Below are 57,671 nucleotides of genomic sequence, written 5' to 3'. Positions count from 1 at the left end.
ATTGAACTCCTTTGTTTTTAAAAGAAGAACCAGCAATCATAGGAATGATGGCCATATCCATTACAGCTGCTCTTAATGCAATGTTGATTTCTTCCTCTGTGATAGAGTTTTCGTCTTCCATGAATTTTTCAAGCAAAGTCTCATCATAATCAGCAACTGCCTCAATAAGAATCGATCTGTATTCTTTAACCTCGTCAAGCATATCTTCTGGAATAGGTACAATCTCGTAAGTTGCCCCCATACCTTCTTCATCCCAAACAATAGCCTGGTTTCTTACTAAATCCACAACACCTTTGAAATCATTTTCTTCACCAATAGGCAAAGTGATCGCAACTGCATTTGATTTCAACATATCTCTTACTTGTTGACAAACCATCAAAAAGTTAGAACCTTGTCTATCCATTTTATTAACGAAACCAATACGCGGTACTCTGTATTGATCTGCTAATCTCCAGTTAGTTTCTGATTGCGGCTCAACACCATCAACAGCACTAAATAAGAAAACCAAACCATCAAGCACACGCAAAGAACGGTTTACTTCAACAGTAAAGTCAACGTGTCCCGGTGTATCGATAATATTAAAGTGGTAAGGCAATGTTTCAGGTAAAACTTTACCTTGAGTAGTTGGAAAATTCCATTCACAAGTTGTAGCAGCAGAAGTAATTGTAATACCTCTTTCTTGCTCTTGTGCCATCCAGTCCATTGTTGCAGCACCATCGTGTACTTCACCAATTTTGTGTGATTTTCCAGTATAGAATAATATACGCTCCGTTGTTGTTGTTTTACCAGCATCAATGTGAGCAGCAATTCCTATGTTTCTTGTATATTTAAGTTCTCTAGCCATTTCTTAAGAATTAAAATCTAAAGTGAGAGAATGCTTTATTAGCTTCTGCCATTTTGTGAGTATCCATTCTCTTTTTAACAGCAGCTCCTTCCTCTTTAGCCGCAGCTAAACATTCTGAAGCTAACCTTTGAGCCATTGATTTTTCGTTTCTTCTTCTAGAATAAAGTATCAACCACTTCATCGCCATAGAAATTTTTCTATCTGGACGAATTTGCATTGGAATTTGAAACGTAGCACCACCTACTCTACGACTACGTACTTCTACGTGAGGCATAACATTGGTTAACGCATCTTTCCAAATTTCTAATGATGGTTTCTCTGCATCTTGTTTTTTAGACTCAATGATGTCAATCGCATCATAAAATACTTTAAACGCTGTCGATTTTTTTCCATCCCACATTAAGTTGTTCACAAAACGTGTTACCAGTTGATCATTAAACCTTGGATCTGGTAAAAGTGGTCTTTTCTTTGCCGCTCTTTTTCTCATGTCTTTTTTTTAATAAAATGTCATACTCATACAGCTGTGATTAATCACATCCCTATAAGAAATAACTTTTTAAATTACTTTTTTGCTTCTTTTGGGCGTTTTGCTCCGTACTTAGATCTTCTTTGCGTTCTTCCTGCTACTCCTGACGTATCAAGTGCACCACGAACGATGTGATATCTAACTCCTGGTAAATCTTTTACCCTTCCACCCCTAACTAATACTATCGAGTGCTCTTGTAAATTGTGTCCTTCACCAGGGATGTAAGCATTCACTTCATTACCATTTGTCAAACGTACACGCGCTACTTTACGCATTGCAGAGTTTGGTTTTTTTGGTGTTGTAGTGTAAACACGCGTACAAACCCCTCTTCTTTGAGGACAAGAATCTAAAGCAACCGATTTACTCTTCTTAGTTATCTGAGTTCTTCCTGTTCTTACTAATTGTTGAATTGTTGGCATAATTAATACTAAAAATTTCTTATTATATTAAATTCCCGCTTTTTACGGGGTTGCAAATGTAGAAAATATTTTTCACTCTACAAACGTTAAACCATTAATTTTCAATAAGATTATTTTGTCATTTGATTTTTATTACAAACCATAGATATTTGCATTACATTTATTAAAACTTACATTCATTTGAAACCTCATATAATTTCTTTTCTGCTTTTATTTTTCGGACTAAATTGTTTTGCCCAAAATTTTCAGCTACACATAATTGGAAGCTCGGACTCCGAAACAAAAACTGTTGATTCCTTAAATTACAATTCAAATCATAAAAACACAAAATCAATTACTGATGAAATAGCTCGAATATCAGACAGACTATCCAAAATAGGCTTTATAGAAAACAAAATCATCACTACCATTAAAACAAAAGACTCCACTTATCTATCCAAATTAAGCTTGGGAAACAAAATTAAATTCATATATATATATATAGGTAGAAATAACCAATTAAACAATATACTAAACCCAACCAAAACTACCGACACAATAACCCTCAAATACGAAGAAATAGAAACCTTCCTGAATAGCACCCTAAAAAAGCTAGAAGAAAACGGATTTGCTTTAGCAAAATTAAAACTAACTAATATCCAAAATAAAAGCAAAGCTCTTTATGCCGATTTAGAATTCATATCTGATAAAAAAAGGAAAATAAATTCAATCGAAATAAAATATGCAGGAAAAGGCAAAAAAATCAACTTCCCAAAAAGTTACGCTAAGCAAATTAACAACAAATACAACAACAAAATTTTCAATAAAAACATCATTGAAGAAATCCATAATGAATTTGAGAAATTCAGATTTGCAAACCAAGTTAAATATCCAGAAATTTTACTAACCAAAGACACCACTAAAATTTACATTTATCTTGAAAAAAGAAAATCAAATACTTTTGATGGATTTATAGGTTTTTCTAATAACGATAACAAAAAAATAAAATTTAACGGCTATCTAGACATAGCTCTTGAAAACACGTTAGGCGTTGGAGAGCAGTTTTCAATTTACTGGAAAAGCGACGGAAACAAACAAAAAACATTTAAAACAAATATAGAAATACCCTATTTATTCAAAAGTCCAATAGGAATTAAAGCAAATCTTGCAATTTTCAAACAAGACAGTACTTTCCAAAACACAAAAACCGGTATTGATTTAGGATATTTAATCAATTACAACTCCAGAATTTATCTAGGATATCAATCAACAGAATCCAGCGACATACAAAACACAAACAGCGAACAACTAAGCGACTATAAAAACTCTTATTTGACTTCAAATTTTGAATACACAAAAAATGACTATAACACCATCTCTTCGAAAAAATCAGCATTATCAATAACAATTGGTACCGGAAAAAGACAAATAAACAATCAATCCGAAACTACTGAACCAAATAAACAATTTTTTATAAATTTAGAAGCCACCCATACTTTCTATTTGAATAAAAAAAACAACATCAACGTAAAAAGTCAAAATTATTTTTTACAAAGCGATAAATACATAATAAACGAATTATTCCGTTTCGGAGGCATTAATTCGATTAGAGGTTTTGAAGAAAACAGTTTACAAGGACATTTTTTAACATCAATTTTAACAGAATATCGCTATACACTTTCTCCAAGTTTATACTTACATTCCATCATGGATTACGCCATCTATAAAGACAAAACTTTAACCGACAAAAACAACCAAAAAACTGAACTTATAGCACTGGGACTAGGACTGGGACTGCAAACAAAAAGCGGATTACTAAAATTAGCTTTAGCAAATGGAAACACAAAAAATCAAAAAATAAATTTTTATAACACTATTATTCACATATGTTATAATGTTAAATTTTGAATGCGTGCATAAAAAATCATTTCAAATGTTAGGAAAGTTAACAAATTATTAAGATTTTTGTCTCACTAATTCAAAATATTTAAAAATGAAACTAAAGTTCAATGGATTCTTAGTACTATTAGTAGTACTTGTGGCGCAACTAACTTTTGCGCAAGAAAGAGCTGTTTCAGGAACTGTTTCTGATAATGCAGGATTGCCTTTACCAGGCGTGAGTGTATTAGTGAAAGGAACTAAATCTGGAACACAAACTGATTTTGATGGAAAATATTCTATCAAAGCAACACCAAGTCAAGTCTTGGTTTTTAGCTATATTGGTATGAAAGGCCAAGAAGCAGCAGCTAGTTCATCAACAGTTAATGTAAAATTAGCAAGTGATGCATTAGAACTTGAAGGTGTTGTAGTAACAGCTTTAGGTGTTAAAAGAGAGAAAAAATCTCTTGGTTATGCTACTCAAGAATTAAAAGGAGGTGACTTAAAAAGCGGAACTTCAAGTGGAAACTTCCTAAATGAACTTTCTGGAAAAGTAGCGGGTGTTAACATTACAAGAAACTCAAACTTTGGAGGTTCTACTAGTGCGGTATCACGTGGTATCAAAGCTATAGGTCAAAGTAATGAAATGCTTATTGTAATTGACGGTATGCCAATCAACAACTCAAACACTTCTACAGATGGCCTAACATCTCAAACGACAGGTAGACAAGGTTTTGATTATGGTAATAATGGTATGGATATCAATCCTGATGACATTGAAAGTGTCAACGTATTAAAAGGTGCTGCTGCATCTGCACTATACGGATACCTAGCCGGTAATGGAGTTTTGATGATTACTACTAAAAAAGGAAAATCTAAAAAAGGATTAGGAATTACTGTCTCATCTGAAGTAGTAAGCGGTTCAATAGATAAAAGTACTTTTGTAAAATATCAAAAACAGTACGGAGCTGGTTATGGTGGATCTTTCGGCAGTCAAGATGTAAACGGAGATGGAATTCCCGATACAGTTGTTGCTATGGGAGACGATGCTTCCGCAGGAGATGCTTTTAACCCTTCTCTTAAAGTATACCAATGGGATGCTTTTTCAGCATATCCAGGAAACGCAAACTACGGAAAAGCAACACCATGGGTAGCTGCTAAAAACGACCCTACTACTTTCTTTAAAAACTCTCTTTCATTAGTAAATAGCGTTTCATTTGAAGATGCTAATGACAAGTCTAATGTAGTTTTTAATTACAGTAACACAAAACAAAGTGGCATTTTACCAAATAGTGAATTAAACAAAAACAACTTTAGTTTAAAATTGAATCATCAGTTTACCGACAAATTATCGCTTAGCTCTTTCGCTAACTTTTCTAACCAGGCTGCTACAGGTAGAAACATGACAGGATATAGCGACAATATGATCACTGGTTTTCGTCAATGGTGGCAAACAAACGTTGATATCAAACAACTAGAGCAAGCATACAACAACTCAGGAGGACAAAACATTACTTGGAATAGAACTTCCGTAGATAACGGATATCCTGCTTATTGGAACAACCCTTATTTTGAGCGTTACAAAAACTATCAAAATGACAGCAGAAATCGTTTTGTAGGGTATGCAAACTTAACTTACAAAATTGCGGACTGGCTATCAGCAACAGGCAAAATATCTACAGATACTTATTCTGAGATTCGTGAAGAAAGAGTTGCAGTTGGATCTGTAACAAAAACATTCGGAATCAATTCATTAGACGAAGCATCAGGATACCAACGCTACAATGGTAACTTCTCTGAACAGAATTATGATATACTTCTTAACTTTAAAAAGAACTTCGGTGAAGACTTCTCTTTAAGTGGAGTAGCCGGAGGTACAATAAAAAGAAATGTTTTCAATACAATTACCGCTTCAACCCAAGGAGGTTTGATTGTTCCTGGACTTTACTCTTTATCTAATTCAGTTTCTACCAGCCCTTATCCTTACGAAAGAGCCACTAAAAGTGGTGTAAACAGTTATTATGTTTCTGCTTCTTTCGGATATAAAGATTTCTTGTACGTAGATGCTACCTCTAGAAGAGATGCATTCTCAAACTTACCTGTAGGCGATAATTCACTATGGAGCAACTCTGTATCTGGAAGTTGGGTTTTTTCTAACAACATCGATGCAAGCTGGTTATCATTTGGTAAATTAAGAGGCGGTTATTCTGAAAGTCCACTTGGAACTCCAGGATTAGCTTTAGTAGATACTTATGCTAAAATTGATGCTTTTAACGGAAACCAACAATATTCTGTAAATAGCATAAAAAACAATCCAAACCTTCAACCGATTAAAACTAAAACACAAGAGATTGGTCTTGAAATGCAGTTCTTAAAGAAAAGAGTTGGATTTGACGTGAGTTTGTATAAAAACGTAAATAACGGTGAAGCGGTGAATGTTCCTTATTCACCTGCAACAGGTAATTCAAGCCGCTATGTAAATGCTGCTACAATTGAAAATAAAGGTATTGAGGTTCAGTTTAATGTAACTCCAATTAAAACAAATGATTTTGCTTGGGACATCAATGTAAACTGGTCTAAAAACAACAACATGGTAACTAAATTAGCTGATGGTATTGAAAACTTGCAAATTAGTTCATTCCCCGGAAGTGTTACTTTAAATGCTGTAGTAGGACAACCTTTTGGAGTACTAAAAGGAGTAGATTACACATATGCTGCTGACGGTCAAAGGATTGTAAATAAAACAACTGGTAGATATATATTAGGTACTGATCCAAATGCTATTATCGGAAACGTTAACCCAGATTGGATTGGTGGTATTCGTAATAAATTTACATACAAAAGCTTTTCTTTTAGCTTCTTAATTGACATGAAAAAAGGCGGAGATGTATTCTCTACAGATCAATGGTATGGCGTAGGAACTGGTTTAGGTGAGCAAACAGTTGGAAATAACGAATTAGGAAACCCAGTAAGAAATTCTGCTGCCAGTGGTGGTGGTGTTATCTTTCCTGGAGTATACGCTGATGGTACTCCTAACACAACTAGATCAGACTATTTTAGACCTGCAGCAGGAGCAATCACTAACTCTTACTCTGGAGGGGCAAGAAAAGGTTACGTATATGATGCTGGTTTTATCAAACTAAGAGAGGTAAATATCACTTATAGCTTACCAACTGCATTAGTTTCAAAATTGAAATTAGCTGACTTTAAAATCGCACTTGTTGGATCTAATTTATGGATAATTGATAAAAATCTTCCAGATGCAGACCCTGAAAGCGGATTAGGATCTAATGCTGGTTCGTTAGGACTGTCTATCGGATCTCTACCAAGTACTAGAAATATTGGTTGTAACTTAACAATAAAATTTTAAACGATGAAAAATAAACTATTCATACTGCTCCCACTTTTAACCATGTTTGCATCATGTTCTGATGACATTACAGGATTAAATCAGGACACTAAACGTCCTACGACAACCAAAGCGGAATACTTGTTCACCAATGCAGAACACGCAATGATGGATCAAGTAACAAGCACATCAGTAAACTATAATGTTTTTAGATTATTCGCTCAACAATGGACAGAAGTTCAATACCCACAAGAAAGTCAATATGATCTTAGTGGACGTAAAATTCCTGATGCACATTGGATAACTTACTATCGTGATGTATTGAGAGATTACAAAGAATCTAAAGATCTTTTGCTTGCAGAAAAAGCAACGTTTGTAGGATCTGCTACAGATGCAAAAGTTTTAGATAATAAGATTGCAGTAATTGATATACTAGCAGCTTACACTTATGGCATATTAGTAGATACTTTTGGAGACATTCCATATACAGAAGCATTGGACATTATCAATCATCCACTTCCAAAATATGATGATGCACAAGTAATCTACAAAGATCTTATTGTAAAATTAACAACTGCCTCTAATGCTTTAGACAAAACCAACGGAAGTTTTGATGCAGCTGACCTTGTTTATCAAGGAAACACAGCAAAATGGGCTAAGTTTGCCAACACACTTCGTTTAAGAATGGCTATCAACATGGATGATGTTGACCATGCATACGCAGGAACTCAAGCTTTAGCTGCAATAGCTGATGGAATATTTACACAAAATTCAGATAGTGCTTACCTAAAATATGCGACTATCCAACCTAATGCTAATCCATTATATGTTGATTTAGTAGCTTCAGGTCGTAACGACTTTTTACCAGCAAATACGTTTGTTAATAAGTTGAATGCGCTTAGTGATCCAAGAAGCGATAAATACTTCACTGGCAAAATAAGTGGAGCTTATAAAGGTGGTACATATGGAGAACTTAACGTTTATGCTAATTTCACTCATCTTACTGAAACTATCAAAAACCCGGTTTATCCTGGAGTATTGTTAACGTATTCTGAAACAGAATTCTTATTAGCAGAAGCTGCAGCAAGAAACATCGCCGTTGGCGGTACAGCTGCAACACATTACACTGCTGCAATCACTGCTTCTATGCAGGATTGGGGTGTAGCTGCAGCCGATATTGCAACTTACCTTTTAAGACCAGACGTAGTTTATGCAACAGCGACTGGAACTTGGCAACAAAAAATAGGCGAACAATCATGGATTGCTTTATTTAACAGAGGATTTGAAGCTTGGACTTCTTACAGAAGATTAGATTTCCCTGTTCTACATGTTCCTACTGTTACTTATGGCGACATCACTGAAGTTCCAAAACGATATTCATATCCTGTAGTGGAAAGAACTCTTAATAAAACAAATGTAGACGCTGCAATTGCAAAACTTACAAATGATAATGTTACTAGTCACGTTTTCTGGGATAAACACTAATTATCACCAAAATAATATTAAAAACCATCCCATTTTTTGGGGTGGTTTTTTTTTTATATATTTGCACCATGGAAAAAGAACACCAAATATTCGGGATTAGAGCAATAATTGAAGCCATACAAGCGGGCGCAACGGTAGACAAAGTATACATTCAGAAGGAAGCAAGCAGCGAACTGATGAAAGACTTAATGAAAGTGATGAAGCGTGGCAACATTAACTTTTCTTACGTTCCTGTTGAAAAGCTTAATAGACTTACGCCTAATAACCATCAAGGTGCAGTGGCAACAATTTCTCCTATCTCCTTTTTTGATTTAGAATCATTGATAGAATCAGTAATAGAAAATGGCAAAAAACCATTGTTTTTAATTTTGGACCAAATATCGGATGCACGTAATTTTGGTGCTATAATAAGAACTGCAGAATGTACTGGTGTAAATGGAATTATAGTTCAAAAGGCTGGTTCCGCACCTGTAAATGGCGATACCGTAAAAACTTCTGCTGGAGCCGTTTTTAACATTCCAATATGTAAAGTAGAACACATCAAAGATGCTATTTTTCTTTTACAGGCCAGTGGTATAAAAACAGTAGCCGCTACAGAAAAAACAGATCAAAATATTTATGACATTTCTTTAAACGAACCTGTAGCCATCATAATGGGATCCGAAGATCGTGGAGTAAATCCATCTGTACTTAAAATTGTAGATGAAAAAGCAAAACTACCTATGTTTGGAACTATTGGATCTTTAAATGTTTCAGTAGCTTGTGGTGCTTTTTTATATGAGGCGGTAAGACAGCGATCTTAGATTGTTGGACCTCTTAGATTTTTAGAATATTTTACGCTATAAACTCTTTACTAAAAATGAATTAAGACTCCGGTTTTGGTTCATTTTTTTCATTTAAGACGATTGTATATTCTACCGGGAAATCAGAAGAGTAATACGACAGTAGTTCTTCCGTTTCATCTAGTGGCAGATTTACAAAATTTCCATTTGCATCGAAACGTTGCATGAATTTATCTTCTTCAGGATTGTAATCTGGTTTTTCCCAATCGTATTTGATTACCTTTTTATACTCTGGTGTTTTGTAGAATAAAGATAAGACAAAACCAGTTATCAATCCAGCCAAGTGACCTTCCCAAGAAATTGCTTTTTCTCCCGAGGTCTCGGGACTTGGAAAAACATACCAAACTAAACCACCATAAATAACAATTACAGCAAGTGACAAAGCCACTAAGCGATAATATTGTGTTTGTATTCCCTTAAAGAAAATAAAACTCACTAGGACATAAATCAAACCACTAGCACCAATATGGTAATTATCCCTCCCAATAATCCAAGTAATTATTCCCGAAAGCAAAATTCCAAATCCAATAACTTTGACAGATTGATTCGCATAAAAAAATTGTAAAGCGGCTAATAAAATGAGTAATGGAATGGAATTATTATAAAGATGCTCAATATCAGCATGAATAAAAGGGCTAAATAAGATTCCTTGTAAACCCATAAGCTCTCTTGGGTAAATTCCATTATGAACAAAATCAAAATCAAATCGGACTTCAAGCCAAAAAATAAACCACAGGAATACTACAAAAAAAAGTGGAAGTCCAATAACCGCATTAGTAAATTTGAAATGATTATCCATTAGTTTTAATTTCGTGTTCTTTTAAATTAAACTCAAAAACTTATCCAAAAGCAATTTAATGCTATTTTGTCATATTAAAACTAAAAGAACATTTTAAATACAGTCCCCTAGCCCAGATGGAAACGACATCCTTTTTATCTCGTTTTTTAACGAGATAAAAAGATATAGTGGACAGCTGGAAATAGCTCCAAATAAAAACAGTAATTTTACCAAAGTTATTTTTTGATAGATGATTAAAGATTAACGAATTTAGATTTCAGATTTAAAAAATAAATGGAAGCACCACTTGCAGAACGCATTCGACCACAAAAATTAGAAGACTATATCAGTCAATCCCATTTGGTAGGGCCAAGCGGCTCATTGACTCAACAAATCACAAAAGGAATAATTCCTTCGTTGATTTTCTGGGGACCACCAGGAACTGGAAAAACAACTTTGGCACAAATTATTGCACAAGAATCTAAACGACCATTTTACATTTTGAGCGCTATCAATTCAGGTGTGAAGGATATTCGAGATGTTATTGAAAAAGCAAAACAAAGTGGCGGATTATTTACTGCAAAAAATCCTATCCTGTTTATCGATGAGATTCATCGTTTTAGCAAATCTCAACAAGACTCTTTGCTGGCTGCTGTGGAAAAAGGTTGGATAACACTGATAGGTGCAACCACAGAAAATCCAAGTTTTGAAGTTATCCCTGCATTACTTTCACGTTGTCAAGTTTATGTTTTAAATGCTTTTACAAAAGCCGATTTAGAAGCCTTATTGGAACGCGCCATGAAAACGGATTCTTTTTTAGCAAACAAAAACATTGTTTTAAAAGAAACAGAAGCTTTATTGCGACTTTCTGGAGGTGATGGACGTAAGCTATTAAATATTTTTGAACTTGTCGTAAACGCCTCTAATGAAGCCGAAATTATAATCACTAACGATCGAGTCTTTGAATTGGTGCAACAAAATACCGTTTTGTATGACAAAAGTGGCGAACAGCATTATGATATTATTTCGGCTTTTATAAAATCAATTCGAGGAAGTGATCCTAACGGGGCTGTATATTGGCTGGCTCGAATGATTGAAGGTGGTGAAGATGTAAAATTCATAGCCAGACGTATGCTTATTCTATCCAGTGAAGACATAGGAAATGCGAACCCTACTGCTTTCATTATGGCGAATAATGCATTCCAGGCAGTTTCAACTATTGGCTATCCTGAAAGCCGGATTATATTAAGCCAATGTGCCATTTACTTAGCAACTTCTGCTAAAAGTAATGCTTCGTATCTTGCAATTGGAACAGCACAACAACTAGTGAAACAAACTGGTGATTTGCCGGTTCCAATTCATTTGCGCAACGCACCCACTAAATTAATGAAAGAACTGGGTTATGGGGAAGAGTATAAATATTCTCATGATTTTGCCAACAATTTTGCAGAACAGGAATTTCTACCTAATCATTTAAGTAATACACCAATTTATAATCCGGGAAACAACTCACGAGAAAATACCATTCGGGAATTCCTAAAAAACCGTTGGAAAAACAAATATGGATATTAAAATCTAAAATTTAACATCTACTTTTTCAGAAATCAATTTGTCATTTAGGTAATATTCAAAAAGCCATTGGTTGTCTTTTGCGATTAGAACACCTTGTACATTCCCTTTTGCAGCAATGAAACAATCCTTTCTTGAAGAATTAAATATTTTCAAAATCACTTTCGGTGAACTATCAATTAACTGAAAACCTGTAGCTGTAGGTTGTGCATAAAGTGTTCCCGAACTATCGCCACCCATATTTGCCTTTACAGTTTCATTTGTAGATATAGATGCAGAAACTTCTTGAGAAACTAGCGATGGACTAGTTGGGTTCAAATTTGTATCTGAATTACGTACAACTGCATTATTATATTTATATTCTAAGGCATAAACAGAAATAAAAGCTTTATTCAAAGCCTCAGTATAGGCTAATTGAAAATCTTTTTCTTTACTTATACCGCTGGCAGATTGAAAAATAATTTTCCCATTACAATCCTTGAAAGTGACATGTAATTTTGTTGTTAAAAAAGACTTTTCTTTTACCACATCAAAATACATCAAACTACATCTATCATTGTATTCTTTTGGTAAAGACTCATTTGTATAAAAGGCCTGAAAACCTGCTTTATTCAAATTAAACTTAGATAAAGTAGCGAGCCTATATTGATTATCACTTTTTATAAAGTCAAATTTCAATGGAATAAGTACCGCTTTACAATCATTTACAGATTGCGAGAAACAGTAACTTGAAATTAATACTGCGAAAAATAGGAATCGTGTTTTCATATGTAGGTAATTTTTTTATTAAAGGAATATTGCATCGCCATTCTTCATTTATGATTGTTTTTTGAATCATGGCGATACCATAATTTATAAATATTTTTTTAATTCTAATAAGTGATTGACTTGTTTAATATTTTGTTCTACTTGTGCTTTACTTTCATTAAAATAAATAGCATCAAAACCTGCATTAAGAGCTCCTTCAACATCTGCTTCTAAACTATCCCCTATCATAATACTGCTTTCTTTTTTGGCTTTGGCCAAATCAAGGGCATATTCAAAAATAATAGGATTTGGCTTTTTTACACCTGCCATTTCAGAATTAGTAATTGTTTGAAAATAATTTCCAATATTTGAATTGTTTAACTTTTTAAATTGCACTTCAGCAAAACCATTAGTAATGATGTGCAGTTTATATTTTTGATTTAAATAATCCAAAACCTCAAAACTTCCGTCAAAAAGATGGTTATTTTCAGGTAATCGTTGAATGTATTCTTGAGCTATAGTTTCAATCTCTTCATCAGAAATAGTGTAGTTCAATGCATCAAAAGAATGTTTCAATCGATTGTAGCGCAATTCACTATGCGTAATTTTATCATATTGATACAATTTCCAGCATGCTTGATTTATTGGAACATATTTTTTAATGAATGCTGCGATTTCAATTGTTGGATGACTTTTATTAAAAATAGTCGCAAACGTTAATTCAGAATTTTTATCAAAATCCCAAAGCGTATGATCTAAATCAAAGAATACGTCTTTTATAATGGTATGTTTCATTTTTAACTTCTAAAATATTCCTTCATCGACAAAGCTAAAATAACTAGCTTCCGTCACAATAAGGTGGTCTAAAACTTTTATTTCTAAACTATCTCCTGCTAGTTTTAGTTTCCGTGTAATTTGTTTGTCAGCATCGCTTGGAATCAATGTTCCCGAAGGATGATTGTGGCATAATATTAATCCCGTTGCCCCTATTTCTAGTGCCATTTTAAAGACTAATCGCACGTCAACCAAGGTTCCGGTTATTCCGCCTTTACTCAATTGTGATTTTGAAATGACTTTGTTTGAATTATTCAAATATACAATCCAAAATTCTTCGTGTGGCAATTCACCAATAATAGGCTGCATGATTTCGAAAATTGTTTTACTGGAAGTAATTTTTGTTAATTCAACTGCATCCTCTTCCCTTCTTCGTCTTCCTAGTTCTAAAGCAGCAATAATCGAAATTGCTTTGGCTTCGCCTATTCCTTTAAAATTTGTCAATTGAGAAATTGATAATTTCCCTAACGCATTCAAATTATTATTGACGCTCCCTAAAATCCGTTTACTCAAATCAACTGCTGATTCGTTACGACTTCCTGAACCAATCAAAATAGCAATCAGTTCTGAATCGCTCAAAGCACTTTTGCCTTTCAGCATTAGCTTTTCTCTTGGTTTGTCGTCTTCGGACCAATTAGTAATTGGGAAAAAAGAATTTTCAGGCATAGGCTTATTTTCTATTAAATTTGTTTTTTCATACAAATACTATTTTCTAAACCCACATAAGGTTCGTAATTATCAACAATAGCATAGCCTACTTTTTGATACAAACCGATGGCCTCTTTTTGTTTATACAAAGTTTCCAATACGGATAAAGAAAACCCTAACTCATGTGCCCAAAGTTCCAATTCATGCAATATTTTTTGGGCTAACCCCATCCCTCGTGCTTCGGGAGAAACAAACATACGCTTTAATTCAATTGTATCTTTATCGTATTTCTTGAAACAACCACAGGCTACAGCTTTATCATCGAGATAAATAATAACAACATTAGGATTTAATTCTATGACATTATTCCTCCAATAATTTGTTTTTAATTCTGGATAACACTCCCACAAACTGGTATCTAATGCCGCGATAAGATCAATAAAATCCTGGCTCTCACTGGTCGTTTTAGTAATTTCTATTTTATTATTCATGCTGTTTTATTTCATCAATTCCTTAACTTCATCGAAATTTAATCCACCATAATTCCCTGAACTCATCAATAACAAAGCTGAATTTTCAAGATTTAAGTTGAATAAATAAGCCGCAAAATCTTTTGGATTGGTATAAATAATTAAATCTTTTCTATTGAATGCATTAGCAATTTGCTCGTAAGTCACTTCTTCCAGCTGCTTAATTTTTACTGCATCTGGAGAATAGAAAACAACTGCTTTATCAGCATTTTCTAACGCACCTTCATATTCTTTTAAAAATTCAGCATTCAGGCTGCTATAGGTATGTAACTCTAAACAAGCCACCAAAGTTCTATTTGGATATTGCTCTTTGACAGCTTTTGTTGTTGCCGCCACTTTACTTGGCGAATGGGCAAAATCTTTATAGGCCACTTTTGTTTTACTCTCCGCAATTTTTTCCAATCGTTTTGAAGCGCCTTTAAAACTGGCAATTGCTTCATAAAAATCAGCTTCATCTACGCCCATATTTTGACAAATCCATTTGGCTCCGGCCAAATTATTAAGATTATGTGCTCCAAAAACCTCTATTGGCATGTTGCCTTCGGGAGTTTCGAGAAGTGTAACACCATCGCTTACGGCATATTTTGGTGTATGATAGGCTAATTTTCGGATTGGATTCGTAGCGGCTTCGGCGACACGTTTCACTTCGGAATCATCTTCATTGTAAACCAAAATTCCACCATTGGTAATTTTGCCAATAAAAATTTCAAACTGTTCTACATAATTTTCATACGTTGGAAAAACATTGATATGATCCCAGGCTATTCCAGAAATCAAAGCAATATTGGGTTGGTACAAATGAAACTTTGGCCTTCTGTCTATTGGCGAAGACAAATACTCATCTCCTTCTAAAACAATAAAATCATTTTCTTCTGTAAGATGTACCATCGTGTCAAATCCTTCCAGTTGTGCGCCAACCATATAATCAACCGCTATATCATGATAATGCATCACATGAAGAATCATTGAGGTTATGGTTGTTTTTCCATGAGAACCACCAATTACAACGCGCGTTTTATTTTTGGATTGTTCATACAAGAACTCTGGATAAGAATATATTTTCAGGCCTAATTCCTGTGCTTTCAACAATTCAGGATTATCTGCTTTGGCATGCATTCCTAGAATTACTGCTTCAATATCTGAGGTAATTTTTTCAGTAAACCAACCTAATTCTGGAGGCAAAATTCCTTTTTTATCTAATCTTGATTTTGACGGTTCAAAAATGGCATCATCACTTCCTGTAACTTGATACCCTTTGTTGTGTAATGCTAAAGCGAGATTGTGCATGGCACTTCCACCGATAGCTATAAAATGTGTACGCATTAAGTTTATGATTTATAGTTGTTGAATTCAAGAGGAATTAAAATCTGTCCTGAACTTTTTTATCCTTTTTTATCTTTATATTCTTCTAAAACCGATTTAGCTTTTTCAGGATCATTCATTTTGTTTTTATACAAATTAGCCAGCATTTGATAGCCGACTTTTGAACCACCTACAGCTATTGCTTTTTTATATTGTTGTTCTGCAACCTTATATCTTTTAAAATACTCCTCAATATGTCCTTTAGATAAATACCCATCAACGGGTGATAATCGTAACAATTCATTTGAATATTTTATAGCTTTAGACTCACTACCACCGACGATTCCTGGCAACTGAATATACAATTCTACTAATGCCCAACGTGCCTCAATGTGCTTTGGGTTAAAAAGGATCGCTTTTTCAAAAGACTCTTTAACCTCATCTATCATTCCGAGTGCCTTGAATTTATTGACCTGTGTGGCTTTCATTCCTAGCGCTCCTCCATATTTAAAATAATAATTAGCTTCCGAAGGTTTTAATTGTTTGAGTTTTTTATAATAACCAATCGCTTTATCCCAAGATTTATTTCGTCCGGCTATATCTCCTAAATATTCAATGGCCTTCAAATCAGAAGGATTAGTCTTTAAAATAGATTCAAAAATGGACTGTGCCTGATCAAATTTTTCTTCTTTGAAAAATTTCTCTGCTTTATCAAAATTGGATTGGGACCAAATCATTAAAGGAAGTAATAAAAAGAAGTATACCATTTTTTTCATCTTTCAAAAATAAGGAAATTTTGAAGTATTAAACAGCTTTTTTAGGCTAAAAGAACCCAAAATTAAAAAAGAAAACATAATAAATAAGAAACATTACCATAACATAGAGTAATTACTTTCGTAAAAACTAAAAATGAAAAGAAAAAGAAAGATTCCGCTAGTGGTTATAAGTGATGTTCATTTAGGCACTTACGGATGCCACGCAAAAGAGTTGTTGCAGTATTTAAAATCGATAAATCCTCAAACATTAGTTTTAAATGGAGACATCATCGATATGTGGAGTTTCACCAAAAGCTATTTTCCAGCATCACACATGAATGTCTTGAGACAAATCATAAAAATGTCAAATCAAGGAACCCGCGTTATTTACATTACCGGGAACCATGATGAAGCTTTGAGAAAATACTCCGATTTTATTTTAGGGAATTTTGAACTGGCTGATAAATTAATTCTGGATTTAGACGGGAAGAAAACGTGGATTTTCCATGGAGATGTATTTGATTCCTCTACAAAAGGTTATGCTAAAATATTAGCCAAACTTGGTGGAAAAGGATATGATTTATTGATTTTAATCAACAGTTTCATTAATTGGGTTTTAGTGCTTCTAGGAAAAGAGAAAAGAAGTTATTCAAAAATGATTAAAGACAGTGTCAAGAAAGCAGTTTCGTTTGTATCTAATTTTGAAACTACCGCAGCAGAAATCGCCATCCAAAAAAAATGCAGTTATGTCGTTTGCGGACATATTCATAAACCCCAAATGAAGGAAGTTGAAAACGAACATGGGAAAGTTATGTATCTAAACAGTGGTGATTGGGTCGAAAACCTAACTGCATTGGAATACAAAAGAGAAAAGTGGCGTATTTATCAATACAAAAAATCCGACTATTTAGACCCTGAAAACAAAGAAGACAAAATTGTCAATGATATTGTAACCAAAATTTTATCCTAACTATTTCACACAATTACTTTCAAAATCAAATCATTAACAAACAATTTATTCTATCATTTTTTTAATTATAAATTTATATTCGATACAATCTAAATAAATTCACATGAAAATATTTTATGCTATTCAAGCAACTGGCAATGGACATATCAGCAGAGCTATTCAATTACATCCTTATTTACAAAAGTTTGGAACTGTAGATTTCTTTATGAGCGGAAACAATGCGAGTCTGGATATTGATTTACCTGTAAAGTACAAAAGCGACGGTTGCAGCTTACACTACAGTAAATGTGGTGGTTTAAATTATTGGGATATTGCAAAAAACATTAAACCGATTCAGATGTTCAACGATGCGAAGTCGCTACCATTAAAAAATTATGATGTTGTAATTAATGATTTTGATTCAATAACTTCCCTTGCCTGTAAATTACAAAAAGTACACTCTGTACAATTTGGACATCAAGCCAGTTTTATTTCGGAATCGACGCCAAGACCAGAAAAGAAAAGCATTATGGGAGAAATGATTCTAAAACACTATGCACCTTCTCCTCAATACATTGGCTTGCATTTTGACAAATACGACTCCTTTATACGTCCTCCAATTATCAAAGATGACATCATAAATGCCGTACCCAAAAATAAGGGCCATATCACTGTTTATTTACCTTCTTTTCAAAAAGATTGCTTAGAGAAAGCATTCAACAAGTTACCCAACTTCTCTTTTCATTGGTTTTTGAATGATGTACAAACCAAACACACGATAAAAAACGTTACTTATTTCCCCGTTAATCAAGAATACTTCAACAAAAGTCTCATAAATTGTGAAGGAATTATTACTGGCGGAGGATTTGAAACACCTGCTGAGGCATTATATTTAGAAAAAAAAATACTTTCTATTCCTATTCGCAAGCATTATGAACAAGAATGCAATGCAGCTGCTCTCAAAAAAATGGGAGTTCCTGTCCTTTATGATGTTGGGGATGATTTTTATTTAACAATAGTAAACTGGCTTGATTCCTATATAAAATACCCTAAGATACAAGCCAATAATATCCCCGAAACCTTGGAATTTTTATTTGACACTTATAATCATAACGGAATCAAATAAATTATAAAAAGCAAAAAAAGGTGCTCTTTTCAGAACACCTTTAGTATAAAAATTTTAAAATGTTAGTCATTCAACATTTTCCATAACTTGTCTTTCAATTCGGTCAAACCTTGTTGCGCCACAGAAGAGATAAACATATACGGAATGTCTTTGAAAGCAACGTCTAATTCTGTTTTCAATTCAGCTTTCAACTCATCATCGAGCATATCGCATTTTGAAATCACCAACAAACGCTCTTTGTCAAGCATTTCTGGATTGTATTTTGTCAATTCGTTTACCAAAATATCATATTCCGCTTTAATGTCTGGCGTATCCACTGGAACTAAGAACAATAAAGTTGAATTACGTTCAATATGTCGCAAGAAATAATGTCCAAGACCTTTCCCTTCGGCGGCACCTTCAATAATTCCGGGAATATCAGCAATTACAAAAGATTGAAAATCTCTATACGCTACAATTCCAAGATTAGGTTTTAGAGTAGTAAACGGATAATCAGCAATTTTTGGTTTAGCTGAAGTCAATACTGACAACAATGTTGATTTTCCTGCATTAGGAAAACCCACTAAACCTACATCTGCTAATACTTTTAGTTCAAGAATAACATCCATTTCTGCACCTGGCAAACCTGGTTGAGAATATCTAGGCGTTTGATTGGTTGAACTTCTAAAATGCCAGTTCCCTAAACCACCTTTTCCACCACGAGAAAGTATTTGTTTTTCACCGTCTTCAGTAATTTCAAATAATATTTCTCCGGTTTCTTTATCTTTTACAACTGTTCCCAGCGGAACTTCAATGAATTTATCATCACCATCAGCACCTGTGCTTCTGTCACCACTACCATCTCCACCGTTACCAGCTTTAATATGTCGGGCAAATTTAAGGTGAAACAATGTCCATAGCCCTTTGTTACCAACCAAAAAAACATGGCCTCCACGACCACCATCACCACCATCAGGACCACCTTTTTCAATAAATTTTTCTCTATGCAAATGCGTAGAGCCTTTTCCTCCTTTTCCGGAAGAAACATATATTTTAACGTAATCTACAAAATTCCCTTCAGTCATTTTTTTTTATTTCAGATTTCAAATTTCAGATTTCGGATTGAAAAAAATTCAAACTGCTATCTGCCTCCTGTCCTCTATTTCTATTATTTATTATTATTTAAGTGCCTTCACCATTACTTTATCAATCTTAACGCCATCCATATCAATGACTTCCAACTCAAATTTTTGCCAAATTAATTTTTCTCCTTGTTTAGGAATATGAGAGAGTTCCGTCATTATTAATCCACTCACCGTGGTTACATCGTAATCATTGATTAATTCATCTAATTCAAAATACGTCAAGAAATCATGCAGTGAATAATGCCCGTCAACCAGCCAACTTCCATCTTCTCTTTCAATCAGCTGAAAATCATCTTTATAAAAATCAGAAGCATCTCCTACCAAGGCTTCCAGAATATCATTCAAAGTAATTACACCTTGAAAAACACCATATTCATCAGAGACAAATGCATAATGTATACCTGTTTTTTTGAAGTTTTCTAAGGCTATATAAGCAGTAGTTTGCTCCATCATAAAAGGAGCTTCAGTCATTATATCTGCTAAATTGAAATTTTCATTTTCAAAATGAGCGAAAATATTTTTCAGATTAACGACTCCAACTATATCATCATAATTATCACCATAAACAGGGTAAATGGAATGTAGCTCTTTTAGCATGAATTCCTTAACCTGTTCTTTATCAGAATGCAAAGGTAAAAAAACTACTGACTTCCTGTGAGTCATCAAGGAGTTTATTTTTCGGTCTCCAATATGAAAAACACGCTCCACAATATCTTGTTCAATTTCCTGTACTTCTCCACCTTCAGTACCTTCTTTGATAATCGCTTTTATCTCTTCTTCGGTTACTTTACCGTCGGCAGTTGGTTTTATTTTTAAAATATCCAATAAAAAATCAGTTGAAGTGGTCAACATCCAAATAAATGGAGCCGTAACAATTGACACCACTTTCATGGGTAATGCCACCGCTTTAGCAATCGATTCCGGATGATTCAATCCTATTCTTTTAGGTAATAATTCCCCTAGAACCAAAGAGAAAAAAGTCAATACTACTACTACTATACCTACTGCAACAGAATGTGCATAAGGTCTTATCATTTCAAATCCAAATACAAACGCTTCAACATCTTTGGTTATCTTATCACCACTATAAATACCGGTAAGAATCCCTATCAGGGTTATTCCTATTTGTACTGTTGACAAAAACTTATTGGGAGAATTGGCTAAATCTAATGCGATTTTAGCGCTTTTATTTCCTTTTTTTGCTGCGGTCTCTAATCTGTTTTTTCGTGCTGAAATCAATGCGATTTCTGACATAGAGAAAACCCCATTTAATAGTATTAGAAAAAATATTATTAGTATTTCCAATTTTTTAGTTGATTCGTTTTTTATTTAAATTCTGATTTCTGAATTTTTACTTTCTGAAATCTGTAATCTAGATTTTTAGCCCAGATGGTAATGAAAAGCCCGGAGTTAAAAAAGCTACTTTTTCTTGTCATAAAAGAGCGACCAAAGGAAGCTCCTTTTATGACTTAGAAAAATAGTTTTTTTAACGAGGACTTGTAATGGACAGCTGGAATTGCTCCTATAAATTATTAATGACACTACTTACTCTTTCTGTAATTTCAGCAATGGAACCTATTCCATTTACGGCATGAAATTTCCCTTGCTCCTGATAATAATCCATTAAAGGAGCTGTTTTTTCATTGTATTCCTGGTAGCGATTTCTGATTTTTTCTTCGTCTTGATCATCAATTCTACCACTTGTTTTTCCTCTTTCCAGTAATCTGGCCACTAAGATTTCATCATCGGCTTCAAGCGCAATTGTCGCAGCAACTTGAGAACCTATTGAAGTAAGAAATACATCTAAATCCTTTGCTTGTGAAATTGTTCTTGGGTAACCGTCAAACAATATTCCATTAGTATCTGGGTGTTTATTTACCTCATCAATTAGCATTTTAGTGGTCAATTCATCTGGTACTAAATCCCCAGCATCCATATATACTCTTGCTTGTTTCCCAAGTTCAGTGTCGTTTTTTAAATTAAAACGAAATACATCACCTGTGGAGATATGCGTTAATTTGTATTTTTCTTTTAAAAATTCAGCTTGAGTTCCTTTACCTGCTCCTGGTTTTCCAAATAAAACAATGTTAGTCATGTTGTTGTGTAGTTATTCTTTTAATTTATATACTTCGGGTAAATTTCTTCCTAAACCATCATAATCTAGTCCAAAACCTACAATAAACTTATTTGGAATTCGAATTCCAACGTAATCTATTTTTACTTCCTTTGTGTATGCTTCCGGTTTGAAAAAAAGTGTTGCTATTTTAAAATGTTTTACATTTTGTTTTTTGAACAATTCTTTCAGCTCTACCAAAGTATTCCCGGTATCTACAATATCTTCTATTATAATAACGGTGCGTCCAGTCAAATCCTGATTCAGTCCTATTAATTGTTTTACTTCGTTTGTGGAAGAAGTTCCTTCGTAAGAGGCCATTTTTATGAAAGATACCTCACATGGTTTTTTATACAGTTTCATAAAATCAGAAACTACCATAAAAGAACCATTCAAGATACCCACAAATACTGGTATTTCATCAGCAAAATCATCTTCTATTTGCGCAACCATTTTTGCGATTGCAAAGTCAATTTCTTTCGCAGAAATAAACGGAACAAATTGTTTATCGTGAAGTTGTATCATTATTTTCGTGTTTAAAATAATGCGCAAAGATACAGAATTCGAATTTGACAATTGATAAATGGGCATTAATTTGTAATCGAGTGATTGAATGCACTAATTATCCTAATAACACAACTATAAAATTTAAATTAAAAACCTTAAGAAATTCATATAATTTAATCAAAAACAAGTAGTTAGACGATTATTAGAATCTGTTAATCGAAAAAATATTGTATTAAATTTATTTATTCCTAAATTTAAGTGTAGGATATTGAAAATCGTAAAATTATGGCTTCATTAAATCCAAATACAGCAGTTTTAGGTATCAAAAACGCTAAACATTTATTGCGAAGAGCAACTTTTGTTTACACAAAGGTCTTGATAGACCAATATTCTAAATTAACTCCAAGCGAAGCTTTGGATTTATTATTAGCAGACAATCCACTTACCATTAATCTACCTTATGACCCTCTTCCATTAACAGCACCCGATGGTTACTGGACTGAATCTACAAATTTAGCAACTACATTTCTTGATCAAAATAGAAAAGCAACAATTGTAACTGGATGGTGGTGGTATAATGCTATAAGTAGTCCGACTCTAAAATTCAAACTTTCCCATTTTTTATCAACCCGTTTTACCGTGATAAGAAATACTGATGTATCTGGATCAGCAACAGAATTTTATGACTACATTCGATTACTTTTATTTTATTCTTATGGGAACTATAAAAAGTTAGCAAAAAAAATGACGCTCAATAATGCTATGCTTTATTTTTTAAATAACAATTCTAATATAAAGAGCTCCCCAAATGAAAATTATGCGCGTGAATTTCTAGAATTATTCACCATAGGCAAAGGAGTACAAATAGCCGCTGGAAATTATACGAATTATACGGAGTCTGATATTGTCCAAGCCGCAAGAATATTAACTGGATTTAAAAGAAAAGCGGATCGTTCCATAATTGATTCTGAAACTGGAATCCCAAAAGGATACAATCAATTCTCTGATCACAACACCAGTTCTAAAACATTTAGCGGTGCTTTTAACAACAAAATAATTACTTCTGCAAGTGATACCGCTTCGATGGATACCGAATTAGATAATTACATTGAAATGGTTTTTAACCAACCAGCTACAGCCAAAAATATTTGCAGAAAAATATATTCCTATTTTGTAAAAAGTACTATTTCAACCGAAACTGAAAATGACATTATAACTCCCTTAGCACAAGAACTCTATGACAATGGTTATGAAATCATTCCAATTATTAGAAAATTATTAGAAAGCCAACAATTTTATGATTTAGATGACAGTAATGCAACTGACGAAACTATTGGAGGAATTATAAAATCCCCAATTCAACAACTCTCCGAAATATGTACTTATTTACAAGCTACCATACCAGATCCTACTTCGAAGCCATTAGAATTTTACAGTACTTTTTGGTTCAATTTTGCTTATAATACATTTTTAACAAGTTCAAATATGGGGTTATTTAATCCTGAAAATGTTGCGGGTCATGCAGCCTATTATCAAGCTCCTGATTTTGATAAAAACTGGATCTCTTCTTCCACTTTAATCGCAAAATACAGGTTAGGGGAGTCCTTACTTGACGGAGTAAACAGGATTACTGGCAATAGTAATATCGCCGCCAAAATATATATTCCGGACGTACTAAAAAACACTGGAATTGTATCAAATCCTTCAGATCCTTTTGTATTAACTTCTGAGTTATGCAATACCCTTTTCGCCCAAGAAGCAGACACCGATCGTATTAACTATTTTATGAATTCTTTCCTCCTACAGGGTCTTTCTGATTATTATTGGACAGATGCATGGAATACTTTTATCAGCACCAATAATAGCACAGTGGTTGAATCTCGATTAAAGCTATTAGTAACTAAAATATTAAGAGCTCCCGAATCTCAAATGTTTTAATATTATTTCAAAAATTTATTTAGGAACCAAGATATTTAAGGAAACTTAAATCTCAAATGTTTTGGCATCATTCAAAAATTTATTTAGCGACCAAGGTATTAAGAGACCCCAAATCTCGTACGTTTTAATATTATTTCCATAATTAAAACAATAAATATCATGAGAAGAAGAAATTTTATTAAATTGACTTCAACAGCTAGTGCACTTTCATTGTTGCCTACAGAAGTTTTTGCTCTTTTCAAATCAGCAGGCATGACAACTTGCCCTGATTCCAGTTCAAAAAAGATAGTATTAATTCAATTAGCAGGAGCTAATGATGGATTAAACACTATTGTACCCATCAATCAATATGATACATATGCCACATTACGACCGAACATAAAGCTTAATAATGTTGGAATGACAAATGGCGTTATTAATCTGGATTCAACTTTAGCATTAACAGATCAAGTAGGACTACATCCTTCATTAATAGGGTTTAAAAACCTGTATGACAAAGGATTTATGAGAATTATCCAAGGTGTTGGCTATCCATCCCAAGACAAATCTCATTTTAAATCAACTGATTTATGGTTAACTGGAGGAGATGGCGCCATGGCCAATAATAATTTTGACAGTGGATGGACGGGACGTTTTCTTGAGAATTATTATACTGATTTTTTAAATTCAAGCTTCCCTTTAGGGATTCAGCTCGGAAGTAGTGATAATTCATTAGGTTTTCATGGAGAAATTGAACATGGCATGTCTTTAAACATTAGTGGCCAAGATTTATCTGGATATTATTCTGTGGTGAATAGTTTAGGAGGACAAGCACCATCAAGCATTCCAGATTCAGAATACGGCAGTTTAATTCAATACATTATTAACAATGATACTTCCGCAAATTCTTATGCACAAAGTATTTCAAATTCCTTTAATTCAGGAACTAATACGTTAACTTACCCTAATACGAGTTTATCCAATCAGTTGAAAACAGTAGCACGGTTTATTTCTGGTGGTCTTCAAACCAAAGTTTATTTAGTAAAAATAGTTGGTTTTGATACTCATGATATGCAAGTAGCCGCAAATAACACAACACATTTAGGCAATCATGCAACTCTTTTGACTCAAATATCAGAGGCAATTAATACTTTCATCACGGATTTGAACAATCAAAACATAGGAAATGATGTTATGGCAGTAACTTTTTCAGAATTTGGAAGAAAAGCAGGGGAAAATGCAAGCCTAGGTACTGATCATGGTGAAATTGCACCGATGTTTGTTTTTGGAAATGCAATAAATCCAGGGATATCAGGGACAAATATTAATTTATCAGAAGCCGTTTTGGCAAATAATTATCAGGTTCGAACTGTTCAGCATGATTATAGGAGAGTTTTTAGTACTATCCTTCAAGATTGGTTTGGAACAAGCAATCAAACATTAGATTTGACTTTTTATAATAACACGACTAATACTGGATTTTCAAATAATAAAATAGCCGATTTAATAAAAACTCAAAACGTCGTTAATTCTACCTGTTATACAGACAAGTTACTTTCCGTAAATGAATTCAAAAATACTTATGAAGTTCTCGTTTATCCAAATCCAACTTCAGAACTCATCACTATTAATGCACCAAATAACAATGAGATTTATTCGGTTTCCATTTATTCAATAGACGGAAAATTTATTGGAAAATATAAAAATCCTTTAAACAGCAATCAGTTTTCAATTAATGTCGAAAATCTATCCACAGGGTTTTATAATTTAAAAATCGAGACCACCAATGGGAATTTTTCTAAAAAAGTAATTGTGAGAAGATAACATCCTTTAATATTGAAATACCTATAGAACTATTTTACAAGTCGTATCTTTTTATTATTAATCATTTAAAAGTATCTTTGTAAAATCAATTTTACAGATAAATTTCTATACAACGATGAATTATTTTTCTTCCGATTTTAAACTGGGAATTCTCGGTGGTGGGCAACTCGGCAAAATGCTGTTGTTTGACACCCGAAAATTCGACATACAAACTTATGTACTTGATCCAAGTGATGAAGCACCATGCAAAATAGCCTGCGACCAATTTTTCAAAGGGGACTTAATGAATTTTGAAACCGTTTACAATTTTGGAAAATTAGTTGATGTTTTGACTTTTGAAATCGAATTGGTTAATCTTGAAGCTTTAGTAAAACTCGAGGAAGAAGGATTAAAAGTATATCCTTCTCCTAAAACACTGAAACTTATTCAAAACAAAGGAATTCAAAAAGATTTTTACTTACAACATACTATTCCAACTGCAAATTACAAGCGATTTCCCAATCTAAAAAGTGTAATTGTTGACATTCTTGATTCCAAACTAAAATTACCATTTATATGGAAATGTACGGAATTTGGATACGACGGAAATGGCGTTAAAGTAATTCGACAAATTTCAGATTTAGATAATTTAGCCAATGTAGAATGCATTGCTGAAGAAATGATTCCATTCAAAAATGAATTGGCAGTTATCGTTTGTCGCAATCCATCGGGCGAAATAAAAACCTATCCTGTGGTTGAAATGGAGTTCCATCCAGAAGCCAACCAAGTGGAATATGTGATTTGTCCTGCTCGAATTGATGATAAAGTAGCCGAAAAAGCAAGAGCAATTGCATTAAATGTTTCCGAAAAGTTTAATCACGTTGGTTTATTAGCCGTTGAAATGTTTCAAACTGAAAATGATGAAATACTAGTTAACGAAGTTGCTCCTCGCCCGCACAATTCAGGTCATTATTCCATTGAAGCCAGTTATACTTCACAATTTGAAAATCATTTACGTGCCATTCTCAATTTACCTTTAGGGAATACGGGCAGTAAAGTAGCAGGGATTATGGTAAATTTAGTAGGTGCAGAAGGTTTTTCTGGAGATGTAATTTATGAAAATATCGAAAAAATATTAGGTTGGAATGGTGTTACGCCACACATTTACGGAAAAAAACAAACGCGTCCATTTAGAAAAATGGGGCATGTTACCATCGTAAATGAAGATATTAACGAAGCCCGAAGAATAGCTGAAAACGTAAAAAATACGATTCGGGTAATTAGTACTAAATTGAATAATTAAAAAATTTAATGATTCAAAAATTACGACTGGTTTCATTCAGTTCTGGGTAATTTTTCAATCCTTACATTTTTCAATCCTTAAATAATAATAAAATGAAAGTAGCCGTTATAATGGGAAGCATTTCTGACTTGCCCGTAATGCAAGAAGCGATAGACATCCTAAAAGCATTTGATATAGAAACAGAAGTTGACATTGTTTCCGCACACCGCACACCAGAAAAATTATTTGATTTTAGTAAAAACGCTCACCATCGTGGGATTACGGTAATTATTGCCGGTGCTGGCGGTGCTGCACATTTACCTGGAATGGTCGCTTCGATGTCGCCACTTCCAGTAATTGGCGTTCCTGTGAAATCCAGTAATTCTATCGATGGTTGGGATAGTATATTGTCTATTCTTCAAATGCCGGGTGGCGTTCCTGTAGCAACTGTTGCATTAAATGGAGCAAAAAATGCTGGAATTCTTGCCGCTCAAATCATAGGAAGTCACAACAAAAGTGTCCTTGACCGAATAATACTATATAAAACAGGATTGAAAGAAGCAGTAAATATTGCCTCCGAAACCCTTAATAAATAACAAAGAAAGCTCCATTACGGAGCTTTTTTTATTTCAAATTAGGGAATCATTTATTCTACACTTACTGACTCTTCCAGAACACCTTCAAATTCCGAAGCAATTATATCTTCTTTATTTAACCAGTATTCGGAGGTAGTCAAAGTATAATTTACATTATCCGAGGTTGTCAAATCCCATAAAATATCTTCGGCTTCCGGAAACGGCGCGTTTTCATTCATCGCATGATCAAACAATCTTTTGATAAGAGTACTCCCAGACAAACCGTTGTTTAACAATTTCAAAACATTTTCTTTTGTTAACTCACTTGCTCCTCCTGATGCTGTCATACTACACTCAAGAATTGTGGCTTTTGCATTAGGGAATTTACCGTTGTAGGCCTTAAAAAGCAATTGATTGACATGAAACAAAGTCGAATGTAACCCTATTTCAGGATATTCTTCACAGACTTTATCTAAAAACATATCGTTTGAAATTTGCTGAATTTGACCTTCATTTAAATCTTCTGATAATTTGTATTCCAATACAATTACGGCCGCATCTTTAGGTTCAAAATCGGAAATTGCCATAAACAACAATTCTCTTAAACTGGCTGCATCAGCATCTGAAGCATCCGGATAATCGAATTTTTCAAGCAGTTTGATATAATCTTCATTGGTCCAATATTCCTCGATTTGATCTACAGTATTGGCGCTTTTTATTATAATTTGATAGTTCATATTTTATTTATTTATTTGATTCGTTTGTTCCAAAACCAATCTTTTTTTTTACAATTTAAGGCTTTATTACTGCTAAACGAAATAAATAACATTTAAATAACACAAACCATTCTAGCATTTTAGGATAAATCAATTCCTTTAGCAACCTCATTTTTTTCAATAAATCCATACCTTTGTTATCTTAAAACATCGAATTATTTTTATTAAAAAAATACAAATGAGTATCCTAACACACCATTTCAATACAAAATATAACACTGCCCCTTTTTCGAAAATAAAGAACGAAGATTTTCTTCCTGCTTTTCAAAAAGGAATCGAATTGGCAAAAGCCGAAATCGATGCTATTGTAAGAAATCCTATAAAACCAACTTTCGAAAATACCATTGAAGCATTGGCTTTCAGTGGCGATGTTTTGGACAGAATTTCAAGCATCTTTTTCAACTTAAATTCAGCAGAAACGAATGATGAAATTCAAAAAATCGCTCAGGAAGTTTCTCCATTATTGTCTGAATTTGGAAATGACGTTCACCTTAACCCTGATTTATTCGCCCGAGTAAAAACGGTTTATGAGCAACGAGAAAAACTGAATCTAAATCCAGAGCAAACAACGCTTTTAGACAAAAAATACAAAAGTTTCTCCAGAAACGGAGCCAATTTGCCAGAAGACAGAAAGAATCAATTGCGAGAAATAGACAAAGAATTATCGAAATTGAGTTTGCAATTTGGCGAAAATGTTTTGGCCGAAACACAAGCCTATCAATTGCACATTACGAATGAAGCAGATTTAGCCGGTTTACCGGAAGGAACTATTGAAGCCGCTCGTTCTTTGGCTAAAAGCCAAGAAAAAGAAGGTTGGATTTTCACATTGGATTACCCAAGTTATGTTCCTTTTGTGACGTATGCTGACAATCGCGAATTGCGCAAGAAAATGGCCATCGCTTTTGGCGCCAAAGGTTTTCAAAACAACGAATTTGACAATCAGGAAATTGTGCTTAAAATTGCCAAATTGCGTTTTGACAGAGCACAAGTTTTAGGATACGCCTCGCACGCTCATTTTGTACTTGAAGAACGAATGGCAGAAAGTCCTGAGAAAGTAAAAACATTTTCGAACGACTTATTGGAAAAAGCCAAACCGGCAGCTTTGAAAGAATTTGCCCAATTAACCGCTTTCGCAAAAGAGCTAGACGGAATCGAACAACTGGAAAAATGGGATGGCGCTTATTATTCGGAGAAATTGAAACAGCAATTATTCAATTTGGATGATGAAATTTTAAAACCGTATTTTCAATTAGAAAAAGTCTTGGACGGTGCTTTTGCAGTTGCGCAAAAATTATATGGAATCACTTTCGAAGAAATTTTCGAAGTGGATAAATACCATGAAGAAGTAAAAACATACGAAGTAAAAGATGAGGAAGACCAATTAGTTGCCGTATTTTATGCTGATTTCTTTCCAAGAAAAGGCAAACGCAACGGAGCCTGGATGACGTCTTTTAAATCACAATACATCAAAAAAGAAGTCAACGAAAGACCACACATTTCGATTGTATGTAATTTCACAAAACCTACTGAAACAAAACCTTCATTATTAACTTTTAACGAAGTAACGACTTTGTTCCATGAATTTGGTCATGCGTTACACGGCATGTTAGCCAACACGACATATCCAAGTTTATCAGGAACCAGTGTGTATTGGGATTTTGTTGAATTGCCAAGTCAGATTCTCGAAAACTGGTGTTATGAGCCGGAAGCATTAGCTTTGTTCGCATACCATTATCAAACTGGCGAAATGATTCCGATGGAATTAGTCCATAAAATTAAAGAAAGCGCGAGTTTTCAAGAAGGAATGGCAACGATGCGCCAATTGAGTTTTGGATTATTGGACATGGGATGGCATGCACAAGACCCTTCGAACATCAAAGACATTAAAGCTTTTGAAACCGGACAATTTGCAGCTACACAATTGTATCCTGAAGTAAAAGAAAATGCGATGAGTACTTCTTTTTCCCATATTTTCCAAGGTGGTTATTCTTCTGGATATTACAGCTACAAATGGGCCGAAGTGCTGGATGCTGATGCTTTCGAATATTTCCAGGAAAAAGGTATTTTCAATAAAGAAGTCGCAACCAAATTCAAGGAAAATGTGCTTTCTAAAGGCGGAACGGAACACCCGATGATTTTGTACAAACGCTTTAGAGGACAGGAACCAAAACCAGAAGCGTTGTTAAGAAGAGCGGGATTGGTTTAGAAATATTTAATGAAAGACCAATTTTTAATATTTTGGTCTTTTATCATTTGAATTTAAAAGAATAGATTGAAATAATTTTTTACCATAATTCTCTTTATGCTCAATTGCTTGTAATTCACCATTAGGCTTTGGAATATAATTTAATAAACTTTCGGTTAATTTTAAATCTTTACTTCCTATCATAAACATTAAATCTAAACCATTAATTATAAATCTATAATGGGTATATTTTTCCATTTTAAATTTTGTAATTGGTAATACTATTTGATATTCATCATTTCTTTGATTTAAAAAAGATGTAAAAAAGGGATAGTCATCTATATCTAATGCCATTCCTTCCAACAGCATCTTTCTTATCACTTCTGAGTGAGGACCTAAATTAACCAATCTAAAAAAAGACAATTTTGATATTGAAGCTCTCCATAAAATGGATAGAAAACCTAATTTATATAATTTGTAATCTAAATTTTCTATAAATAAAATATTAAACCCTCTATTGTCAGGGATTCTTTTAATAAATTTAGGTCTCGAAATTGAGTTTGAAGTAGAATGAAAAACCAATTTTAGATAATCTTCATATCTCTTAATAATAATTCCATCACATTTTTCACATAAAATATCTGGTTCGTGAAAAGCATCTCGTGGTTTTTTTATATGTTGTGTTCTACCCTTAACATATTTATTTGGTTCAATTTGAACAAATGAATTATTCTCATCTTTCATATCTTCAAATAGAAACTTCGGTATAATGTGAGACCTTGAAAGTAATTTAACATCCTCTTTTAAACACAATTTACATTTTCCTTTTTCCATAATAACTTAAAAAATAAAACCATCAACCGCGCAAGATTTGGCACGCTTTCGAACCAAAAAATAGTATACTATTTCGAACTACCTTAAAAACTCTCTGAAATTTTCCTTACTTATAACCAAAAAACTCGGCTGATACGCTTCTTGAAAAGATTTAGGCAACTTCGCTTTTTTAGTGGAAGACCATTTGAATTCAAAAGCACTCATTTCATCAGCTTTAGTTTCAATATAATCTATTTCCTGTTGTTGTATGGTTCTCCAAAAGTAAGGTTTCGACAAACTTTGAGAATAGGACAACTGTTTGAATCGCTCTGAAACTAAAAAATTTTCCCACAATGCCCCTTTATCCTGTCTAAAGTCTAATGAATTAAAATTTCCAATCAACATATTCCGAACACCATTGTCGTAGAAATAGATTTTTCGGTTTGCCTTTATCTCATTTCTCAAGTTTTTGCTAAAACTATTTAATCTGAAAATCACAAAAGCTTTCTCCAACAAATCGATATAAGTATTAACCGTATTTTTATCTACACCAACTAATTGTGCTATTTCATTATAACTTACCTCACTACCAACCTGAAAAGCTAAAGCTTGTAATATTTTTTCTAAAACTTCCGATTTCCTGATGCCCGCTAAACTCAAAACATCTTTATATAAGTAGCTCGAAACAAGGTTTTTTAAAATTTCATATTCATTTCCAAAATTATTGATGACATCAGGATACATTCCGTATAACAATCGCAATTCCAATTGTTGTTGCGCTTTTATGTAACCCACATTCCCTTCAAATTCATTCCAGGAAATGGGATACAAACGGTATTCAAATTTGCGTCCCGTCAATGGTTCTTGTGTAACATTATTAATATCAAAAGCCGATGAACCACTCACAATCACTTGCACATCTTTGATTTGGTCAACAATAATCTTTAGTTTTAAACCAATAGCAGGAATACGCTGTACCTCATCAATAAAAACGTATTTATAATTTCCAATAATACTTTTTAAGGTTTCGGTATTTGCATTTGCTAAAGTATCAGCTACAACGGTATCATCACCATCAAGAAATAGAAACGGAATATCCTTTAATAAAGCGTTAATCAATGTAGTTTTACCAACTTGTCTCGGACCTATTAATACAATAATTTTTCCTTTCGCTAAATTCTTCTCTATTATTGGCGTTAAATCTCTACTAATCATAACTGTAAATTTAAACAAATATAATATAATTATATCCTATTCACCAAATTTATAGTGTTTTTGGTGAATACGTTCACCAAATTTATAGTATTTTTGGTGAATATATTCACCAATAGTAGTCTTTTTAAAGAAATAAAACCATCAACCACCAGATAATTGGCACGCTTTCCACCCAAAAAGAAGTATAGTATTTCGAGCGTTTTTCATTGGCAAAAAGCAGCAATAACGCAATCAGAATCACTATTATCAAGTTGACGATTAATTGATTTGCATCAAAATTACTTTTCAGCAATTCCAGAAAATAAAACGGAATCAAAAGTAACAATCCCAATATTTTCGTTTGCTTCACTCCTATTTGTTGTGGCACGGTTTGTAGATGTGGGTCATCATTTGCCAAATCAATAATTTCAAAAATAAGTACCAATACAAAAATCAAGATAAATCGCTGTATGCATTTTAGATAGAAATCAAGTGTTATCGAAACATCCGCATTCAAAATTGGCAAAGCCAAAGTCACTCCTACCCAACACAATGCCACAATGTAGATTTTTACTCCCGCCCAGTTTCTGGCATTTTTTTTATTTGGGAAAAATGGCAGCGTATACAACAAAGTGATACTCAAAAAAGCGATTGCAACAATTTGGGTAATCCGTTGAAGCTGAAAAAAATAAAAACCAACCAAAAAAAGTGCAAAAAAACTAAATACAGCAATGATTTTTAACTCCTTGCGCATCCTTAATTTTTTGGCTCTGGCCAAAGCATCATATTTTACGAAATTATATCCTACAATTGTTCCAAAAAAAACAAAATTAGCTATTGGTTCATCCGCAGCAATGTGGAACATGTGTTGTGTCATTCGCACTAGGGCATAACACGACAATCCGACGTGAATACTGCTATTGATATAAAAATTGAATAGGTGTTTAAAAATCTTCATGACACAAAATTAATCAATTGTGAGCAAATACACCATTTAGTTTAAAAATTGATAAAAAAGGACACCTAAAACACCTTTTAGATTATTAATAATACTTAATTTTGCACCACTAAAAAAACAACACCTATATTTTTATATGAAAACAGATGCTTTTGCTTTAAGACACATTGGTCCAAGAGAAAACGACCTACAACATATGTTGAAAACCATTGGAGCGGAGACGCTGGATCAATTGATTTTCGAGACAATTCCTAGTGATATTCGTCTAAAAGCTGATTTAGATTTGGATCCGGCAATGACCGAATATGAATTTGCAAATCACATTCAAAAATTAGGGAATAAAAATAAAGTTTTTCAATCTTATATAGGTTTGGGTTACAATGCAGCCATTATTCCTGCGGTTATCCAAAGAAACGTTTTTGAAAACCCAGGATGGTACACTGCTTATACACCTTATCAAGCAGAAATTGCTCAAGGTCGTTTAGAAGCAATTTTGAATTTCCAAACTATGGTTATCGAATTAACCGGAATGGAAATCGCAAACGCTTCTTTATTGGACGAAGGAACTGCTGCTGCTGAAGCAATGGCATTACTTTTCGATGTTCGTTCTCGTGACCAAAAGAAAAATAATATTTGTAAATTCTTCGTTTCCGAAGAAATATTACCACAAACTTTATCGGTTTTACAAACGCGTTCTACGCCAGTTGGTGTGGAATTAGTGATTGGAAACCACGAAGATTTCGACTTTTCAACGGACTATTTTGGAGCTATACTTCAATATCCTGGGAAATTTGGACAAGTTCACGATTATGCCGATTTTATCGCTAAAGCTTCCGCAAACGAAATAAAAGTGGCTGTTGCTGCTGATATTTTGAGTTTGGCAAAACTGACTTCTCCGGGAGAAATGGGCGCTGCAGTAGTCCTTGGAACGACACAACGTTTCGGAATTCCATTAGGTTATGGCGGTCCACATGCTGCTTATTTTGCAACAAAAGACGAATACAAAAGAAGCATGCCGGGAAGAATCATCGGTGTAACTGTTGATACGAATGGTAATCGTGCCCTGCGTATGGCATTACAAACACGTGAGCAACACATTAAACGAGACAAAGCCACTTCAAATATTTGTACTGCGCAAGTTTTATTATCCGTTATGGCAGGAATGTATGCCGTTTATCACGGACCAAAAGGCTTGCAATATATCGCTAATAAAGTACATGCTTCGGCAGCTACATTGGCAAACGAATTAGAAAAACTAGGTTTACAACAAACAAATACTGCTTTCTTTGACACTATTGTTGTTAAGGCTGATGCCAAAAAAGTGAAAGCTATTGCTGAACAAAACGAAATCAACTTTTATTACATCGACGAAAATACAGTTTCAATTTCCTTGAACGAAACGACAAGTATTGCTGATTTAAATACGATTATTGCTGTTTTCGCTTCCGCAAAAGAGACTCAGGCAACTACAATTGAAAGTTTATCGGAAACCAATCATTTTCCAGAAAGCGTAAACAGAACATCAACGTTCTTACAACATGATGTTTTCAACAAATACCATTCGGAAACCGCTTTGATGCGTTACATCAAAATGTTGGAACGAAAAGATTTAGCGTTGAATCATTCCATGATTTCATTAGGTTCTTGTACTATGAAACTGAATGCAGCTTCTGAAATGTTGCCTTTAAGCATGCCGCAATGGAATAATATTCACCCATTTGCTCCATTGGATCAAGCGCAAGGATACCAGGAAATGCTGGCTAAACTAGAACAACAGTTAAATGTTATTACCGGTTTTGCAGGGACAACTTTACAACCTAACTCTGGTGCCCAAGGCGAATATGCCGGATTAATGGTAATTCGTGCCTACCACCAGTCTCGAGGAGATCACCATAGAAACATTGCTTTAATTCCATCATCAGCTCACGGAACAAATCCAGCTTCAGCAGCTATGGCGGGAATGAAAGTTGTAGTTACTAAAACATTGGAAAACGGAAATATTGACGTGGAAGATTTACGTGAAAAAGCTATTTTACACTCAGCCAATCTTTCTTGTTTGATGGTAACGTATCCATCAACTCACGGTGTTTTTGAAAGCGCAATCAAAGAAATCACACAATTGATCCACGACAACGGTGGACAAGTTTATATGGACGGTGCCAACATGAATGCACAAGTAGGATTAACAAATCCTGCAACAATTGGTGCTGATGTTTGTCACTTGAACTTACACAAAACATTCGCTATTCCTCACGGTGGTGGTGGACCAGGTGTTGGACCGATATGCGTCGCGCCACAATTAGTGCCATTTTTACCAACAAACCCTGTAATTCCAACAGGTGGAGAAAACGCTATTACGGCTATTTCTGCAGCTCCTTGGGGTTCTGCTTTGGTGTGTTTGATATCGTATGGTTACATTTCAATGTTGGGTGCTGAAGGTTTGAAACAATCTACTCAATATGCGATTTTAAACGCGAACTACATTAAAGAGAAATTAAACGGTCATTACGATACGTTGTATTCTGGAGAAATGGGTCGTGCAGCTCACGAAATGATTTTAGAATGTCGTCCTTTCAAACAAAAAGGAATTGAAGTTACGGATATCGCAAAACGTTTGATGGATTATGGTTTCCATGCTCCTACTGTTTCTTTCCCAGTTGCAGGAACCTTAATGATTGAACCTACAGAAAGTGAAAACTTAGAAGAGTTAGACCGTTTTTGTGACGCAATGATTTCAATCCGTAAAGAAATTGAAGCTTCAACTATTGAAGACAAAAACAATGTTTTGAAAAATTCTCCGCATACATTAGCCATGCTAACGACAGATGTTTGGGACTTCCCGTACACTCGGGAACAAGCAGCTTTCCCATTGGATTATATTGCTGAAAATAAATTCTGGCCAACTGTTCGTCGTGCTGACGATGCGTATGGTGATAGAAATTTAGTTTGTTCTTGTGCGCCAATTGAGGCCTATATGGAAAACTAATTTTTAAATTAATTCAAAAAATGTCTCGAGAAAATCGGGACATTTTTTTTATAACTTTACATCAAAGCAACCTTCCTACTTTACTATAATGCAAATTCTTAAAAGGATCTTTTTTATCAATTGCAATAACTCAGTAAATAAATATCATATCAATATTTGCAATTCGTAATAAAATAATCAATATTTTTGCCAATAAATAAGTATTTCATAATTATATGCATGCATAATAAATATTGTGGCTGTACTAATTTTTTAATGATTAAATTAGCCTGAATTTTTGGAAAACAACCCGATGAAAATAAAAATAGCTGGAATAGGAAGTTATATTCCTGAGAAAAAAGTAAGCAATACAGACTTTGGCGAACATGTTTTTTTAAACGAAGATGGAACCGCCTTTGGTTATCCTAACGAAGTTGTCATTAATAAATTTAAAGGAATAACCGGAATTGAACACAGGCGTTATGCTGAAGATCAGCACACCTCATCTGATCTAGCTTTTTTTGCATCTCAAAAAGCAATCGAAAATGCTGGTATTGACCCGGAGACTATAGATTATATCATCTTCGCACACAATTTTGGCGAAGTAAAATACGGCACGACACAATCGGATATGATTCCCAGTTTGGCCACCCGAGTAAAACACAAGCTACAAATAAAGAACCCAAAATGTGTCGCTTATGATATCCTTTTTGGATGTCCAGGCTGGATAGAGGGCGTTATGCAGGCTAATGCATTCATCAAATCAGGAATGGCAAAATGCTGTCTGGTAATTGGCGCCGAAACCCTTTCGAGAGTAGTCGATGCTCATGACAGGGATTCTATGATTTATTCTGATGGTGCAGGCGCTTCTATCATCGAAGCTTCTGATGATGAAACAGGAATGTTAGCCTACGAAAGCGCTACGTATGCGAATGATGAAGCCAATTATTTGTTTTTTGGAAAATCATACAATCCTGATTTAGACCCAGACATTCGTTACATAAAAATGTATGGCCGAAAAATATACGAATTTGCACTAAGCCAAGTTCCGGCTGCAATGAAAAGTTGTTTAGACAAAAGCGGAATAGGCATTGACGACGTAAAAAAAATCCTTATCCATCAAGCCAATGAAAAAATGGACGAAGCGATAATCCAACGTTTTTACAAATTACACGACAGACCCGTACCAAAAGACATCATGCCCATGAGCATTCATGAACTTGGAAACAGCAGTGTCGCAACCGTTCCTACGCTTTATGACCTTTTAATTCGAGGAGAAATAGAAAACCAATCCATACAAAAAGGCGATATTCTTATCTTTGCATCCGTTGGAGCAGGAATGAATATCAATGCGTTTGTTTACCGATATTAATCAATAAGGAATTTGGCAATCAGGAGCTAATCCGGCTGTACATTACAATTCCTCACTACAAAACTTGTTTTTCTAAGGTGCAAGAAAGCTTCTTTTAGTCGCTTTTTGCACCTTGAAAAACTACATTTTGAAGCTCCGGGATTTTCATTTCCATCCGGGCTAAAAAACAATGTCCAAAAACACATTTATTACTATATTTGTGGCTTCGTGCCCTTGCGGCAAAATCAAAAAAACATGTACGAAAAAACGTTTCCCAATAAAAGATTCAAACACACTTTAGAATTTCTAAAAAAACACATCTCCAAGGATGAAACCATATTAGATTTAGGCGTAGAAAACCCTTTTTCTAAAATCATGAAATCGGAAGGATTTGCTCTTAAAAACACAACAGGAGAAGACTTAGACACTGACCAAACTGTACTTTCAAATGAAATACAGGATGTGGTCACCGCTTTCGAAATCTTTGAACATTTACTCAATCCGTTTACCATTTTAAAAGAAATAAAATCAGATAAGCTTTTTATATCTATCCCAATGCGTTTGTGGTTTTCACCGGCATATCGCAGTAAAACCGATATGTGGGACAGGCATTACCATGAATTCGAAGATTGGCAATTGGACTGGCTGTTGGAAAAAACAGGTTGGAAAATAATCGACAGAAAAAAATGGACCAATCCAGTAAAGAAATTTGGTCTTCGTCCCTTATTGAGAAAATTCACCAACAGGTATTATATTGTTTACGCTGAAAAAATAAAATAATGAATTATTACATTGTTATTCCGGCTCATAACGAAGAAGCATTTATTGCTTTAACTTTGGAATCTTTGATTTCGCAAACCGTTTCACCAAAAAAAGTAGTCGTAGTCAATGATAATTCCACTGATAAAACTGCCGAAATTGTAACAGCTTTCGCCAAAGAAAATCCGTTTATCACTTTGGTAAACAAAACTTCAAGTGCCATACATCTTCCAGGAAGTAAAGTCATTCAGGCTTTTCACAAAGGTTTTGAAACATTAGATGAAGATTACGACGTTATCGTAAAACTGGATGCCGACTTAATTCTACCGGACAACTATTTTGAAACTGTTTTAAATATTTTCGAAAAAGATACAACAATAGGAATGGCTGGCGGTTTTGCCTACATCGAAAAAAACGGCGAATGGATTCTGGAAAATTTAACCGATAAAGACCATATTCGTGGCGCTTTTAAAGCCTACAGAAAAGCATGTTTTCAACAAATAGGCAATTTAAAACCTGCTATGGGTTGGGATACCGTCGATGAATTATTGTCAAAATTTTACGGATGGAAAGTAGTTACTGATCCCTCATTAATTGTAAAACACCTAAAACCAACTGGAGCTAATTATAACAAAACAGCCCGATACAAACAAGGCGAAGCATTTTACACTTTAGGCTACGGATTTTTAATCACCTCGATTGCTTCAGCAAAACTGGCAATGATGAAGAAAAAGCCTTTCCTTTTTTTAGATTACATCAAAGGTTTTTGGAAAGCCAAAGCGGCTAAAACTCCTTTATTAGTAACAGCAGAACAAGCAAAATTCATTAGAAAGTACCGTTTAAAGAAAATGAAAGAAAAGCTTTTTTAGCTTCAGCAATCAAAAAAGTATAACGGCAAAGTATAAACTGCTAACTAATCCTTAATTTAGCCCATAATCGCAAAACTATGATGCTCATTCGCTATATATCTCAAATAGGAAGATACTTCCTAATGCTGAAAGAAATTTTCAATAAACAGACGAAATGGTCTGTGATGAAAAATCTAATTTTTAAAGAAATTGATGATTTAATTATTGGCTCTCTTGGAATTGTAGCTTTCATTTCTTTTTTCGTAGGAGGTGTTGTTGCTATACAGACTGCACTGAATTTGACAAACCCTTTGATTCCTAAATATCTTATTGGTTTTGCGACTCGACAATCTATTATTTTAGAGTTTGCGCCTACTTTTATTTCCGTCGTTATGGCAGGAAAAATGGGTTCGTTTATTACCTCAAGTATTGGTACCATGAGAGTAACGGAACAAATCGATGCCCTTGAAGTTATGGGAGTAAATTCATTAAATTATCTAGTTTTTCCTAAACTAATGGCATTATTACTATATCCGTTTCTTATTGGGATTGCTATGTTTCTTGGTATTTTAGGTGGTTATATAGCTAGTGTATATGGTGGTTTTGGAAGCAGCGTTGACTTTGTTGATGGAATTCAAAGAGAATTTATTCCTTTTCATATTGCCTATGCTTTTATAAAAACCTTCATCTTTGCTTTGCTTTTAGCAACAATCCCATCATTTCACGGATACTATATGAAAGGTGGAGCACTAGAGGTAGGAAAAGCCAGTACGGTATCCTTTGTATGGACATCAGTGACCATTATTTTGATGAATTATATTTTAACACAATTACTCTTAACGTAATGATAGAAGTAAAAAACGTAGAAAAATCATTTGGCGATATTAAAATTCTTAAAGGCGTATCGACTGTTTTTGAAACTGGAAAAACAAATTTAATTATAGGACAAAGTGGATCCGGTAAAACTGTTTTGCTAAAAAGTCTTCTAGGAATTCATCAACCAGAATCTGGAACCATATCATTTGACGGAAGAGTATATTGCGATTTTAATGCTGATGAAAAACGTGAACTACGAACTGAAATAGGAATGGTCTTTCAAGGTAGCGCCTTATTTGATTCTATGACTGTAGCTGAAAATGTAGGCTTCCCATTAAAAATGTTCACCAAAGACAATAGAGCAAAAATCCAACAGCGTGTTGACTTTGTCCTAAAAAGAGTCAACCTTACTGATGCCCATAAAAAATTACCATCGGAAATTTCAGGAGGAATGCAAAAACGTGTCGCTATTGCCCGTGCAATTGTGAACAATCCCAAATATTTATTTTGTGATGAACCTAACTCTGGATTAGACCCAAATACAGCTATATTAATAGATAATCTTATTAAAGAAATCACGGAAGAATACAACATCACTACTGTTATAAACACGCATGATATGAACTCAGTGATGGAAATTGGAGAGAAAATTTTATTCCTAAAAGATGGTGTCAAAGCTTGGGAAGGAACTAAAGAAGACATTTTTAGGACTGATAATCAAGCCGTAGTTGACTTTGTTTATTCTTCAAATTTATTCAAAAAAGTACGAGAAGCGTATTTGAAAGAGTAATTTCTTTAAAAAAAATCAACTGGTTTTCAATAACTCTACTTCTGCATTAGGATTGAATAAATACGTTTTGCCAGAACTTATTTCAAGGCATTCAAAACGTTTGGTTCTAATAGCTATTTTCTTAAAAATCTTTCCGTTTTGGATTCGAAAAACACTGCCATAAGGAATTTCGAATACATAGTTTTTATCATTTTGTTGGTCAAATTGTTTCAAAGCTAATGCTAAAGTGGCATCGGTATCGCTACTGGCAGTTGGGTTTTTGAAATGTCTCGCCAACAACGGTAATAAATGATTTGGAAAAATCTCCGGGCGAATGTATGGAATCATCAACCGCTGAAATGAATACTTCCACTCGTTTCCATGCGGTTTAATATGTCTTCCGAATTTTTCAAAGGCAACTAAATGCGAAATTTCATGAATCAGCGTAATCAAAAATTTGTATTTATTCAGGTTTGAATTTACCGTGATTTCATGCTTCCCATTCAAACCTTTTCGATAATCGCCATGACGTGTTTGACGCTCGTTTACAATCTTAAGGTGCACCTGATTGTCCACAATGAGTTCAAAGACTGGCTTTACGGCGTGTTCCGGTATGTATCTTGAAAGTGTTTCGCTCAAAATAGTTATGAGTTAAGAATTATAAGTTATGAGTTTTTCTTTGAGGTTATTATAATACTTCGTATAATTTTCAAAACTTCATTATTCTATTTGTAAATTGATTCAAATTCTATCTCGGAAATATAATTGGTTTCTTTTAAAAGCTCTAACCAATAAAGAGATTCATCACATTCTTTCTGAGCAATTGACAACTTATGAATAAAATCAGGCTTGCTTTGCGCATTTACCGCTTCACGAACATTTGCTCCAACAGAAGTAACTGAACGCAAAAATTGTTTACTCATAATATATTCTTTCTTTTCAGCGACCAAGTATTTGTAAAAATTCATACCTCTAATTGCTAACTCAAAACTCTTTGTTTTTACAATACTTTCACTCATAATTCATAACTAATAATTTATAACTCTTACGGATTTGTAGAAGATACTTGCAACACTTTTCCATTGAAATATTTATTTCCACTCAACGTAAAATTAAAAATATAATCTGCCATTTCATTTGCCGTAATTGGCGCTTGATAGCCTGGAAAAGCCTCTGCCAACATTTCTGTTTGAACCGAACCTAATGCCAAAACATTGAAAGCAATGCCCCGCTCTTTATATTCCTCTGCTAATAACTCTGACAGTGTAATAACAGCACCTTTACTCGAACTGTAAGCTGCAAGTCCGGCAAATTTTAAACTTCCCTGAATTCCTCCCATAGAACTTATCGTTACGACGTGGCTTCCTTTTTGTAAATAAGGCAAACAAATTCGTGTCAAGTTAGCAACTCCAAAAACATTGACTTTATAGATATTTTCAAAGTCTTCTTGGGACGTTTCTGAAAAGGGTTTCAACAATAAACTTCCTGCATTATGAACGACAGCATCAATTTGTTTCCAAGATTTAGAAAGAAAATCTTTAACTTTTTCCAATTCAGATTCATTAGACAAATCAACCGAAAGACACGTGATATTTTCATTCCCTAATAAAGCCTGAGGAATTTTTCTGGAAATAGCCAGAACCTGATGTCCAGCTTTAGCAAATTGCAATGCCAACTCATATCCTATACCTCTGCTCGTTCCTGTAATAATAATATTTTTCATGTAGCAAAAATAAACAAAAACACTAAAAAAACATCATTTTAGCTGTAGGTATTGTTTTGAATATAAAATTAAGGTTTTCTATAATTTTGCTTAATTTTGCCGAAACAAAATACGATTTGAATTCGCATAAAATGATAGAAAACATACAATTTGAAGTAGCAAAATTGAGTGATATTGATGGAGTATTAGCCTTACAAGAATTATATCTTGTCTCTAATTTATCCGAAGAGGAAAAAGAGTTTGGTTTTGTTACCACACCGTTTACAATTCCCCAATTAACAGAAGTAATAACACAAGAAGGATTATTTTTAGCCAAAGACAATAACAAAACGATTTCTTACATCTTTTCTGGAAGCTGGGATTTTTTCAATCAATGGCCTATATTCAACTACATGATCACGCTATTACCTGATCTTAAATTTTTAGATTTTGATGCTACCACAACCAATAGTTTTCAATATGGACCTATTTGTATCGATAAAAAATACAGAGGAAAAGGATTGATAACGCCTCTTTTCGAATTCATGCGAAAACACGTTGTTAAAAAATATCCATTGGCGTTGACCTTTATCAACAAAACTAATATTCCATCGACAAAAGCACATACCGAAAAACTGAACTGGACTATTATTGGCGATTTTCAATTCAACAATAACAACTATTTTATTTTAGCTTACGATATGAATCAGCCGGTTTCTATTCGTTAATTCATGTGAATTTCATGTGTTGGTGTATTGGCCATTTGCGTGACGGCAGGTAATAATTCCTGAATAAACGAAGTCATGTGAGGTAAATTCATGACTTTGAATTCATCCGAAACATGATGGTAGAATTCGAAATTTTCAAAATCAAAAGTACTTACCGATTGGCAAGGAACCTTGAAAACGTTGTAAAAAGAATAATTATCTGATCTGTAAAACAATTGATATTCGGCTTCTTTTGGTAAAAAACCAATCGTATTTTTTCCTGTATATTCATTGATTTTACCCGCCATATTTGATTTATCAAAACCGGTAATATACGCTAAATAATTTCTTTTCATTGGCACTCCAATCATCTCAATATTGAATTGCGCGTATAAATTAAAATTTTGCGCTTTCAGTTTTTTGGCTAAATGTTTAGAGCCTAACAATCCCTTTTCTTCACCGGCAAAGAACACAAAAAGAATACTTCTCTTATTGTTTTTAACACTACTGAAATATTTAGCCATTTCAGCAACTGCAGTTGTTCCCGAAGCATCATCATTGGCTCCATTATTTATAAAATCTCCATTTACTCCTTTTTTATCAATTCCAATATGGTCATAATGTCCGCTAATAATAACGAATTCATTTTTTAGTGCAGGATCGTTTCCTTCAACATAACCGACGATATTAAAAGCGGGCGTTTTGAAATTAGACAACGTATCGCGATAACTGGAAAAATAAGGTTTGATGTTATTGTCTTTGAAAAACTGTTCCAAATAATCTGCCGCTTTTACCATCCCTTTTGTCCCGGTTTCTCTGCCTTCCAAGTCGTCCGAAGTCAAGTATTTCAATGTTTCAGCAACATCACTTTCTTTGACTTTATATTCCGTTTCTATTAATTTTAATCGCGTATCGTTTGTAGCTTGCGCCGTGATGAGAGAATTTCGTACACATCCGAATAGAACGAACGTAAGAAGTAAAAATGTGTTTTTCATAGTTAATAATTCTTTGGTTAAAAGGAGCAATCTTATTTTAATTGATAAAATCAAAATCTTATTTCTTATAATACTTTTTGTAGACAGTATACATCTGAATAAAAGCTAAAACTACAAAAAATAGCGGAATAATTACTGGTACTATATATCTTGCGAAACTCGCCGTGTTTTGAGAAAACAAATTTAGAATGTTTACCAAAGCCAACATTCCAAAAAAAGTCCCAACCAAAGTCCCAAAAACGTAATAATACTTCAGTCTTTTTTCGATAGCAATATAATTCCCATTTATCAAATAGAGGTTCCATCCCGTCCAGAATGGCACTTGAAGAAAATTGATCCCATTCAAAAAAAAACCGATAAGAAAAGGCGAATACTTTATAAATTTTTCTAAATCGTTATGATTTGCTACGGTATGATTCGAATGCGCATAAAAAGAATAGCCCAGAAACAGCAAAAAGAAGACCGCAAAAAAATCGATGATTTTCATCAGTTTTTTATTGTTTACCAATTGATTTGCAAAAATCAACGTCAAGTAAATCACAAAAACCTCAACCGAAATAACGCCCAATAAATAAAAAATCAAGCTCTTAATTCCTAATTCAGAATAAATTTCGAACCCAATAATATTTAAATATCCCAGTGGAACTGAGCCTATGAAACTCACCAAGAAACCAACAAGAATATTTTTCATAACTTTCATTTTATTAGAAATTTACTATTCTATTGCTTTGTTCCAAATGCAAACGATATTCTTTCATCCCTTCCTTGTAGGTCAAATACGGATTTCCGGCTTTATGATTTTCAACACTTATTTCATACATATACGTAATATGGCGGGCAAGTTCTTTCCACGCAAATAGCAACGAATGTTTTGGATCATAAATATGCGTAGGTTCACTTGCCGCTCCATTCAACTCAACAATAGCACATTTTTTCCCTTGTTCCAAATCTTCCAAAGTAGTATACATGACGTCCAATCTTCCAAAATAAAAACCCGGAATTTGCAAACACATTTCATTAATGCTTTCATTTAATTTTGGGGTTATCCAATGACTTCCGTCAATAAATTTTGCACCACGGGCATGATTCCCATAAGGCACTAAATTTAGTTTTTCTCCTTTTGGCAAAACCTCCAATAATTTCTTACCGTATTCTTGCCGCAATGCTTTAAGTTGCAATTCGTAACGCAGATTTTTCTTGATTAATTGTTCAACAGTTGCTATTCCATCTCCAGTGATTATTAGAAATTCCTTCGAAACTATTCCTGTTATTTTACCCATTTTCTCGTGTGGATAGCGTACATAAAAAATGCCAACTTCATTTTCGAAAGGAATTAAATCTTGCACTACAAAATCAAAATTTGCCCTTTCAGCATATTTTTTTAAGTCGGCAACAGCATCTATTTTCTTGACTCCGGAACCGCGCAAACCAATATCTGGTTTTGCAATCAATGGATATTTTATCTCTGAAAATTCGATTGTTTTTAAAATTTCTTCCAGTGTAGTTCCTTCTTTTATGAGTTCCGTTTTTGGATAATACCGCTGTGGAATCAAATCGTAGATGGCTTTTTTAGACTCCATCATAAATCCTCCGTTTTTTATCGTTGGATTAGCCGCGTTAAAGAAAAAAATCGATTTTGCTTTGAGCGAATAAAATACCCAAAGAAAATAAATTGGAATATAAACAATCTGAAAAGGCCAATATTCCCAATGCGTAATCTTATGAAAAAGTAATTTCAATTGAGAAAATTTTAAATAGTGATAAATGAGGTCTTATACTCTTTTTGTGCAATCAAATCGCAATGCAATATAGCGACTTTATTTTTTTCGATTACAGATTGGGTAATACTCAAGGTTTTCATTTCGTCATTTCGATTGATAACCAATCCGTTTTCCTGATTTTTCTCTTCGGTATAGCGATGAAAATGAAGCATCTCTGTTTCTGATATTTCTGTATTTGCATCTAAAAAAGTATAAAACCAATTGGTACGCTTCTCCCTAATTACAGCTGGATACAACGTTGACGACGACCAAATATGATTTTTATGACTATCTAAAAGAGTCATTCCTTTCTGATTCCCATTCCATCGCAATTGAAACAGTGCTTTATTTTGAAATAAAACCAATGTAAAAGGTGCTATATTTTCCAAATCAATTTCATCCCAAAAATCCTTCGGTGATACGCTGCTAATAATATCTAGTACAATTAAACCGCGACTTTTCCTGTAAGGAAGCACTACTTTGTGTTTTTCCTCAGCGCCATTTAATAAAACCAAAACAGTCCCATTTGCATCGACAACAAACCAAGTTCCGCCAGCTTTTGGATCTTTTGGAAAAATGACATTCTTACCGTTTATGGTATAATCTCTGGGCGGTATTGCTGAGGGTCTAATTATTTTTTCATCTCGATTTGAGGTAATGATAATTGTATCATTGACATGGACAAAACTTACTGTGCACATTGATTCCTGTATTCAATTGTAGAACGGGCAACTCCAAAATTCTCATCGACAGTGATATTTTCACATTTTAAAATAGCCACTTTTATTAGCGCTTGATGATGAATACAATGCTCTAAATTATAAAGCAATTCTCTATAATAATTACTTTGAATTCGAATTTCTTCACCGTCAATCACTTGTTGCAAATCAATATTTTTATTCTCTTTTTCAAGATTATTTTTAATTTCTAAAATATGATGAATCGCATAATTCATATCTGTTTGAATTAATACATTACGCTCTCTTTTATCATAATTCACAATCCCTAAATCGTATTGATTTTCGAGGCATTGAAACATTTCGATAATATGTCTTGTATGTTCGCCAATACTAGCATTACTCAATTCAACACATGGATTTGAGTAATCCTTTTTCGATAATTGATTGAGCAAATCAATCAATTCATTTAGACTATTTGTAATAGAAGGTATCAGCATATTATAGTTTCAATTTTAACAAATTTGGCAATTTATCTCTATTTAAAAAAATTAAAGTAAGACAACTAAATAAGGTTATGTTTGCCAACGCAAATAGCGTACCTCCATCATCCTCGACTTCAATTCCCAGCACAAACAGATGTGAAAGAATGGCACCAACCATTATTCCGGAACCTAGCAATGCACCATATATTGTAGTTCTAGGCATTAAAATTAGAATCACAGTAATCAATTCTAAAATTCCCGTACCAATTCTTCCGTAAGGTTCCACTCCCAAAGCAGTAAAAATATAAATACTTTCCTCGGCTCCAGTAAATTTAAAATATAAGGTTTGTGACAAAATTACCGCAACCGCAATACGTAAAATCCAAGATAAAATAGTCGTTTTCATGATTACTGTTTTATTTGATTGTTTTTTTCCAATTACTCTCTGCTTTTGACTTTAAATTAACTTGGTCTTTATTCCAACTTTTCAGTGTATTATTGAAATAAGCGTTATAAAACAAATATAATTTTTCGTCAACAATCTTAAAAGTTTGTGGGTTAATCTCCACTTTTTCGCCGGAATCCCCCATTGCATAAGCGCACCAACCTCCAAATTGCGGTTCATATCGCGAAGGATTTTTTAAGAAATACTCTCTATTTACAGGCATTGAAAAATTATATGATACGCCTTCGTAAGTTGCCGTTAGTTCTTTTTTTCCCTTTACGGCTTTCCCTTGTTTAAAATAAGCTACAGGATCGTACCCTTGTAAGGCAACTTTATGTTCTAAATTGAAATAAGTTAACCGACTATTTTCGGTTTGTGCAATTGTTGTCAGCGAAATAAAAATAACGAATAGATATAGAATCTGTTTTTTACTTACAAGTTTAAAACTATTTTTTTGATGTTCGTGAATTTTGGATTTCATTGTATTTTAATTTAAATGAGACTTCGTTTATTTCTTAAACAAAGATATTTAGAATCAAAAAAGCCAATTGTCAGCTAGTTTACAATACGTACGAAATAATTGAAACTACAGTTTTGAAATATCCGAAATAACGATTTCTTTTCGGTTATAAATCAGTGTTCCGTTAGTTTCCATTTCATTGAGCAATTGAGTCGCAGTTTGTCTTGAAGTACAAATAATCTGCGCAATGTCATTTTGTGTCAAATAATTTTCAATCACCACTTTATTATCCACTCTTTTGCCTTCTTTTTCAGCCCAATCTTTTAGAAACTGAAACAATCTGGTTTTTGCATCTTTAGAAATCAAATTAGAATAACTGTTCTTGATGCGTTTCATTTTCAAACCCACAAATTTGGTATAAGAAAGTGCCAAACTTGGATTTCGTAACAATAGATCTTCGAAGTCGGCCATTAGAAAGCTACAAATAGCCACGTCTTCAGAAAGCACTTTTGCATATTCATTCGTTTGATCATCGGTTTCTAAAGTCAGTTCCCCGAATAAATCCCCTTTTTGAATAATATCTTTTATCGTCTCATTTCCTTCTTCATCAACTGCTACAATTTTAATATTCCCTTTTTTCAGCAGAAAAATCCTTGGCACATCTGAAGAAGAAAAATAAATAATTTCGCCTTTTTTCGCTTTTTTAAAACCGGTAATAATGCACAATTGTTTGATTTGTCCAAAACTCAATGTTCGAAACAGTTTGTGATCGCGCAAATACCAATATTTTAAATCTTCATACATGTAAGTAATTCTTTCAGTAAATGTATTAAAAAAATGACTTAAAAAACAAAACCCTTTCAAATCAAAACTTGAAAGGGTATGAAAATTTAGTACAATTTTATTTATGAAACCAATGTTCTTGAAATCACAATACGTTGAATTTCAGAAGTTCCCTCGTATATTTGAGTGATTTTGGCATCACGCATCATACGTTCTACATGATACTCTGCAACATAGCCATTTCCACCATGAATTTGAACTGCTTCAATAGTCGTATCCATAGCAGTTTGCGAAGCAAATAACTTAGCCATTGCTCCAGATTGCGAAATATCCATTCCTAAATCTTTTTCAGAAGCCGCTTTGAAACACAACATTCTGGCAGCCATAATTTGAGTTGCCATATCGGCTAATTTAAAAGCAATTGCCTGATGTTTGAAAATTTCTTTTCCAAAAGCTTTACGTTCCTGTGAATATTTTAAGGCCAACTCATAAGCACCAGTAGCAATTCCCAAAGCTTGAGAAGCAATTCCTATCCTTCCGCCGTTTAGTACGCTCATCGCAAAATTAAATCCAAATCCATCTGCTCCGATTCGGTTTTCCTTTGGCACTTTAACATCATTAAACATCAAAGAATGGGTATCTGAACCACGAATTCCCATTTTTTTCTCTTTTGGACCAATATCAAAACCTGCCCAGCCTTTTTCAACTATAAATGCATTAATTCCTTTATGTCCTTTTTCAACATCCGTTTGAGCAATTACAATATAGGTTGATGCTGAAGATCCATTAGTAATCCAGTTCTTAGTTCCATTCAACAAGTAATAATCTCCCTTATCGATTGCAGTTGTTTTTTGTGAAGTCGCATCAGAACCTGCTTCAGGCTCAGACAAACAAAAAGCGCCAATTACATCTCCTTTGGCAAGAGGAACTAAATATTTCATTTTTTGTTCTTCATTGCAATACTTTTCTAAACCTGCACAAACCAAAGAGTTATTTACAGACATTACAACTGCTGAAGACGCATCTACTTTAGCAATTTCGGTAATCGCCAAAACATAAGAAACGCTGTCCAATCCAGAACCGCCATATTTAGGGTCAACCATCATTCCTAAAAAACCAAGCTCCGCCATTTTTTTCACCTGTTCCGTTGGAAATTTAGAGAATTCGTCTCTTTCAATAACACCTGGCAATAATTCGTTTTGAGCAAAATCTTTAGCTGCTTGCTGAATCATTAACTGCTCTTCGGTTAAATTAAAATCCATAACTATATATTGTTTATTTTATTAAAATTTCAACTCTACAAATAAAAGTAAAATTACTCAATTACAATCCTTAAATTTACAGCTTAAGAAAAATTTTTATATATTTTACTTTTCGTTTTAAAATTGACGATTGTTTTGATTTGCTTCAATTAAATTACTTTTTATTTAAAAAAAGCATCCAAAGATACTTTTTTATTATGAAATTACTAATTTTGATTTAGAATTTTATTCAATGAAGGAAGATTACTATAACGTTATCGGAGTAATGTCAGGAACTTCGCTTGACGGAGTCGATTTAGCACATATTCAATTTAGTGTAAAGAACAATAAATGGACTTTCAAAATTCTTGAAAGCGAAACTATTGCCTATAATCCAAGCTGGATACTAAGTCTAAAATCTGCAGTGGATTACTCCAAAGTACAGCTCGAAAAACTAAATCAGGATTACACCCAACTTCTCGCTTCGATTATTGCCCTTTTTATCGAAAAATATAAAATCGAAAATCTGGACGCCGTTTGTTCACATGGCCATACTATTTTACACCAACCACAGAATGGGTTTACGCTTCAAATTGGTAATTTACCTGAAATTGCGACTTTAATTCACCAAACGGTAGTCTGCGACTTTAGAGTACAAGATTTACAACTTGGCGGTCAAGGCGCTCCTTTGGTTCCTATTGGCGACCGAATATTATTTCCTGAATACGATTATTGCATGAATTTAGGTGGCTTTTCGAATGTATCTTTTGAACAAAACAAACAACGAATTGCCTTTGATATTTCACCGGTAAATACCGTTTTGAATTTTTACGCCAATCAATTGGGATTGGATTATGATGATAAAGGCACCATTTCTAGAACTGGAAAAATCGACACTAATTTGCTACAGGAATTAAATGCTTTGGATTTTTATCAAAAAAAATATCCTAAATCACTGGGTTTTGAATTTGTAAAAGAAACTGTTCTCCCTTTAATCGAAAGTTTCGAAATTACTATTGAAAACAAATTATGCACGTTTACTGAACATGTAGCGCTACAAATTGCTTTGGCTTTGCCAAATAAAAACGGAAGTCTTTATATAACTGGCGGTGGTGCTTACAATGATTTTCTTATCGAACGTATTCAATCCTATTTACTGGAAATGGAAATCATAATTCCGTCAGCCAAAATCCTGGAATTCAAGGAAGCGTTGATTTTTGCGCTGCTTGGCGTATTAAAATTACGCGAAGAAATCAATGTTTTAAGCAGTGTTACCGGTGCTAAAATGGATCACAGCTCTGGAAATGTTTATTACTCAAAATAATATTAAAAATACATAATTCGCATTATTCTATTTTTTATATTTGTAAAAATTAAACATATCGCAATAAATGAAAGATTTATTAAAGAAATTCGAAAACAAAGAACCTGAGATAGTTTTCCATTGGAAAGATGCTGAAACCGAAGCCGAAGGCTGGACTGTAATTAATTCGTTGCGTGGTGGCGCTGCTGGCGGTGGAACTCGCATGAGAAAAGGATTGGATATGAATGAAGTTTTGTCTTTGGCAAAAACAATGGAAGTGAAATTTTCGGTTTCAGGACCTGCTATTGGCGGTGCTAAATCCGGAATTAATTTTGACCCAAATGACCCAAGAAAAAAAGGTGTTTTACAACGCTGGTACAAAGCGGTTTCTCCTTTATTGAAAAGTTATTACGGAACCGGAGGCGATTTGAATGTGGATGAAATTCATGAGGTAATTCCCATGACGGAAGAATGTGGCGTTTGGCATCCGCAAGAAGGCGTTTTTAATGGCCATTTCAAACCTACTGAAGCGGATAAAATCAATAGAATTGGTCAATTGCGTCAAGGTGTGGTTAAAGTAATTGAGAATCCAAAATTCTCACCTGATGTTTCTCGAAAATATACCATTGCAGACATGATTACCGGTTTTGGTGTTGCTGAAGCAGTTCGTAATTATTATACTATTTATGGCGGAGATGTAAAAGGCAAGAAGGCCATTGTTCAAGGTTTTGGAAATGTAGGTTCGGCTGCAGCCTTTTATCTGGCCGAAATGGGAGCAAAAATTATCGGTATTATTGATCGGGATGGTGGACTGATAAACGAAGAAGGTTTTACTTTCGAAGAAATAAAAGCATTATTTCTTGCTAAAGACGGAAACAAACTGGTTACCCAAAACATGATTCCTTTTGAAGAAATCAATCAAAAAATCTGGACAATCGGTGCTGAAATATTCACTCCTTGCGCAGCTTCGAGATTAGTGACCCAATCTCAAATTGACAGCTTGATTGCCAATGGTCTTGAAGTAATTTCATGTGGCGCTAATGTTCCTTTTGCCGACAAGGAAATATTTTTCGGTCCAATTATGGAAGATGTAGATCATAAAGTGAGTTTAATTCCTGATTTTATTTCTAATTGCGGAATGGCACGCGTTTTTGCTTATTTCATGGAAAAGAAAGTACAAATGACGGATGAAGCCATCTTTCAAGACACATCAGAAACCATTAAAAAGGCAATTGAAAAAGCACACGATTTGAATCCAAGCAAAACAAATATTAGTGCAACTGCCTTTGAAATTGCATTGAAACAGCTTACTTAAAAAATAGCATTCTTAAAACTATATTGGAATTGGGATTAAGTAGATTATTCAAAATCTATTTAATCCCTTTTTCTTATTTTCAATTTTAAATAAAAGCAATCTTATTTATATTCCCTCAGTAGCTTTTTACTCTTGACAATTTTTAGTACTTTTCAACGTTTTTTAATAATACACTTTTTTAAATTTAAAATACAAATGAGTTCCACCATTTCATCAGACCAAAAGAAATCCTTAGCCATATCCATTCTTTTGTATGCGACAATGTTGTTAATTTTATTTTTCATACGCTTTTGGCCACCTGCAAACTTGGCTGAACTTGCCGGAGGTGGCGGAGGTGGTGGCGTTACCGTGAATTTCGGAGACAGCGATTTAGGTTCTGGAGCGAATTATAAAAGCGAAGTACTGCAAGTAAAAAATCAAACCAAACAAACACCAACAAAAACAATACCTCAAGAAGCTATCTTATCTCAGGAAAACAGCACCGAAGAAAGTGTTGTCATTCCTCAAAAAGAAAAACCTAAAAAACCAATAACTGTTGTAAAAGAAGAACCTAAACCGGTGGTTGTAAAACCTAAAGTTTCCAACAATACAAATGATGCACTATCCAGCATTCTGAAAGGTTCCAACAAAGGCGGTGATGGCGACGACAAAGCAGCCGGAAATAAAGGAAAATCAAACGGAAGTTTGAGTTCTAATGGCTATTATGGAACTGGAGGTTCTGGTGGTGGAACAGGCGGCGGAAATGGCACAGGAACCGGAATAGGAACTGGAAGCGGATACGGCTCTGGTAGCGGCGGAGGAAACGGTAGTGGTTCCGGCGGCGGTACTGGTTACTCGCTGGGAAACAGAAAAGCAGTTTCGAAACCAGCACCAAAATACACCTGTAACGAAGAAGGAAAAGTTGTTGTAGAAGTTTCTGTGGATAGAAATGGACGAACTACAAATGCTATTGCCGGTATAAAAGGAACAACGAATACAGCGCGATGTTTATTAGACCAAGCCAGAATCGCAGCGATGAATACTAAATGGGATGCCAGCAGCGATGCCCCGGAAAAACAAGTCGGGAAAATCGTTTACAATTTCAATTTGAATTAAAAAACATTAGGCACAGATAATCCGGATTAAACTAATCTACGCAGATTTATATAAAAATGCCTCAAAAAAATTATATTGAGGCATTTTTTATGCTATAAACGCTATGCTAAAATGATATTAATATTGACCGAGCCTACGGCTCTTTTTCTCTCTATCATTATTTTTGGACGAATTAAAATTCGTCCCTACAAAATGAATCGAGCCTATAGCTCTTGAAAACAGGTCACTTTATTGGAGTAAACAAATCATAAAATTCTCACACCACACCATCCAACGGAGAGAGATCCAAAACCGAAAACATAATTTTCATCACAGTTCCGTAGGAACGACACATTTTATAGCAACGGATTTTAATCCGTTGAAATACGATTTAAAATTAGCGTTGAGTTCTGTAGGAACGGTTCATTTTTTTGAATTAACAAGAAAAAGCACTATTGAAATTACTGCCGTGATATGATTTCACCTTCGTCGAAATGACACAAATCATTCCTTATTTATTTCATGTATTTAGGGATTTGCGTGAGGGATAGAAGCAAGTACCGAAGTACTGCGGATAGCCCGACCACAATAGAAAAAAGGGGCTAATCAACTTTATGCTGATTAGCCCCTTTTTCTATTGTGGTCACGCCCAAATAATAAAATTGTTTCGTAAAACCTCGTAATAAAGCTTATTTAGGACTCGTGGCAATCACAAACTTCAGATTGTTCTTTACTCCTATTTGCAACACATCAACTAAATCCTGCACTTGCAAATTAAACGGGATTCTCACCACAACGGTTTGGTCCTTTTCGTTATTTATTTTAGCCATTAGAGTTGTTTCCAGCTCCTCAAATGCTACCGGTTGTTTGTCGATATAGAATTTCTTGTCTTCTGTAACGGACAAACTGATGTATTGCTTATTGGTTTTCTCGTTAGCTTTTGCTTTAGGCAATGTCATTTTGATAACATTTGGATTGGCCAAAGTGGATATAATCAGGAAAAACAACAACAAGAAAAACATAATATCACTTAATGACGAAGTAGCCACTTCGGCATGAAATCTTCTTTTTCGTTTTATAGACATGTTACGATCTTTGAATAATATTTACGAATTCCAGTATCTGTTTTTGAATTTTTAAAGCAAAATTATCAATTTTTCCGTTTAATAAATGGTACGCACTGTACGCAATAATTCCAACCAATAACCCAGAACCACTGCTGATCATTTTCTCGTACAAACCTCCAGAAATATTACCAATACTAATGTTTTCAGTAACTGAAATGCTATAAAATATTTTAATTACTCCGGAAATAGTTCCAATAAATCCTAATGTAGGCGCAATACCGGCGATAAGCCCTAATTGACCTAAATGTTTCTCCATTTCTCCAATTTCAATGTCGGCAGCGCGATCCATATTGGATTCAATCTCCGTAATAGGTCTGCCAATAACAAGAATTCCTTCTTTAATAATGTTACCGGAAGACGTATTGCTTCTTTCAGCTATCGAACGTGCCAATTCCAGATTACCGGAATTTAGATTGTCTCTGACATCTGACATCAATCGATGATCCATTTTCGATGCTTTATGAATGTACATCGTACGTTCTATAATTAAATAAAAAGTATAGAATAATAGGATTGAAATGGGGATTAAGAAGAACCCTCCTTTTAAAATAAATTCCAAAACAGAGATTTCAGTATTTGGAGCAATTTTCTCGATTACTACGTTTGACGCAGCATTAGCAATAGTGTCGGCTTGTAATTGTATAAAACTAAACATATATTATTATTGATTTTTACTCATTAATTCTAAAAATTATTTCAATTTTGCAATAAAGATACTTTTCGATGTACTATTAAACTAAAAAAATCGAAAAATATTTTAAACAACGACTATTTTATTCAAAAAATGAACTACCAGGAAACTATAAATTGGCTATTTAACCAACTACCGATGTACCAACTACAGGGCGCTTCGGCCTATAAAAAAGATTTAACCAACACGCATTTACTAATAGATCATCTTGACAATCCTCAAGAAAAAATAAAATGCATTCATGTTGCCGGAACCAACGGAAAAGGTTCTACCTCGCACATGCTAGCTTCCATACTTCAGGAAGCAGGCTATAAAGTGGGATTGTATACTTCGCCTCATTTAAAAGATTTCAGGGAGCGCATCAAAATTAATGGAATGGAAATTTCTGAAACATTTGTTACTGATTTTACAAATAAGCATAAAGCGTTTTTTGAAACAAACGACATGAGTTTTTTCGAAATGACTGTTGGACTGGCTTTTGATTATTTTGCAAAAGAAAAAGTGGACATCGCCGTTATAGAAGTTGGAATGGGCGGAAGATTAGACGCCACAAATGTCATTACGCCGCTCGTATCAGTTATTACTAATATAGGATTAGATCATACCCAATTTCTGGGTAACACACTTGAAGCTGTTGCTTTTGAAAAAGCGGGAATTATAAAACCAAACATTCCCGTAGTGATTGGAGAATATACTACTGAAACCAAGCCCGTTTTTTTGGCGAAAGCCAAAGAATGCAACTCCGAAATCTATTTTGCTTCCGATTCAATTACAGAAACCTATCCTTCTGATTTAATTGGCGATTATCAGCTGCATAATAAAAAAACCGCGATACAAACAATTGCTGTTTTGAATGCCCAAAAAGAATTTAAAGTCTTCCAGGAAGATATCAAATCTGGTTTGCTTCTGGTTGTAAAAAACACAGGACTTCAAGGAAGATGGCAACAACTAGGTGAATCCCCAAAAGTTATTTGCGACACTGCACACAACAAAAACGGACTGGAAATTGTCTTGAACCAAATACAAAAAGAAGATTTTGAGGCTTTACATATTGTTTTAGGGGTCGTAAATGACAAAGATTTGGACGAAATTTTACCTTTATTTCCAAAGAATGCTACTTATTATTTCTGCAAACCGAACATTCCCCGCGGACTTGATGTTGCAATTCTACAACAAAAAGCAGCTACTTTCGACCTAAAAGGCGAAGTATACAATTCTGTTTCAGAAGCTTATCAAAAAGCAATTGAAAAAGCGGGAAAATCTGATTTTATATACATTGGTGGAAGCACATTTGTTGTAGCAGAAATTTTATAATTTTTTTCATTTTTACTTGCAAATCAAGAAAAGCGGCGTATATTTGCACACACAATAACGGAAACGAAAGTAACCAAATTGTATTAGGGCGATTAGCTCAGCTGGTTCAGAGCACCTCGTTTACACCGAGGGGGTCGGGGGTTCGAACCCCTCATCGCCCACAAAAAGAGGCTGTCCGAAAAGTAATTTTCGGGCAGTTTTTTTTGTTTATTACTTTGATTCTTCGTATTTTTAAGTACCAAAATCAGCGATTATGCAGCCAGTTTTTAAACCTCAT

55 protein-coding genes and 1 tRNA gene (1 of these 56 running past the window's edge) are annotated in these 57,671 nt (G+C 34.0%); 24 read left to right on the top strand and 32 right to left on the bottom strand.

Annotated elements, in window-relative coordinates:
- The 3 genes from fusA to rpsL all read right to left on the bottom strand — a co-directional run.
- On the bottom strand, positions 1–844 hold the 5' portion of the coding sequence (gene fusA / locus ACM55I_RS09890; RefSeq protein WP_416846622.1) for an elongation factor G. The gene continues 1,313 nt to the left of window position 1, outside the view; the window shows 844 of its 2,157 coding nt (coding positions 1–844); the start codon lies at positions 842–844; the stop codon falls past the left edge of the window.
- Positions 845–854: 10 nt separating this feature from the next.
- Positions 855–1,331, bottom strand: coding sequence for a 30S ribosomal protein S7 (gene rpsG / locus ACM55I_RS09885; protein WP_035668130.1), 477 nt, complete (start codon positions 1,329–1,331; stop codon positions 855–857).
- A gap of 74 nt (positions 1,332–1,405) precedes the next feature.
- On the bottom strand, positions 1,406–1,789 hold the full coding sequence (rpsL, locus tag ACM55I_RS09880) for a 30S ribosomal protein S12 (protein ID WP_007136570.1): 384 nt from the start codon (positions 1,787–1,789) through the stop codon (positions 1,406–1,408).
- A 180-nt stretch (positions 1,790–1,969) separates the two neighbouring features.
- On the opposite strand from rpsL, the gene ACM55I_RS09875 reads away from it, so the two are divergent.
- The 4 genes from ACM55I_RS09875 (at position 1,970) to rlmB (ending at position 9,283) form a co-directional block, all read left to right on the top strand.
- The gene (locus ACM55I_RS09875) at positions 1,970–3,676 is read left to right on the top strand and encodes a BamA/TamA family outer membrane protein (RefSeq protein WP_416846621.1); all 1,707 of its coding nucleotides are present in this window, start codon (positions 1,970–1,972) and stop codon (positions 3,674–3,676) included.
- Positions 3,677–3,761: 85 nt separating this feature from the next.
- Positions 3,762–7,016, top strand: coding sequence for a SusC/RagA family TonB-linked outer membrane protein (locus ACM55I_RS09870; RefSeq protein WP_416846620.1), 3,255 nt, complete (start codon positions 3,762–3,764; stop codon positions 7,014–7,016).
- 3 nt (positions 7,017–7,019) lie between these two features.
- The gene (locus tag ACM55I_RS09865; protein WP_416846619.1) at positions 7,020–8,480 is read left to right on the top strand and encodes a SusD/RagB family nutrient-binding outer membrane lipoprotein; all 1,461 of its coding nucleotides are present in this window, start codon (positions 7,020–7,022) and stop codon (positions 8,478–8,480) included.
- Positions 8,481–8,548: 68 nt separating this feature from the next.
- Positions 8,549–9,283, top strand: coding sequence for a 23S rRNA (guanosine(2251)-2'-O)-methyltransferase RlmB (gene rlmB / locus ACM55I_RS09860; protein ID WP_035668140.1), 735 nt, complete (start codon positions 8,549–8,551; stop codon positions 9,281–9,283).
- Between the two features lie 61 nt (positions 9,284–9,344).
- Here rlmB and ACM55I_RS09855 read toward each other — a convergent pair whose 3' ends face one another.
- Positions 9,345–10,121, bottom strand: coding sequence for a rhomboid family intramembrane serine protease (locus ACM55I_RS09855; RefSeq protein WP_416846618.1), 777 nt, complete (start codon positions 10,119–10,121; stop codon positions 9,345–9,347).
- Positions 10,122–10,394: 273 nt separating this feature from the next.
- Between ACM55I_RS09855 and ACM55I_RS09850 the strand changes: the two genes are divergently transcribed.
- Positions 10,395–11,672 (top strand): replication-associated recombination protein A, encoded by a 1,278-nt coding sequence (locus tag ACM55I_RS09850; RefSeq protein WP_416846617.1) that lies wholly within the window; start codon positions 10,395–10,397, stop codon positions 11,670–11,672.
- A gap of 3 nt (positions 11,673–11,675) precedes the next feature.
- Here the strand turns inward: ACM55I_RS09850 and ACM55I_RS09845 are convergent, their stop codons facing one another.
- The 6 genes from ACM55I_RS09845 to ACM55I_RS09820 form a co-directional block, all read right to left on the bottom strand.
- Positions 11,676–12,437: a hypothetical protein gene (locus tag ACM55I_RS09845; RefSeq protein WP_416846615.1), complete on the bottom strand. Its 762-nt coding sequence runs from the start codon at positions 12,435–12,437 to the stop codon at positions 11,676–11,678.
- An 84-nt stretch (positions 12,438–12,521) separates the two neighbouring features.
- Complete coding sequence (locus tag ACM55I_RS09840; protein ID WP_416846614.1) at positions 12,522–13,211, bottom strand: YjjG family noncanonical pyrimidine nucleotidase; 690 nt, start codon at positions 13,209–13,211, stop codon at positions 12,522–12,524.
- Positions 13,212–13,220: 9 nt separating this feature from the next.
- A complete protein-coding gene (gene radC, locus ACM55I_RS09835) occupies positions 13,221–13,916 on the bottom strand; it encodes a RadC family protein (protein ID WP_416846613.1) in 696 nt (231 codons plus the stop codon).
- Between the two features lie 14 nt (positions 13,917–13,930).
- Positions 13,931–14,389: a GNAT family N-acetyltransferase gene (locus tag ACM55I_RS09830; protein ID WP_416846611.1), complete on the bottom strand. Its 459-nt coding sequence runs from the start codon at positions 14,387–14,389 to the stop codon at positions 13,931–13,933.
- A gap of 6 nt (positions 14,390–14,395) precedes the next feature.
- Positions 14,396–15,751 carry a UDP-N-acetylmuramate--L-alanine ligase gene (locus tag ACM55I_RS09825; protein WP_416846610.1) on the bottom strand — a complete coding sequence of 452 codons (1,356 nt, stop codon included), beginning with the start codon at positions 15,749–15,751 and terminating at the stop codon, positions 14,396–14,398.
- Between the two features lie 59 nt (positions 15,752–15,810).
- Positions 15,811–16,506 carry a tetratricopeptide repeat protein gene (locus ACM55I_RS09820; RefSeq protein ID WP_416846609.1) on the bottom strand — a complete coding sequence of 232 codons (696 nt, stop codon included), beginning with the start codon at positions 16,504–16,506 and terminating at the stop codon, positions 15,811–15,813.
- Between the two features lie 133 nt (positions 16,507–16,639).
- Here ACM55I_RS09820 and ACM55I_RS09815 point away from each other — a divergent pair, with 133 nt between their 5' ends.
- Together ACM55I_RS09815 and ACM55I_RS09810 are read left to right on the top strand one after the other, a co-directional pair.
- A complete protein-coding gene (locus tag ACM55I_RS09815; RefSeq protein WP_416846608.1) occupies positions 16,640–17,455 on the top strand; it encodes a UDP-2,3-diacylglucosamine diphosphatase in 816 nt (271 codons plus the stop codon).
- Positions 17,456–17,558: 103 nt separating this feature from the next.
- Positions 17,559–18,560 (top strand): glycosyltransferase family protein, encoded by a 1,002-nt coding sequence (locus ACM55I_RS09810; RefSeq protein WP_416846607.1) that lies wholly within the window; start codon positions 17,559–17,561, stop codon positions 18,558–18,560.
- Positions 18,561–18,622: 62 nt separating this feature from the next.
- Here ACM55I_RS09810 and obgE read toward each other — a convergent pair whose 3' ends face one another.
- The 4 genes from obgE to hpt all read right to left on the bottom strand — a co-directional run bounded on the left by obgE (position 18,623) and on the right by hpt (position 22,322).
- On the bottom strand, positions 18,623–19,624 hold the full coding sequence (gene obgE / locus ACM55I_RS09805; protein ID WP_039110239.1) for a GTPase ObgE: 1,002 nt from the start codon (positions 19,622–19,624) through the stop codon (positions 18,623–18,625).
- Positions 19,625–19,717: 93 nt separating this feature from the next.
- On the bottom strand, positions 19,718–20,989 hold the full coding sequence (locus ACM55I_RS09800) for a hemolysin family protein (protein WP_416846605.1): 1,272 nt from the start codon (positions 20,987–20,989) through the stop codon (positions 19,718–19,720).
- 217 nt (positions 20,990–21,206) lie between these two features.
- The gene (locus tag ACM55I_RS09795; protein ID WP_416846604.1) at positions 21,207–21,779 is read right to left on the bottom strand and encodes an adenylate kinase; all 573 of its coding nucleotides are present in this window, start codon (positions 21,777–21,779) and stop codon (positions 21,207–21,209) included.
- Positions 21,780–21,791: 12 nt separating this feature from the next.
- Positions 21,792–22,322, bottom strand: a complete 531-nt coding sequence (gene hpt, locus ACM55I_RS09790; protein ID WP_416846603.1) for a hypoxanthine phosphoribosyltransferase — start codon at positions 22,320–22,322, stop codon at positions 21,792–21,794.
- A 267-nt stretch (positions 22,323–22,589) separates the two neighbouring features.
- Between hpt and ACM55I_RS09785 the strand changes: the two genes are divergently transcribed.
- The 4 genes from ACM55I_RS09785 (at position 22,590) to purE (ending at position 27,902) form a co-directional block, all read left to right on the top strand.
- On the top strand, positions 22,590–24,242 hold the full coding sequence (locus tag ACM55I_RS09785) for a DUF1800 domain-containing protein (RefSeq protein ID WP_416846602.1): 1,653 nt from the start codon (positions 22,590–22,592) through the stop codon (positions 24,240–24,242).
- A 159-nt stretch (positions 24,243–24,401) separates the two neighbouring features.
- The gene (locus ACM55I_RS09780) at positions 24,402–26,045 is read left to right on the top strand and encodes a DUF1501 domain-containing protein (RefSeq protein WP_416846601.1); all 1,644 of its coding nucleotides are present in this window, start codon (positions 24,402–24,404) and stop codon (positions 26,043–26,045) included.
- A gap of 115 nt (positions 26,046–26,160) precedes the next feature.
- A complete protein-coding gene (locus tag ACM55I_RS09775; RefSeq protein WP_416846600.1) occupies positions 26,161–27,327 on the top strand; it encodes a 5-(carboxyamino)imidazole ribonucleotide synthase in 1,167 nt (388 codons plus the stop codon).
- Between the two features lie 92 nt (positions 27,328–27,419).
- Positions 27,420–27,902 carry a 5-(carboxyamino)imidazole ribonucleotide mutase gene (gene purE / locus ACM55I_RS09770; protein WP_416846599.1) on the top strand — a complete coding sequence of 161 codons (483 nt, stop codon included), beginning with the start codon at positions 27,420–27,422 and terminating at the stop codon, positions 27,900–27,902.
- A 50-nt stretch (positions 27,903–27,952) separates the two neighbouring features.
- On the opposite strand, the gene ACM55I_RS09765 is transcribed toward purE, so the two are convergent.
- Positions 27,953–28,618, bottom strand: a complete 666-nt coding sequence (locus ACM55I_RS09765; protein WP_416846598.1) for a hypothetical protein — start codon at positions 28,616–28,618, stop codon at positions 27,953–27,955.
- Positions 28,619–28,835: 217 nt separating this feature from the next.
- Between ACM55I_RS09765 and ACM55I_RS09760 the strand changes: the two genes are divergently transcribed.
- Positions 28,836–30,863, top strand: coding sequence for a M3 family metallopeptidase (locus ACM55I_RS09760; protein ID WP_416846596.1), 2,028 nt, complete (start codon positions 28,836–28,838; stop codon positions 30,861–30,863).
- A gap of 24 nt (positions 30,864–30,887) precedes the next feature.
- Here the strand turns inward: ACM55I_RS09760 and ACM55I_RS09755 are convergent, their stop codons facing one another.
- The 3 genes from ACM55I_RS09755 to ACM55I_RS09745 all read right to left on the bottom strand — a co-directional run bounded on the left by ACM55I_RS09755 (position 30,888) and on the right by ACM55I_RS09745 (position 33,807).
- Positions 30,888–31,676, bottom strand: coding sequence for a hypothetical protein (locus tag ACM55I_RS09755; protein ID WP_416846595.1), 789 nt, complete (start codon positions 31,674–31,676; stop codon positions 30,888–30,890).
- Between the two features lie 78 nt (positions 31,677–31,754).
- Positions 31,755–32,870 (bottom strand): ATP-binding protein, encoded by a 1,116-nt coding sequence (locus ACM55I_RS09750; protein WP_416846594.1) that lies wholly within the window; start codon positions 32,868–32,870, stop codon positions 31,755–31,757.
- A 124-nt stretch (positions 32,871–32,994) separates the two neighbouring features.
- Positions 32,995–33,807, bottom strand: coding sequence for a UbiA prenyltransferase family protein (locus tag ACM55I_RS09745; RefSeq protein WP_416846593.1), 813 nt, complete (start codon positions 33,805–33,807; stop codon positions 32,995–32,997).
- 136 nt (positions 33,808–33,943) lie between these two features.
- On the opposite strand from ACM55I_RS09745, the gene gcvP reads away from it, so the two are divergent.
- From gcvP to ACM55I_RS09715, 6 genes are all read left to right on the top strand, one after another.
- A complete protein-coding gene (gene gcvP / locus ACM55I_RS09740; protein ID WP_416846591.1) occupies positions 33,944–36,793 on the top strand; it encodes an aminomethyl-transferring glycine dehydrogenase in 2,850 nt (949 codons plus the stop codon).
- A 292-nt stretch (positions 36,794–37,085) separates the two neighbouring features.
- Complete coding sequence (locus tag ACM55I_RS09735; RefSeq protein ID WP_416846590.1) at positions 37,086–38,144, top strand: 3-oxoacyl-ACP synthase III family protein; 1,059 nt, start codon at positions 37,086–37,088, stop codon at positions 38,142–38,144.
- A gap of 234 nt (positions 38,145–38,378) precedes the next feature.
- Positions 38,379–38,903, top strand: a complete 525-nt coding sequence (locus ACM55I_RS09730; protein WP_416846589.1) for a methyltransferase — start codon at positions 38,379–38,381, stop codon at positions 38,901–38,903.
- On the top strand, positions 38,903–39,751 hold the full coding sequence (locus ACM55I_RS09725) for a glycosyltransferase family 2 protein (RefSeq protein WP_416846588.1): 849 nt from the start codon (positions 38,903–38,905) through the stop codon (positions 39,749–39,751). Before ACM55I_RS09730 ends, ACM55I_RS09725 begins: the two co-directional genes overlap by 1 nt.
- 77 nt (positions 39,752–39,828) lie before the next feature.
- Positions 39,829–40,575, top strand: coding sequence for an MlaE family ABC transporter permease (locus tag ACM55I_RS09720; RefSeq protein ID WP_039110255.1), 747 nt, complete (start codon positions 39,829–39,831; stop codon positions 40,573–40,575).
- The gene (locus tag ACM55I_RS09715; protein WP_416846587.1) at positions 40,575–41,336 is read left to right on the top strand and encodes an ABC transporter ATP-binding protein; all 762 of its coding nucleotides are present in this window, start codon (positions 40,575–40,577) and stop codon (positions 41,334–41,336) included. Before ACM55I_RS09720 ends, ACM55I_RS09715 begins: the two co-directional genes overlap by 1 nt.
- A gap of 15 nt (positions 41,337–41,351) precedes the next feature.
- On the opposite strand, the gene ACM55I_RS09710 is transcribed toward ACM55I_RS09715, so the two are convergent.
- The 3 genes from ACM55I_RS09710 to ACM55I_RS09700 form a co-directional block, all read right to left on the bottom strand.
- Positions 41,352–41,954: a SprT-like domain-containing protein gene (locus ACM55I_RS09710; protein WP_416846586.1), complete on the bottom strand. Its 603-nt coding sequence runs from the start codon at positions 41,952–41,954 to the stop codon at positions 41,352–41,354.
- 86 nt (positions 41,955–42,040) lie between these two features.
- On the bottom strand, positions 42,041–42,334 hold the full coding sequence (locus ACM55I_RS09705) for a four helix bundle protein (RefSeq protein ID WP_416846585.1): 294 nt from the start codon (positions 42,332–42,334) through the stop codon (positions 42,041–42,043).
- Between the two features lie 26 nt (positions 42,335–42,360).
- A complete protein-coding gene (locus tag ACM55I_RS09700; RefSeq protein ID WP_416846584.1) occupies positions 42,361–43,038 on the bottom strand; it encodes an SDR family NAD(P)-dependent oxidoreductase in 678 nt (225 codons plus the stop codon).
- 131 nt (positions 43,039–43,169) lie between these two features.
- Between ACM55I_RS09700 and ACM55I_RS09695 the strand changes: the two genes are divergently transcribed.
- Positions 43,170–43,745: a GNAT family acetyltransferase gene (locus ACM55I_RS09695; RefSeq protein WP_416846583.1), complete on the top strand. Its 576-nt coding sequence runs from the start codon at positions 43,170–43,172 to the stop codon at positions 43,743–43,745.
- Here the strand turns inward: ACM55I_RS09695 and ACM55I_RS09690 are convergent.
- From ACM55I_RS09690 to ACM55I_RS09650, 9 genes are all read right to left on the bottom strand, one after another.
- Positions 43,742–44,719 (bottom strand): M28 family peptidase, encoded by a 978-nt coding sequence (locus tag ACM55I_RS09690; RefSeq protein ID WP_416846582.1) that lies wholly within the window; start codon positions 44,717–44,719, stop codon positions 43,742–43,744. The genes ACM55I_RS09695 and ACM55I_RS09690 overlap by 4 nt on opposite strands.
- A gap of 58 nt (positions 44,720–44,777) precedes the next feature.
- Positions 44,778–45,410 carry a LysE family transporter gene (locus ACM55I_RS09685; protein WP_416846581.1) on the bottom strand — a complete coding sequence of 211 codons (633 nt, stop codon included), beginning with the start codon at positions 45,408–45,410 and terminating at the stop codon, positions 44,778–44,780.
- A 13-nt stretch (positions 45,411–45,423) separates the two neighbouring features.
- Positions 45,424–46,458 carry an ATP-grasp domain-containing protein gene (locus ACM55I_RS09680; RefSeq protein ID WP_416846580.1) on the bottom strand — a complete coding sequence of 345 codons (1,035 nt, stop codon included), beginning with the start codon at positions 46,456–46,458 and terminating at the stop codon, positions 45,424–45,426.
- Between the two features lie 11 nt (positions 46,459–46,469).
- Entirely contained in the window at positions 46,470–47,180 is a 711-nt protein-coding gene (locus ACM55I_RS09675; RefSeq protein WP_416846579.1) for an NRDE family protein, read from the bottom strand.
- Positions 47,168–47,656: a DinB family protein gene (locus ACM55I_RS09670; RefSeq protein WP_416846578.1), complete on the bottom strand. Its 489-nt coding sequence runs from the start codon at positions 47,654–47,656 to the stop codon at positions 47,168–47,170. Before ACM55I_RS09670 ends, ACM55I_RS09675 begins: the two co-directional genes overlap by 13 nt.
- A gap of 1 nt (position 47,657) precedes the next feature.
- Positions 47,658–48,047: a DoxX family protein gene (locus tag ACM55I_RS09665; protein WP_416846577.1), complete on the bottom strand. Its 390-nt coding sequence runs from the start codon at positions 48,045–48,047 to the stop codon at positions 47,658–47,660.
- Between the two features lie 10 nt (positions 48,048–48,057).
- Positions 48,058–48,567, bottom strand: a complete 510-nt coding sequence (locus ACM55I_RS09660; protein WP_416846576.1) for a YHS domain-containing (seleno)protein — start codon at positions 48,565–48,567, stop codon at positions 48,058–48,060.
- A 105-nt stretch (positions 48,568–48,672) separates the two neighbouring features.
- Positions 48,673–49,350 carry a Crp/Fnr family transcriptional regulator gene (locus ACM55I_RS09655; RefSeq protein ID WP_416846575.1) on the bottom strand — a complete coding sequence of 226 codons (678 nt, stop codon included), beginning with the start codon at positions 49,348–49,350 and terminating at the stop codon, positions 48,673–48,675.
- Positions 49,351–49,451: 101 nt separating this feature from the next.
- The gene (locus ACM55I_RS09650) at positions 49,452–50,591 is read right to left on the bottom strand and encodes an acyl-CoA dehydrogenase family protein (RefSeq protein WP_039110266.1); all 1,140 of its coding nucleotides are present in this window, start codon (positions 50,589–50,591) and stop codon (positions 49,452–49,454) included.
- Positions 50,592–50,823: 232 nt separating this feature from the next.
- Between ACM55I_RS09650 and ACM55I_RS09645 the strand changes: the two genes are divergently transcribed.
- The 3 genes from ACM55I_RS09645 to ACM55I_RS09635 all read left to right on the top strand — a co-directional run bounded on the left by ACM55I_RS09645 (position 50,824) and on the right by ACM55I_RS09635 (position 54,283).
- Positions 50,824–51,894 carry an anhydro-N-acetylmuramic acid kinase gene (locus ACM55I_RS09645; protein ID WP_416846573.1) on the top strand — a complete coding sequence of 357 codons (1,071 nt, stop codon included), beginning with the start codon at positions 50,824–50,826 and terminating at the stop codon, positions 51,892–51,894.
- Between the two features lie 67 nt (positions 51,895–51,961).
- The gene (locus ACM55I_RS09640; protein ID WP_416846572.1) at positions 51,962–53,188 is read left to right on the top strand and encodes a Glu/Leu/Phe/Val dehydrogenase dimerization domain-containing protein; all 1,227 of its coding nucleotides are present in this window, start codon (positions 51,962–51,964) and stop codon (positions 53,186–53,188) included.
- Positions 53,189–53,383: 195 nt separating this feature from the next.
- Positions 53,384–54,283 (top strand): energy transducer TonB family protein, encoded by a 900-nt coding sequence (locus ACM55I_RS09635; RefSeq protein ID WP_416846571.1) that lies wholly within the window; start codon positions 53,384–53,386, stop codon positions 54,281–54,283.
- A 668-nt stretch (positions 54,284–54,951) separates the two neighbouring features.
- Here the strand turns inward: ACM55I_RS09635 and ACM55I_RS09630 are convergent.
- Together ACM55I_RS09630 and ACM55I_RS09625 are read right to left on the bottom strand one after the other, a co-directional pair.
- Positions 54,952–55,347, bottom strand: coding sequence for an ExbD/TolR family protein (locus ACM55I_RS09630; protein WP_416846570.1), 396 nt, complete (start codon positions 55,345–55,347; stop codon positions 54,952–54,954).
- 1 nt (position 55,348) lies between these two features.
- On the bottom strand, positions 55,349–56,044 hold the full coding sequence (locus ACM55I_RS09625; RefSeq protein ID WP_416846569.1) for a MotA/TolQ/ExbB proton channel family protein: 696 nt from the start codon (positions 56,042–56,044) through the stop codon (positions 55,349–55,351).
- 129 nt (positions 56,045–56,173) lie between these two features.
- Between ACM55I_RS09625 and ACM55I_RS09620 the strand changes: the two genes are divergently transcribed.
- On the top strand, positions 56,174–57,394 hold the full coding sequence (locus ACM55I_RS09620) for a bifunctional folylpolyglutamate synthase/dihydrofolate synthase (RefSeq protein ID WP_416846568.1): 1,221 nt from the start codon (positions 56,174–56,176) through the stop codon (positions 57,392–57,394).
- A gap of 86 nt (positions 57,395–57,480) precedes the next feature.
- Positions 57,481–57,555: transfer RNA gene (locus ACM55I_RS09615), tRNA-Val, on the top strand.
- Positions 57,556–57,671 lie beyond the last annotated feature (116 nt).

The sequence above is a fragment of the Flavobacterium algoris genome, assembly GCF_048158525.1.
Taxonomy (GTDB): domain Bacteria; phylum Bacteroidota; class Bacteroidia; order Flavobacteriales; family Flavobacteriaceae; genus Flavobacterium; species Flavobacterium algoris.
Note: the sequence above shows the minus strand (reverse complement) of the source record. Positions and strands in the feature narration are given on the sequence as shown.

Excerpts from the sequence above, each read along its gene's own strand:
- rpsG (WP_035668130.1), bottom strand. The coding sequence starts at position 1,331 with ATGAGAAAAAGAGCGGCAAAGAAAAGACCACTTTTACCAGATCCAAGG.
- rpsL (WP_007136570.1), bottom strand. The coding sequence starts at position 1,789 with ATGCCAACAATTCAACAATTAGTAAGAACAGGAAGAACTCAGATAACT.
- ACM55I_RS09870 (WP_416846620.1), top strand. The coding sequence starts at position 3,762 with ATGAAACTAAAGTTCAATGGATTCTTAGTACTATTAGTAGTACTTGTG.
- ACM55I_RS09865 (WP_416846619.1), top strand. The coding sequence starts at position 7,020 with ATGAAAAATAAACTATTCATACTGCTCCCACTTTTAACCATGTTTGCA.
- rlmB (WP_035668140.1), top strand. The coding sequence starts at position 8,549 with ATGGAAAAAGAACACCAAATATTCGGGATTAGAGCAATAATTGAAGCC.
- ACM55I_RS09855 (WP_416846618.1), bottom strand. The coding sequence starts at position 10,121 with ATGGATAATCATTTCAAATTTACTAATGCGGTTATTGGACTTCCACTT.
- ACM55I_RS09850 (WP_416846617.1), top strand. The coding sequence starts at position 10,395 with ATGGAAGCACCACTTGCAGAACGCATTCGACCACAAAAATTAGAAGAC.
- ACM55I_RS09845 (WP_416846615.1), bottom strand. The coding sequence starts at position 12,437 with ATGAAAACACGATTCCTATTTTTCGCAGTATTAATTTCAAGTTACTGT.
- ACM55I_RS09840 (WP_416846614.1), bottom strand. The coding sequence starts at position 13,211 with ATGAAACATACCATTATAAAAGACGTATTCTTTGATTTAGATCATACG.
- radC (WP_416846613.1), bottom strand. The coding sequence starts at position 13,916 with ATGCCTGAAAATTCTTTTTTCCCAATTACTAATTGGTCCGAAGACGAC.
- ACM55I_RS09830 (WP_416846611.1), bottom strand. The coding sequence starts at position 14,389 with ATGAATAATAAAATAGAAATTACTAAAACGACCAGTGAGAGCCAGGAT.
- ACM55I_RS09825 (WP_416846610.1), bottom strand. The coding sequence starts at position 15,751 with ATGCGTACACATTTTATAGCTATCGGTGGAAGTGCCATGCACAATCTC.
- ACM55I_RS09820 (WP_416846609.1), bottom strand. The coding sequence starts at position 16,506 with ATGAAAAAAATGGTATACTTCTTTTTATTACTTCCTTTAATGATTTGG.
- ACM55I_RS09815 (WP_416846608.1), top strand. The coding sequence starts at position 16,640 with ATGAAAAGAAAAAGAAAGATTCCGCTAGTGGTTATAAGTGATGTTCAT.
- ACM55I_RS09810 (WP_416846607.1), top strand. The coding sequence starts at position 17,559 with ATGAAAATATTTTATGCTATTCAAGCAACTGGCAATGGACATATCAGC.
- obgE (WP_039110239.1), bottom strand. The coding sequence starts at position 19,624 with ATGACTGAAGGGAATTTTGTAGATTACGTTAAAATATATGTTTCTTCC.
- ACM55I_RS09795 (WP_416846604.1), bottom strand. The coding sequence starts at position 21,779 with ATGACTAACATTGTTTTATTTGGAAAACCAGGAGCAGGTAAAGGAACT.
- hpt (WP_416846603.1), bottom strand. The coding sequence starts at position 22,322 with ATGATACAACTTCACGATAAACAATTTGTTCCGTTTATTTCTGCGAAA.
- ACM55I_RS09785 (WP_416846602.1), top strand. The coding sequence starts at position 22,590 with ATGGCTTCATTAAATCCAAATACAGCAGTTTTAGGTATCAAAAACGCT.
- ACM55I_RS09780 (WP_416846601.1), top strand. The coding sequence starts at position 24,402 with ATGAGAAGAAGAAATTTTATTAAATTGACTTCAACAGCTAGTGCACTT.
- ACM55I_RS09775 (WP_416846600.1), top strand. The coding sequence starts at position 26,161 with ATGAATTATTTTTCTTCCGATTTTAAACTGGGAATTCTCGGTGGTGGG.
- purE (WP_416846599.1), top strand. The coding sequence starts at position 27,420 with ATGAAAGTAGCCGTTATAATGGGAAGCATTTCTGACTTGCCCGTAATG.
- ACM55I_RS09765 (WP_416846598.1), bottom strand. The coding sequence starts at position 28,618 with ATGAACTATCAAATTATAATAAAAAGCGCCAATACTGTAGATCAAATC.
- ACM55I_RS09760 (WP_416846596.1), top strand. The coding sequence starts at position 28,836 with ATGAGTATCCTAACACACCATTTCAATACAAAATATAACACTGCCCCT.
- ACM55I_RS09755 (WP_416846595.1), bottom strand. The coding sequence starts at position 31,676 with ATGGAAAAAGGAAAATGTAAATTGTGTTTAAAAGAGGATGTTAAATTA.
- ACM55I_RS09750 (WP_416846594.1), bottom strand. The coding sequence starts at position 32,870 with ATGATTAGTAGAGATTTAACGCCAATAATAGAGAAGAATTTAGCGAAA.
- ACM55I_RS09745 (WP_416846593.1), bottom strand. The coding sequence starts at position 33,807 with ATGAAGATTTTTAAACACCTATTCAATTTTTATATCAATAGCAGTATT.
- gcvP (WP_416846591.1), top strand. The coding sequence starts at position 33,944 with ATGAAAACAGATGCTTTTGCTTTAAGACACATTGGTCCAAGAGAAAAC.
- ACM55I_RS09735 (WP_416846590.1), top strand. The coding sequence starts at position 37,086 with ATGAAAATAAAAATAGCTGGAATAGGAAGTTATATTCCTGAGAAAAAA.
- ACM55I_RS09730 (WP_416846589.1), top strand. The coding sequence starts at position 38,379 with ATGTACGAAAAAACGTTTCCCAATAAAAGATTCAAACACACTTTAGAA.
- ACM55I_RS09725 (WP_416846588.1), top strand. The coding sequence starts at position 38,903 with ATGAATTATTACATTGTTATTCCGGCTCATAACGAAGAAGCATTTATT.
- ACM55I_RS09720 (WP_039110255.1), top strand. The coding sequence starts at position 39,829 with ATGATGCTCATTCGCTATATATCTCAAATAGGAAGATACTTCCTAATG.
- ACM55I_RS09715 (WP_416846587.1), top strand. The coding sequence starts at position 40,575 with ATGATAGAAGTAAAAAACGTAGAAAAATCATTTGGCGATATTAAAATT.
- ACM55I_RS09705 (WP_416846585.1), bottom strand. The coding sequence starts at position 42,334 with ATGAGTGAAAGTATTGTAAAAACAAAGAGTTTTGAGTTAGCAATTAGA.
- ACM55I_RS09700 (WP_416846584.1), bottom strand. The coding sequence starts at position 43,038 with ATGAAAAATATTATTATTACAGGAACGAGCAGAGGTATAGGATATGAG.
- ACM55I_RS09695 (WP_416846583.1), top strand. The coding sequence starts at position 43,170 with ATGATAGAAAACATACAATTTGAAGTAGCAAAATTGAGTGATATTGAT.
- ACM55I_RS09690 (WP_416846582.1), bottom strand. The coding sequence starts at position 44,719 with ATGAAAAACACATTTTTACTTCTTACGTTCGTTCTATTCGGATGTGTA.
- ACM55I_RS09685 (WP_416846581.1), bottom strand. The coding sequence starts at position 45,410 with ATGAAAAATATTCTTGTTGGTTTCTTGGTGAGTTTCATAGGCTCAGTT.
- ACM55I_RS09675 (WP_416846579.1), bottom strand. The coding sequence starts at position 47,180 with ATGTGCACAGTAAGTTTTGTCCATGTCAATGATACAATTATCATTACC.
- ACM55I_RS09670 (WP_416846578.1), bottom strand. The coding sequence starts at position 47,656 with ATGCTGATACCTTCTATTACAAATAGTCTAAATGAATTGATTGATTTG.
- ACM55I_RS09665 (WP_416846577.1), bottom strand. The coding sequence starts at position 48,047 with ATGAAAACGACTATTTTATCTTGGATTTTACGTATTGCGGTTGCGGTA.
- ACM55I_RS09660 (WP_416846576.1), bottom strand. The coding sequence starts at position 48,567 with ATGAAATCCAAAATTCACGAACATCAAAAAAATAGTTTTAAACTTGTA.
- ACM55I_RS09655 (WP_416846575.1), bottom strand. The coding sequence starts at position 49,350 with ATGTATGAAGATTTAAAATATTGGTATTTGCGCGATCACAAACTGTTT.
- ACM55I_RS09650 (WP_039110266.1), bottom strand. The coding sequence starts at position 50,591 with ATGGATTTTAATTTAACCGAAGAGCAGTTAATGATTCAGCAAGCAGCT.
- ACM55I_RS09645 (WP_416846573.1), top strand. The coding sequence starts at position 50,824 with ATGAAGGAAGATTACTATAACGTTATCGGAGTAATGTCAGGAACTTCG.
- ACM55I_RS09640 (WP_416846572.1), top strand. The coding sequence starts at position 51,962 with ATGAAAGATTTATTAAAGAAATTCGAAAACAAAGAACCTGAGATAGTT.
- ACM55I_RS09635 (WP_416846571.1), top strand. The coding sequence starts at position 53,384 with ATGAGTTCCACCATTTCATCAGACCAAAAGAAATCCTTAGCCATATCC.
- ACM55I_RS09630 (WP_416846570.1), bottom strand. The coding sequence starts at position 55,347 with ATGTCTATAAAACGAAAAAGAAGATTTCATGCCGAAGTGGCTACTTCG.
- ACM55I_RS09625 (WP_416846569.1), bottom strand. The coding sequence starts at position 56,044 with ATGTTTAGTTTTATACAATTACAAGCCGACACTATTGCTAATGCTGCG.
- ACM55I_RS09620 (WP_416846568.1), top strand. The coding sequence starts at position 56,174 with ATGAACTACCAGGAAACTATAAATTGGCTATTTAACCAACTACCGATG.